The organism is Mesorhizobium sp. M0306, from assembly GCF_040321655.1.
Lineage (GTDB): Bacteria > Pseudomonadota > Alphaproteobacteria > Rhizobiales > Rhizobiaceae > Mesorhizobium.
Genome location: NZ_JAMYRY010000015.1, coordinates 1 through 57,526, shown reverse-complemented (window position 1 = coordinate 57,526; position 57,526 = coordinate 1). Strand labels below are relative to the sequence as shown.

Genomic DNA, 57,526 nt, shown 5'->3' with positions numbered 1-57,526 from the left:
GAGAATAGGCACGGAGCGCCGCAGGATAGCTGGTTCGGGAATATTGGGCATGACGAAATTGGCGAGGATCTCGTCGAGCGACTCGCCGGCCGCACCTTGAGAAGCCTGGAATTCCGCCGTTTCCGGCCCTTCTGCACCAGCGGCTGATCTCGCCCCCTGAGCACCGTTGGCTGCTTTGCCGACCCCATTTGTCCGTCGCCGGCTGATGGCCTGGCCACGCACATTTTCCGCCTGCCGCCCGTCGCGGCCCGCCGTGTCAATCCGTGCCGTGTCGAATCGTGCCGCTTCAAGCCGGCGGTTCACGGATATTTCAGCGCGACCGAGGCGCCGCCCTTAGTCAGGAGAAGTTCGCTTTCGCCGATGTGTTTGACGGCCCAACCGTCGTTGGTGAATGCACCTTCGTGATATCGCGCGCCATCGGCTGCGATGACGTAGGGCCGCTCGCCATACCAGATCGCCTGCAGCCTCAGGCGCGGCGCCTGCTGCGCATTGCCAACCATGACGTTGGAGATGAGGGGAAGGTGAGCGCCGAACGACTGATCGAACCAGGATTGCGTCTCTGCCCAGACATCACTCTTGTCGTTCGGGATCATGCCCGAGACCACGAGGCGTCCGTCTGATTGCAGAACCGTTAATGTGATTATGCCGGATTGCTCGAGGCGCAATTTGAGCTGACTTACCGCTTCGGCGGCCGTCTGGATTTGCGCTGGCGATGAAGCGTCCAGGACTTTTTCGCCTGTCTTGCCGGCGAAAGCCACCTTGACCGTTTGCCCGTCTTGGGAGGACGCCTTTGTGCCAATCTCTTGCTTGGCGAACGAGAGCCCGTTCGCGGCGACGGAAACTGCCAGAACCGCACAGAGAACGCTGCTGGCGATCAGCAGCGGACGATTGGCAAAATACCCAAAAGACCATCGATTGGGTGCGCGTTCCAGGCTGGCCAGCCGGATGCGCGCTTCGCCTAGGCTTATGGTGAGCGGCAGCCTGCAGCGGCTGCCATGTCCCTCACGGATGGTCTCGCTCGTGGCCAATATGACATCGCCGCCGACGGCTTCGATTTCAACTTGGCTGCCCTTGCGACGCAGCCTTGCATGAATCGGTGCAATACCGGCATCCCGCAGGACAATGTCCGACTCGGTGCTGGAGCCGATCTTATATTCTGGCTCGACCAGGCTGACTTCGGCACCGGCGTGAAATCCATGGGTTACGCTCAGCGCTATGGAATGTCCGGTACCCGGGGAGGGGGCGATGATCGATCGGAGTCGGCGCGCCGGCACTGCTGCTTCCAGACGTTTGCTGATAGGACGAGCGGTCATGCCACTTCATCTCCCGCCGAATGACCATTTCCAACGCAGCCTGATGACGGCGCTGAAAAAATTGCGCCGTGCAAGTACGCCGCCGGGTGCTTGCGGCGGCGCATGATTCGAGAATCCGCCGCCTTAGGCCTTTTCAGCCGACTGGCCGAGTGTCCTGGCGGTGCTCATCAGCATGTCATGCTGGGATTTCGCGATCTCTTTCGTGATCTCCAGGCCAAACATGCGCTCCTGGTGCTTGATCATCTTGTCCAGGTTCTGTTCCGGCGACCCTGCAGAGCCGGAGGTAATGGGAGGGGTAGCAGCCATCATTGTCTCCTTGAGGGACTATCCAATTTGCAAACTCCGGACTCACATCGCTGCTGTCCGGAGGGTTGCGAAGGCAGCTTAAGGCAGCATGGCTGAAAATGAAAGTCCAGTTGGAATATTTGAGACACTTCGGTTCCAACTGTTGCGTCTTCCGCGTTCAAGGAGTACCTTGGCGGGTGGGTGAATGGGGTATTTCAGAATGGAAAAAGGTCCTTTGGCCGAGCTTTTGGTCGAACGGTTCGAGACTATGCCGCCGCAGTTGCGGGTCGCCGCACGTTTCGTGCTGGATCATCCCAAAGATGTCGCACTGATGTCGATGCGCGAGCAGGCGCACCAAGCCGGCGTTTCGCACAGCACGATGATGCGGCTGGCGCGATGGATTGGCCTTGAAGGCTACGAAGACATGCGCAGCCTTTACGCGCGCGCGCTGCGCGAGACCATCGCGCGCGAGCCGGCGCGACAGAATATCGGACAGCATGGCGATCCGGGATATTCGACTGCCGGCGTCGTTGCCGACACGCTCGCCGCCCAGATCTCAAGTCTTGGCGAGTACGGCAGCGCCATGCAGCTCATCGCGGCAGCCGGTCTGCTCGCCCGGTCGCGCGATGTGTTCGCGGTCGGCTCGCGCGGCGCCTATCCGGTCGCAAGCCACTTCGTTCAAGTCATGTCGCTACTGGCTGGCACCGATTGCAAGGTGACGCTTGTCGGCGAGATGGCCGGACCGGGCCTGGATGGCCTCCAGCACGCGGGACGCGGCGCGGTACTTCTTGCGGTGGGCATGTCGCCCTACGGGCGCACAACGATCGACATTGCGCGACAGTCGGCTCGGCAGGGCATCAGCGTGGTGGCGATCACTGACAGCAGCGTGTCGCCGCTGACACAGATCGCGCGGGAAACGATTATCGTTACGTCAAATTCGCAGTCCTTCTTCCGAAGCATGGCGCCGGCGTTCGCCGCCGTCGAGATTCTGGCAGCACTGGCGGCAGCGCAGTCTGAAACGAACGCAGCAGAACGGGTAAAACAGTCGGAAGAGCAGCTCGCTGCTTTCGGCATTTATTGGAAGCCCCCTCGATAACATCCGAAAGGCTGCGATCCGGCGGGCGTGACGGCAGCCAGGCTGCCGGCAACGTTGATTTCCGGAGGTCGTCCTGATGGTTCGCCCGATAACGCCCACCAAGCCGCCGGTCCAGCCGCAAAAGGTCAATGCCAAGGCAAATGCCGCGCAGACAGCGCGGCTGGAGGCGCAGGCTGCCAAATTACGGGAGCAGATCAGGCTTGCCAACAGGATGGGCGAGCGTGATTGGGCAGCTCAGGCCCGCCAGGAACTGGCCCGTGTTAACACGCAACTGGATTCGCTTCAGCCGCCGCCGGTTGCGGCTTCGGCGGCGCCGAGTGTCAACGTCGTCAACGCCAGCAACGGCACATCCGGCAATGGCAGGACGGTGACGCCGGCTCTTTACACGCAGACCGATCTCGCGGCACTGGCCGCGACACCGGTGAAACTGGACAGCAGCACGCCCGGAGACAACGCCGCGGAAGCGACGACTGCGCGCAACATCGTCAGCGACGTCACTGGCGGCAAAAGCATCGACCAGATTGCATCTGCCCGGGGCATGACGCGCGAACAGGTTATCGCCGCGCTCAGGTCCGGCGGGATGAGCGTGTCGACCACCGACCCGACAAGCAACAATGGCGACGTGCAGACGACGACGATCACGGATGCCAGCGGCCGCACCGTCAGCCAATATTACGACTACCAGCACGACAGCTACTACACGAGCGTGGAACAACCCAACGGCACGGCAACCACCACGCCGATCCGGGATGGGCTCGGGCGCAAGGAAACCAGCAGCTATAATCCCGATACCGGTGCGATCACGACGCGCTATGAAGACGATCTGGGCACCGGAACCGTCTCCGAGCGGACCACCTTGCCGAACGGCGCTTCAGTGGAAACCGTTACACCTGGGTACGGGCCGGCCTTGCCGGTCACCACCGTCAACGGGCCAGATGGTCACAAGACCGTCCTCGCTGCATCGCAGGATCCGGGCGGGGCAACCACCCAGGGCATCAAGGATGATCTCGCCGACGGCAAGAGCATCGAGCAAATCGCGCGTGAAAGGGGTCTGACCAACGAGCAGGTGATTGCCGAATTGCAGGCCGCCGGCTATCAGGTCACGGCGCGCGAACCGACGAGCGACAATGGTGACGTGCAGTCGGTTGAAGTCGTCGATCCGAACACCGGCGACAAGACCGTCTACTATCACGACTACCAGCATGACGAGCGAACCGTCGTGACGACGTCCGACGGCAAGGAAACGACGGTGTCGGAGGACGGGAACGGCGGGACGCGCAACAGCGTCCGCAATCTCGAGACAGGCGAGACCACAACTACAATCGTCGATCCGAAGGCCGGAACTGAAATCAAGATCGTCACCGACAAGGACGGTCGGGTAACGACAACGACCACCGAGAAGATCAATGGCGGCGAGCCCGTCGAGTACGAGGTCAAGCCTGGCGACAACCTGACCCTGATTGCGCAGCAATATGGCGTGTCGCTGGACGATCTGAGGAGAACGAACCCGGAGCTGTTCAATTCGCCTCGTGACCCAGACATCATCCATCCGGGGGAAAAGGTTACTATCGAAAACGGTACCCGCACGACCGTGGAAGTCACCTTCAACGGCTATACGCTGACTACGTCGTCAGACGGCAAGATCACGCTGACCAACGATACGACTGGCGCCGTCACGGACATCGCGGCCGGCACCGCGCAGGAAGCGTTGGCCAAGCTGTTGCTGGACATCAACCCGAACAGCAATGACCCGGAACAGGCCAAGGAAGACACGATAGTCAAGACGACGCTGGACGGCATATTCGGCGGAGCAAGTCCCGAGCTTGCTCAAGAAGTCATAGACAAGCAGCAAGCAGTAAAGGATGCGATCGAGAACTACGGCGGAGGTACTCCCGCGACGCAAAGTCTCGACGGCAGCGCCACGTCGGTCGGTCCGTACGGGAACCCACCATCACCGACGGCTCCTTCAGGCGGGAAGTGGGTGCCACTGCTGGTCGATGGGAGCTGGCAATGGTTCGACCCGGAGGTAGCCAAGGCGATCGCAGCCGAGAACGTTGCGATTGCGAACCTCGGCGAGGCACAGGCAAAGCTCGAGCAGAGCGCGGCACAACTCGACGTCTATGCGCTGGACCCTGAATACAAGAACGCCATGGAGGGTGCCGAGTCGACGCTCGACGAGGTCTTGGCGCCTTATGGGCTGGAGTGGAAGGCCCCCGAGCCGAAGGGTACGCTGGCAGATGCGCAAAATCGGTTGACCCTCGCCAACAACGCGCTTGAAAGCGCCAGCACTGCCCGGGCCGAATACGAGCAGGGCCAGAAGTCACTTCTCGACGCGATCGACAAACAGATAGACCTGCCGACGCTCAGCGATCCCAACCAGACAGCTGTCCGCAGCACGGATGGTCCCAGCGCCGAGGAAACCAACCAACAAGGAAAGGCCGCGCACGCGGAGGTCGCCGAGCTCTTTACGAACGTGTCGCTCCACACCGCCAATGGCAACAAGGCCACGATCGACCAAATGCTCAGCTCGACCGAGTTGGAGCTGAAGCTTACCGATGCCAAACCCGGGAGTCCTGAATATACGGAGATCGAAGGGCGACGCGACAGCCTGAAAGAGTTGCAGAAGGCGGCGACCAACCAGGTAACGCTGGCCGAAGCCTATCAGGAGTATGGGGTTGCGCAGAAAGAGGCGGCGGATCTTGCCGTAACCATGGAGCCTCTCAAGCAGCAACTGCTTGCGCAGGCGCGGGAAAGAAACCCACACCATTTCGATTGGGAAGGGTATACCAATGGACGCGGTGAGTTTACCGGCAAGATATTATCGCAGGACATAGTCGAGGAGAACGGTCAGCTCTATGTCGTTACCGTCTATGAGAACGACACTTTCACCGACGAGAACGGTGATGACACCAATGTGCATAAATCTGCCCTGACATACGCTCTCGACGACGAGAATATCAGGGAAGACTTCCGCAACGATCCACTCAACAAGCAGTGGCAGGAGATGCTGGCGTCGACGCAGGATGTATCAGCGCGGGTCTGCACGCCATATGGGAACGGATCGCACTCGGCGCTGGAGGTGGCCAAGTCGAATATTATAGGCGTGCAGGTCGATCAGCTGGATGCCGGGCTGAGGGACGCGAAGACGAAACTTGTCAACGCGACGACGGCACGCGACCAGGCGATCACCGACTACGGGCCGGGAACCGTAGAGGCGCCCGCCGGCACGCTCAAGCCGGGCGAGACGGCGGTGAAGATCACGGTGAACGGCCGCGACCTGTGGGTCGCGCCGGAGGTTGCCGCGGCCTACGAAGAGCAGGGGCCAGGCGCGATCGGCGACAGCGGCAAGTGGGTCCAGATCGAGATGGACGGCCAGATGCTATGGGTGCACCCCGAAGTCGCGGCCGCGGAAATCGATCGAGGCCAGGCGGAGACCGAAAAGAACCAATTGGAGGACTGGGAAGAAAACGTGCGGCCGGCGATGGTGGCAGGGCGCGACTGGTACGCTTTTTCCGCGAGCCACCCCAAGCTGCTCGAATATGGTTTGGAGGAGCACGAGGCGAGACTCAAAAACGAGTATTTTGAAGAACACCGGGACCAGGCGCTCGCTGGATATCAGGTGCAGTTCGAGAACCTCTACAAAGCCGGTTTCACCGGCGAATACAAGACATATACGTCCGGCGAACTCAGCGGTACCGTTGCTCAGACCCTCGGCCTCGATCCATCGAGCGAGGGAGTCGAAAAGGTCGTCGACGAAATCACCGACCGCGCCGGCGACAACGCCGAAGTCAAGATCGTGCCGATCTTCTCCCTCGATGGCGGGATGGAATCATCGACGGCCTTGTTCGCGATCAAGGGCGATGGAAACGAAGCCGGCTATGTCGACAGTTCTGGTAAATATTACAGCACCTTCGATGAATTCCAGCACGAGAATCGCATCTTCGGCGAGAAGGGCAATCTGGTCATGGCCAAGGGCGGCGACATGTCGCTCGGCGAGGATGGTTTTTCGCTCGACGAACTGGAAGTGGCCGACGCACGCAAAGTGGATTTCTGGGACAAGGCCACCGACATAGGCCTGGGCATCGTGGCGGGCGCCGCCACCATTGTCTCGTTTGTTCCAGGCGGTCAATGGGCCATTCCAATCGCGATCACCTCCGGTGCGGCTCTGGGCGGTAAGGCCTTGTACAGGGAAGGTGAGCACCTCCTTCAGGGCGGCGACTTCGACAGTCAGTCGGCTTGGAATATCGCGACCGGCGTAACCGCATTCCTGCCCGTAGGCGCCGGCGCCCTGCGCACGTTCGGCTTGGCCAGGTCAGGCTTGTCCGGGTCCGAGGCTTTCGCGGGTGGGTTCGGGATGACCCGCATGAAGGATGCCAGCTGGGGCATCGGCAGATTCCAGGTGAACGTAAAGCAGGCCTCTTATGCTGATGACGTCTCGGCGTTTATGCAAAGCGGCAACAAGCTGACCACCGCTGCATGGGGGCTCGATGCCGCCGCCGTGGTTACCGGTGTTCCGGTGCTCGGCAAATCGGTGGAAGATCTGGCGGCGCATGGCGGCGAGATGTCCCTGCTCGAGCTCGCGAACGCAGTCATGGGGATAGGCGTCGGCACTGTCGGCACAGGCTTGGGCGGCCGCTCGCTGTTGTACAACATGCCTGGAGCGGGCGGTACTCGGAGCGGAACTCATACGTCGGCCAGTTTTCCTGGCGGACCGGATTCGGGGCCACAACCACGGGCCGTCTACGAAGTCGGTCCCGACGGTGTCTACAGGCCCACCGGCGAACAGGTCATGCCGGACCCGGATGAGATCATCATCGATGGCGATGTGATCGGCGAAACGTCCGGCCAGCAGGGGCCTGGTTTCGGCGCCCGGAACGGTTTTGACAACACGGGAGGAGCTAACCGTCCAACCGGTCAGCGCGCGCTGCCGGCCGGCGAGTCCGAGGGTCCGAACCCGCCGCCACCCACGGGCGGCAGGGGTGATCCATCAGGCGACGGCCAGCCGTCGCGGCCGATGGTCGTGCATGAGCAAGGCCCCGACGGCGTCTATCGCCCGACCGACAAGCTGGTCTTCCACGATCCCAGCCACCCGGTCGTCGAGGGGACGGTCGTCAACGTCCACGATGAAGGGCCGAGCGCCCCGGGCGAGCGCGGCGATCCCGAAAATGCCAGCGACCGAGGCGCCCAGGAAGTGCGTGAGCAGAATGTGCGCCTCCCCGCCGACGGCGATCCGATCGTGGTGCCGCCGGTCCGCGGCGACGGAACGACGCGCCCGGCCGAGAGCGGCTTACGGCTCGTCTGGGACCCGGTGACCAAGACGTTCACCGGCATGCCGAGGCCTAATCCCGCGGAATACACCTACACTAGCGGCAAGGATCCGCGGCAGACGGGTTATCTCGACGGCACACGCCCTTCCGACCCGGCTGTGCTGGCCACCCCGGACGAGCTCCTGCTCCAGTCCGAAACGGAAACACGCGACGGTTCGAGCCGCGAAACCAGCGAGCGGCAGGGGCCTTCCGGAGCGAAGCTGCCGGAAGGTGGGGCGGCAGGCACCCCCCCGTTGATGCGCTACACTCTTGGCAACCGCCACACCGGCGAGATGCTCGTTAATTTCAACCTGCGAGAAGGGCAGAGGGTTGTCGCGATACCCGAACCCAAGGCGATCACGGCCGCGCCGGAACCGGTGCCGGCTCCTGTCGAGCTCGATCCTTCCTTGCCGGTGCTTTATCTTGGCGCCGACGGCCGCTGGACAGCCGATCCGAACGCCCGCACGGAGCCACCGGCCGTAACGGACACCGGGCAGCCCAGCCCGGCTCGGCCCGACGGCACGCCGATCATCAATCATTTCTCGTCAAACCCGTACAGCTTCGGCCAGACGTTCAACGCCGTCAGAGCCGGCCTCAGGCGCATCGGCACGCGTTACCTGAACACCGAACCCCGCTATGACTATCCGAAGCTTGGCGAACTCGTCGACAGCATCTATCACAGACCGGTTCCGCAGGGCGGCGTCACCGCCGGACAAGACATCTACGTCGAGGCTGGCGGCGAATACCTGCCGGCCAAGGTCATCGAGGCCGGCCCGCAGGCGAGCATGATCCGCGACATCGTCCTGCCGAGTGAGCACGCCACGGAGGCCGGCTACCTGGGTTCCGGCCCGACGGTCGAACGCGCCAAGCGCGGATCGATAACCACGCCCAATGGCCAGCTCAGGGTCAACACCCCGGCACGGGAAGTCCATACGTTCGATCCTGCCGACAATCCGGAAGTTAGCCATCGCTCGGCCCTCGGCGAAACCCTGGCCGCGACCTTGCCGGCGCTTCCCGACGATGCGGCGACGCCCGCGCCGACGTGGGTGCCCGAGCAGGTGGAGCTCGTCGGCGACTACCTCCATTCCCTCGAACGTTCCACCGATCCCGTCGTCCGCGATGCGGTGACCATGACCAGAGTGCAACTCGGGGGCAGGGGCCTGCCTCAGTCCGGCACGGAAATGACGCAGGCTCAGCATAATGCGCTTGTCGAAATGCTTAACGCCGACCGGAACAACCCGTTCACCGGCTCCAAGCCGGTCGGCCAGCTTTCGATGAACGGCTTGACGACCCTCCAGGTGTTCAGCGCTCAGGGCAAGCTGCCGCATCTGTCGCCGGGAGAAGTGATCGACCAACTCGGCCTGTCGTCCGATGGCAGGCTGCCCCGCGGCGAGCAGTTCCTTACCGCCGGGGCGCTGCCAGGAGAAGCCGGCTGGACCGATGCCGGCCGTGGCATCGTCGGCGACTACCTCAAGGCTGCGTCAGGCTCCACCGATCCGAACCTTGCCGCCGTGGCAAATGCCGCCTCGCCGTTTTTCAAGGGGCGCGCCACGAAGCCCGGCAAGGCCGTGACCGCCGCACAGCAGGATGCGCTCATGCAAGTCCTGAGGGCCGACGGTGGCAGCACGTGGGTCTACGGTCCGAAGCTTCAGCCGGAGTCTTCGTTCAACCCCGCCGGCAAGCTTTCGCCGGAAGGCCGCTACAATGAGAAGGTTCTGTCCGGCCACGAGACCTGGACACCGTATCTTTGGCAAGAGATGCGCGGTTACGCCGCCAACCAGCAGAAATCCGCGGACCCCGCGGTCCGGTCGCTCGCGCACGCCTTGGAGAACGCGCTGCCTGGAAGCAAGCCCAAGGCCGGGAGCGAAATCAACAGCGACGTGCCTGTCCTGCTGGCGCGGTTGCTGGATGCCGACAAGGCGAGTTCGTGGCGCGCCCCGACATTCTTCACGGATGCGCAAGGGGTCTGGCGGTCCGACCGCGCGACCGTTTCCTGGTTCCTGCAGGAACACGAAGCCAATGTCTTGGGTGGGTCGATGCTGAACGATCTTGCGGGCCGCACGGTCGGCCTCGGCGGATCGATGCTCGGCATTAAGGTGCCGCTGCCCAGCCGGCAGGTCTATGGGGAACTCAGTCTGAAGAACAACGGCCCGGACGGCACGGGCTTTCTGCTCCCGGTCCATCCCGACGACGCGAAGGGCCAGAAACTTTTCGTCAATGGATACCGGCCGAATTTCGCTTATGACGAGGCTGCGGCTCCATCTGCCCAGTGGGTCGCATCCGCCCCGATGATGTCGAAGAACACGTTCCAGAGCGAAAACGCCATTGGCGCTTCCATATCCATCGCTGGCTTCTCTGTGAGTGGGGCCTACGTCAAACGCACGCTGCTCTATCTCGGTGGCGAAGGCGGCCGGTCGGGGTATACGCTTAGGGAACCTGGCCCGCTCAGCCAAAGGGCAGCCTCCTTCTGGGAAGAAGCTGCGAGAGGTGGTGCCAGCCACTATAGTGCCGAAGGCAAGGTGCCCGGTTTCGAGGATCGGGTCCTCTACCGGAACTACGATATCATTTCCCCCTTCGGAGGCGGCAAGGAACCCTGGCGCGCTAGCCCTGCCTTCGAGGGCGTTCCGCGCGAGGCGGGCGCCGGGCCACTCAACCGCCTGGACCGCAAAGACCACGGCGTCGGTTTCGCGGTAAACCTTGGGCAATGGCCGGTAACGACAGCAGAACTCGGCTCGGTGAGGAAGGTTCTGGTGCCGCATGCCCGTACCGCCCGCGCGCACCCCGGATTCTCCGAAGGCGCGCAAAAGGTTTTCTCCGCGCTGGAAACGTCGGATGGGCGACTGACGCCGGGCGTCCTGCAACATCTCGCTGCTTATCTTGGAGAGATCGCAGCTTCTCCCAATCCCCAGCTCAGATTCGCTGGCCAGCGCGTGTCCGATGTGTTCCCGGAACTGGGTGGTGCGCCATATCCGGACCAACTCGCCACCGTCGACGGACGCCCAGACGGGATGAGCAAGCCAGCGTGGAAAGCGTTGCGGCAACAACTGGATCAGCAGGCTCGCAGCGAACTGACGCCCACGCAGGCCCATTACCTCAACCAGTTGCTTGAGCGGGAGGTCCGCCATAATTCGCCGGCGGCAAACGGCTTGCCGCCAGCTGGCGAGGGCCCGATCGCTCCCCGCAGTCCGGCGCCCAGGCCAGCGCCGAAAGGGCAGGGGTTTGCAGCAGATGGGTCATCGGGCCCGTCATTCGCCAAGCCGCTGACGCCGGCCGAAATCGCGGCCAACCGCCAGGAGGCGGCAAGCCTGCTCGACAACATGCTGCATCAGAACCTCGGCATGCCGGAAGTCACCAAGGCCAATCTTATAGATCAGCTCAGCCGCTCGCCGACGCTGATGGAACTCTTGCGCGGCGCTCACGCGCAAGGCGTACGCATCGTCAACCCGGCGCGGCACGACCTCCGGATTTTCGACGCCAGCTCCGGCGACGATCTGACGGCGACTGGATCACAATACGTCAGCGACCTGGGAGTAGTCTTTGTCGATGCCGAGACATTCCGTGCAGCCGATGCGGACAGCGACACCGTACTTGCCGAATTCGTCGACCTGCTCGGCCACGAGCTGTCCCACGTTGGGGACGCGCCGATCGACCTTCATCCCAATAATTTTCCAGATCGGCAGGCGTATAAGCATGCCGTGGTCTCTGCCTATTTGAACGTCGAGGGCGAAGCGACATTTGCTCAATATGCTGCTGCCGACGAGCTTGCGTTCAACAGCGGCAAGCCGGCTGCTATACTCGGCGCCGAGTGGAATTCGGCCCAGGCCGATATATTCGCCCGATACAAGGCCGGCGAGATCGATCGATCGCAAGCCGTTGAGGAAATGGCGACGCTATTCAGTGAGAAGGAGCCGAGCACTGCTGACGGAACGTATGGGGAGTTTTATGGCCGGTACGCGGATGAGCTATACGACTACTACGCGTCCACTGGTTCCCACCCCCCGGCTGAAACTGGCCGTCCCGCACCAGCAACCCACGGCCAACCCGCTCCGAACAATGGACCGCTCACCCGAACCGGCGTCAGAGCGATCCCGCTCGACCAGGTTCCGGATCTCGTCATGGGCGATTTCCAGCCGAACCAGATTCCTTGGCTTAAGCGCGAGCAGGTGGCCGAGCTGACGGAACAGCAATTCCGCGACATGGATCAGGCCGGCTTGCTGTCCTATCTGACCAAGAGCCAGCTGCGCGGTATCCCGAAGGCAAAGATAGGCCAGGTCAACATCGCGGGCTTCGACGGGAAACAGATTCCTTGGCTGAGCGAGGGCCACATCCGGAATGTGACCGACCAGCAGTTCCGCGATCTCGGCAAAGCCGGTTTGACGCCTCACCTGACGAAACCACAATTGCAGGCGATAAAAGGAGACATGGTCGAGTTCGTTGACGTGTCGAAGTTGGAAGCGCGCCAGATTCCGTGGTTCAAGCCCGGCCAGGTCGCCAAGTTCACTTCACAGCAATTCAAGGATCTGGGCGAGGCCGGATTGCTGAAGAACCTCACCGAGCGCCAGGTTCAGGCGATCCCCGCAACCATCATAGATTCGGTGGACGTGGCGAAGTTCGATCCCAACCAGGTGCCGTGGCTGACCGAGAAGCAGATCCCGGTGCTGACCCGCGATCAATGGGGTGCCTTCACGATCCACCACACCGAAGCCCTGACCCAGCCGCAGATCGAAGCGGTGGCACCAAAACAGTTCGAGGAAATGAGCCCCGGCCAGTTCCGCAAGTTCACGCTTGAGCAGTTCGAGTGGATGAGCGGGGATCAGACGAACGCCCTCTCCGTGCTGCAACTGACGACCTATCGGGCGACCCATAAAAAGGCGATGACGCCGGATCAGGCCACCAGCGTCGATCTGGCCCTCAGCCATGCCAGGATGCGGGAAAACGCTCAGGCACTCGCCACCTTTGGCGGCATGTCGACCACCTCCTACATGTTGTGGAGTTCGTTGCCGCCAACCTGGACCGCCACCGCCGCAGCGGTGGCATTTGGCGCGCGAGGCGTCGTTTTCGGCGCGCAGGCGCTCTTCCCCAACGCAACCGCAAGTCACAAGCCGTTCGGGCGTTTCCTCAACGCGCTCGGCGGAGCCACATTCATTGCCGCAGCGCCAGGTGCCGCGACCGGGATGATCCAGGGTAAGGATCTTGTCGTCAACAGCACGTTCACGCTCGGCAATATCGTCTATGGCACGAAGTCGATGCTGCAGTCGTTCACCGGCAGACCGGTGATCCGGAACCTGGCCGAATATCTGGCTGGACCCGGCTATGTGCTTGGCTGCGCCGTCTATACGGTGCACTCCTGGCCGGCGCCGATTGCCACAGTCGCCGGCACCATGTTCACGTTCGGCTGCGCCGAATTCTGGGCGTCGGCCATAAGGACGGACCGGATGAATCGCCGTTCGGTGCCGCGAACCGACGCTGATATCGCGGCGGCGGAAAAGTCCGACAAAAAATGGACTGCATGGGATCGGTGGACTCTGGGCATCACCTTCGGCGTTGGAATGCTTCTCTTCTCGCTGGACTCCCTGCTCGCGGAACCTTGGGAGGACGCGAAGACGACCCCTCCACCCGATCCGAAAAAACCGGATGGCGATGCCTCGTCCCAGCAACCCGATGATCCTTCGGATGTTCCAGGTGGGCCGCAGATCCCGGGGGAGGATTTCCCGCAACTTGTCGTGGTTGCCGATGACGGCCTGAATTTGCGAACCGAGCCTGACGGGGATTCGACCGTGGGAACGGTTCTGCAACCCGGCACATTCGTCGAACAGATCGCGAAGCCATCGACCGATCCGTCAGGGGAGACCTGGATACCTGTCGAAGGTTTCGGACCGGATGGCGAAATGCATAGCGGCTGGGTTTCCGGCGACTATGTCGAGGCTCATGCCGAGGGCAGCAGCAATGCTGAGGGCCGCACGAACCCAACGCTGGAGAAAGACGGCTATCAGTGGGTCGAGGTCAAGGATGGCGACAGCATTCGCCTGATCGCCAAGACCCATTCTGCGGATGTGGCTGACACGGTTGTGCTCAACATGGATCATATCCTGAGCCCGGACCTGATCTTCTCAGGCGACCGCATCTATCTGCCTGTCACGTCGGTCAGCTGAGACCAGCCAGTCCAATCCTAGCGAGCATCAGCTTTCTGGGCCTTGCTGGTTCTCGCGGCATACGCGTTTGCGACACAGGCGGCCAGCTTTGCCGCCCGCTCTGCTGCCGGATTGGATGGTTCGGAGGAGTAGGAGGCGGTAAACTGCAGATCGGACGGATGCCATTCGCAGTCGACAATGCGCAGTTTACCGCTTGCGGTATAATCCTGGACGACGTCCTCCGGGAGAGAGGCTATGCCGATACCGTTGAGTGTCATTTTGATGGAAGCGGCCAGCGAATTGGCGGGAAAGATGCGCGGCGTCTCTTCCAGTTCGCCGGTCAGCTTGCGGTAAAGTTCGCTGTAGGGTCTGGTGGTGCGCGCATAGCTGATGATTGGAAATTGCATCAGATCAGTCAGCGTCAGCTTGCCTCGGTGGGGCAGTTTCAGTTGCGGTGAGCAGACCCACACGAGCGGAAAGGACGGCATCTCGATATTCTCGATGCTGTGTTCAAGAATAGGGCCCATCAGCACCGCAAGATCGAGTCGGTGGGACATGAGTTCGTTGCGAAGGGTCGTTGTCGCATCAACCACGATATCCGTATCGACAAGGGGATAGTTTGCTTGCAGTTCCCTGAGGAAATCCGGTAGCCAGGTGTGCACGATGGTTTCGGCAACCCCGAGCCTAAGCACCCCTGCCGTCTCTGAAAGAGAGCTGGCCGTCAGCTGCAGCCGTTCCGCTACGCGCAGAACCCGTTGAGCAGGCGGCAGCAGCCGTTGTCCCTGAGCAGTCAGCCGGACATTGCCGCTCTGCCGCTCGAACAGCTTGGCACCCAGCGCTTCTTCCAGTCCGGCAATTCGGTTGGATACTGCGGGCTGCGTGGTGTTCAGGCGTTCGGCCGCCTTCCGAAAGCTTCCGAAAGTCGCCACCAGGAGAAAGGTTTCGAGCTGCTTGATGTTGAAAGGGATCACAATTCAATGCCGGACAATAATCTGAGCGCCGACCTTTACGCGCTCATACAGGTCGATAACGTCTTCATTGGTCATGCGAATGCAACCAGAGGAGTTGGCCTGTCCGACGGTCCATGGCTGATTGGTGCCGTGGACGCGATAAAGCGTGCTTCCGATATACAGTGCCCGTGCGCCCAATGGGTTGTTCGGGCCTCCGGCCACGTGCGCAGGCAGGACCCTGCCTTTTGATGCTTCTCTGGATCGCATTTCGGCCGGTGGCCGCCAATCTGGCCAGTCCTTCTTTTTCGAAATCGTGTCGCGACCGGACCACTCCAGCCCCTCCTTGCCAACCCCCACCGCGTATCGCAGCGCTTTGCCGCCCCCCAGGATGTAATAGAGGCGCCGCTCCGTGGTGTTGATAACGATCGACCCCTTCGGCTGGGCCTCGCTGAATGTCACGACCTGCCTGGGAATCACTGACCGCCCGGGCACGATTTCTCCGTCCGACTGCAGGCCGGAAGCGCCAGGGGAGACCAGCACATTTCTTCCCCGATCGTATGTCCAGCTTCTAGGGTCATAACCGCTGTTCGATTGGGCCTGCGCCGACGCGATGGCGGCCATCGACGCCACGGCGACCAGAACCGATGCACTCAATCCCTCAGAAAGACGCGTTGCCACAAACCTTTTGCCTCGAGGAACGCCCGCGGGCACGTCCAAGTTCGCGAGCAGGCTGTTGTTTGCCGTCACCGAGACCACTCCCTTCCACATTGAACCGACGATCCCGAACCAGGTGGTAACCGATTCCAACGCGGCACCATATCGGCTTGCGGATCGTTCGCAACATTTGGCACAGGTCGTTGATATGTAATCCAATTGGACTTCCCATTTTCGAGTGTGCGCGATAGAATGACATCGGCGGACAAGCTATGAAGTAAGCGAGGCGGGGGTCATCACTCGTGGGTCGCTTGCGATAGGACCAATGTGACGGGACGCGGTATCTACCATGCGGATCGGGTGTCGGGAGGCAGGGCTACCCTTGTCGCCTGCGGCCTTGCCGTTATTCTGGCGCTCGGCTTTGACTCGCAGCGTGCGTCCGCTGCCGAACCGCGCTGGCCCCCTGGCCCTTACAAATACATCACGATCGATCAGTCGGTGACAGACGCGCTGGTTGAGCTCGGCCGCAACATGCGGGTGCCCATGCGTGTCAGCAAGCTGGTAAAGGGGCGCCTGAGCGCCGGCATGCCGGTTGGAACGGCCCGCGAGTTCCTCGACGAGATATGCAATCGATACGGGCTGGTCTGGCATTTCGACGGTATCGTCATGAACGTCGCGACCGAAGCGGAAGTCCAGACGGAAATGATCCCGCTTGATCCCAACATGGCTGCTGGCGCCGAAGACAGGCTTTCACGGCTGGGCGTCAGTGATCCGAAGTTTCCAATAAAGGTTTCCAAGCAAGACGATGTCATCTCGGTATCGGGGCCGCCATCCTACATCGAACTCGTCAGGAAAACGCTCGGGGTTGCTGCCACGCCGAGCACCAAGCAGGAGACTGGCAAAGCTGTGTCCGTTCGCGTTTTCCGCGGAAAGCAGGCGGAGGCGCAGATTGTCCCCTCCGCCAAACCGAACTAGAACAGGAGGGCAGATTCATGCAAATCGCACCGATTGGAGCCCTAGAGGCTACGCTTGCAAACTTAACCACCAGCATAAGTTCGCAACAGCAAATCACCGTCGGCGCGGCAGCGCAGCCCGGTAACCGAATGGTGGGCGCCAAACAAGAAAAGCACGATGCCGCGAAGGTCAGCACGCCTGAGCGCAGTGATGTCGCCACGCGGGCAGGTCACCAGGTGGCGCAGACGCCCGGCACCAATCCGGCAATAGGCGGACAGACTTCCAAACCGGAGAAGACCGAGCCGGTCGTCGAACACAAACTCTTCGACTACATAGCCGAGACGGAGAAGGCTGCAGGTGAGGTGTTCACGGAACCATCGGCTCTGTTCGGTTCTGCCGTCAAGTCGCTGGAAGGAACCATGCAGCAGGTCCAGAAGGCTCTTGGCCAGGCTAATGCCCCCCCAAGTGCTGAAACGGCCGCCAGGCAGGATCGCGCCGACAAGACGACCCCGTCCGGCAAGGAAGGCGAAGACTCCCCAGCCAAGAATGCAGAGCAACTCCTGGAACGATCGATTTCGGTGATGTGGGCGGCCGCCAATCTCGAGGTGGTTACGAGCAGCGTGACGGCTGTCACGTCCTCCACCAGCACGCTGATCAAGCAACAGTAAGCGCCGCGGAGTGTTCGCGCCCATGCCAACCTCGCTGCGGCGTTTAATGCGATTGAATCGATGCGGCGCTAGGTGTCGCGTTGCGCTCGTTGTCTTGGGTATGCTTGTGCTCCAGGCGTGTTCGGTGGAGTTGTATTCCAACCTCAACCAACGGCAGGCCAACGAGATCGTGGCCACGCTCATGCGTCACGGGATTCCAGCCCAACGCGAGGCAGGCAAGGACGGCAAGATGACGGTTTCCGTACAGAAGGGCCGCTTCGCCGAAGCTATGGCCATTCTCGACGAGAGCGGCTTGCCCAAACAGGAATTCCAGACGCTCGGTGAGGTGTTCAAGAGGGATGGGCTTGTGTCCTCGCCGGTGGAAGAGCGGGCAACGATGATCTACGGCTTGAGCCAGGAGCTGTCTCAGACGATCTCGGACATCGACGGCGTGCTTTCGGCTCGCGTTCATCTCGTCCTGCCCGAAAACGATCCACTGAGGCAGCAGCTGGTACCGTCGTCCGCCTCCGTGTTCATCCGGCATCGCGCATCCGTTCCGATGAACGAGCTCATCCCGCAGGTCAAGATGCTGGTGGCCAAGGGCATCGCCGGACTGACCTATGACAATGTTTCGGTCACCCTCATTCCGGTTGCAGCGACAGCCCCCAACCAGGAAACCGGCGAGGCTGGTTTCATCACCTTCCTCGGCCTGTGGCTGCATCCAGACAGCGTCGCCGCCGCGATGTCGCTGTTTTATGGCATGGCGGCGGCCATATTCGCGCTGGCTGGTCGGTTGGCCTACATGCAGTGGTATCGACGGCCCGGCGTCTACGCGCTCGATGCTCCCGCAATGCCGGTGAAGAAAACATGACCCAGCGCGGCTCGGAGCAAACTGCCAGCCCGGAATGGCAGGCATTCATCTCCAAACCCGCGTCTTATGTGGATGCGGCTTGGCTCGCGGAGTGCTTTGACGGCGCGATCGGCGAGGCTGCCTGCGAGCGCATGCTGGGCTCGCAACGCTTGCAGGAGCGACTGTCGAAGCTTCTGCTCGACCGGCATAGGCTCTCTCGAGTGGTCGAAGAGCCGGCCGATGAGGTAGATCGAGCGATCGCCTTATCGTCTGGCGAAGAGTTGGAGGAACTTGCGCTTCGCTCGGGCGCGATCTACTGGGCTGGGAGTCTGGCCGCAGTCATTGTTGGGCGTGAAGCGGCCGCATTGCAGGCGGCGCTTGGGGCTGATCTGTGCGCTTTCGCCGTCGCCAACCGCGATCTGGCCGGCCGGATTGAGCGATTGGGGCCGCTGGAAGACATTTCCGGTCGCGTCTACGCCGACGGCCTGAGCTGCCTTGGCGCCTGGTGTCAGATCATGCCGAGCGATACGAGCATGCGTGTGCGTCTCAAGCTGATGCCGCAACAGCTCATCCACCAGCCGTCAGTCGAACAATTTGCCGAGGCCGGCCCCGCGATTGTTCGACGAGCGATGAGCTAGACGAGATGATCGAATCGGGCAAAGCGCCGGAAGCTCTGGTGAGGCGTCCCTACGCTCGGATCCTGCGGGCCGCCGAGGTGCGCGCTGTGCAGGATGGGCATGCGTTTCTCGATGAAGCAAGGCGTGATGCGCAGCAGTTGCGCGACGCCGCTCGGCGAGCCTATGCGGCCGAATACGCGCTGGGCTATGACGACGGCAAGGCGCAAGGCGATGCTGAGGCCACACGGCTAGTCAGCGAGACGGCGGTCAAGGTGGATCGCTATTTCAGTGGGCTGGAATCCGAAGTCGTTGGCCTTGCCGTCGACATCGTCAGGCGAATTCTGGGAGAATTCGACGTCGGCGCGCTTGTCGCCAAAGCCGCAAGACAGGCGGTGACTGAAATCCGCCGCGCCAGATACCTGAAAGTCCGAGTTCATCCCGCGTCCATCGAAAGGGTTCGTAATGAGCTGGACGCAGTCTTGCGCGAAAGTGATCTGGGGATGACGGTTGAGATCGACGCGGATGATGCGCTGGCTCCCGACGCCTGCATCGTTTCGACCGACTTTGCCGTCGTCGACGCGAGCATCGACGCGCAGCTCAAAGCCATAGCTGCCGCGATTGCGTCGAAGACGGAGGTCCGATGACCGCGCCCGCCGCTGATATCGAAAGCCGTCTGGCCTCCATCATCCCGAATTTGCGTTCGGGCCTGCGCGACGATACCGGCCGGCCCAGGAAGGGGCGTGTACGGCGGGTCGCCGGCACGGTCATTCATGCGACTGTGGAGGAGGCACGGATCGGCGAGATATGCGAACTCGTCGACCCTAGGACCGGAAGGGTGACCAAGGCGGAAGTCGTCGGCCTCATGGACGAAATGGCGATCCTTGTTCCGCTGGGCGATTTGGCCGGTCTTTCAAACCTGACTGAGGTCGTGGCGACCGGAAAAGACCAGCAGGTGCCCGTCGGCCCCAGCCTTCTTGGTCGCGTGATCAGCGCGCTTGGCGAGCCATTGGACGGCAAGCCGCTTTCGCCGGACGGCATCACCGGCAGCTATCCGGTCAATGCCTATCCGCCATCTCCGCTGGAGCGCAGCTTGATTTCCGAGCCGATCCAGCTGGGAATTCGCGCCCTCGATGGGCTGCTCACTTGTGCGCGCGGGCAGCGCGTCGGCATCTTTGGCGAACCAGGAGTGGGAAAGTCGATCCTGTTTTCCGATATCGTCAGCGGCACCGATGCCGATGTCGCCGTGGTCGCCCTTGTTGGAGAGCGCGGACGTGAGGTGCGCGAATTCCTCGAACAACAGCTCGGGCCGGAGGGGCGGGCGAGGGCCATTGTCGTCGTTGCGACCTCCGACCGTCCGGCCATCGAGCGTGTCAAGGCCGCCTATGTGGCGACCAGCATTGCCGAATATTTTCGCGACCAAGGCAAGCATGTGTTGCTTGCAATGGACAACATAACGCGGTTTGCCCGTGCGCAGCGCGAGATTGGCCTGGCCGCGGGCGAGCCACCGACGCGTCGCGGTTTTCCGTCTTCGCTGTTTGCGGTCTTGCCCCGTCTGCTCGAGCGGTCAGGCCCCGGTCGCGTGGGATCCATCACAAGCCTCTACAGCGTTCTTCTTGAAGGCGACGGTACGCTGGATCCTGTCGCCGAGGAAGTTCAGGCGCTCCTTGATGGCCACGTCTTCTTGTCGAACGAGCTTGCGCAGCGCAACCATTTCCCGGCCATTGATGTCTTGCGCAGCCGAAGCCGCCTCATGGATGCGGTTGTGGAGCCGGCACATCGGTCCGACGCCAGCCACCTGCGCGAGCTGCTTGCCCGCTACGCCGACATCGAGCTTCTCCTGCGCGTCGGTGAATACGAAAAAGGCAGCGATCCCGTGGCGGACGAGTCGGTGGCGAAGATCGATGCCATCAACGCCTTCCTGCGTCAGGCGTCCGCCACACATGAGAGCTTCGAGAGGACACGCCAACTCATGCGGGAGATCGTCGGTGAAAGATCGTGAGATGATCGCTCGATTACGCGACCTCAGGCGCCGGCGTGAAGACCGCGCAAGGGAAGAGGTGATCAGAAGGCACGCCGCTGTGGACCGGGCCGCGAGGGAGGGTCGGAAGGCGGCCAGTGCGGTCACGGAGCACCTCCAGCGTACGGTCGATGCCGAAGACGCAGCGTTCGGCTCGCTTATTGGGCATCCGATAAAGGCTGCCAGCCTTCACCGGCTACAGGGACGGTTCGAAATCGCCGCCAGAAAAACCGAGCAGTTGCGGGAAAACGAGAAGATGGCGGGCGTTGTCGAGCAGCAACGGAAAGCGGAGCTGTCGGAGGCCCGCAATGATCATCGTGCAACCATGAAGGCGGTGACGAAGCTGGACAGGTTTTTGGAGCTTCTGACCAAACGCACCGCACGGCGTTGCCAGGCGCTTGCCGAGCTTTCCGAGGAAGAGGAGCGCGGTCCAACGCGCCTGCCCACAGAACGATAGCCCAGTTTGTGATCGTGAATATGGATGTGATGCCCCAATCCTTCGCGTCGGGAAAAACGAAAGCGCAGGTAAAGCCGGCAAAACGCAAGACCTCACGGTCAAGCGTTGGCGAGCGGCTGATGCTGGACTCTGTCGCGTCTGTCGACGTTGGCGCATTGAACGCCTTCTACCGCCGGCGCGCGCCCGCGGAAATCACGATCGCGGGCCAGGCCGTGGCGATTGCCGCCGTCTGGCCGGCGCCGAGCCCTGCCGACCAGCGGTGGTGCACCATTGCGTTCTCCGTCGGAGACATGATGAGCAAATTGCGCCTGCCGCTTTCTGTGGTCGAACGGGGCTTCGCCAGGGCAGACGAACTGGTCGACATGAAGCGGCTGGCCCCAGCTCACGCCGCACTGCTGCTGGAATCCACGTTTGAAGAGGATCTCGAACGGGTCGAGGCCAAACTGGGCGGGAGCATCACGCTCACCTCGGTCACACAAGCAGATGCCGTTTCCATTTCGGGCGAGACCCCGTTGGCTTTTGTCCTGACCGGCAGTCAGGAAACGATTGACTGCGTCTTGAACACGAATGACGCCGGCCTGGCGGTGCGGATCGGCCGTCTTTTGGACGAGATCGCTAAGGCCAGACCGCCGATCCCGGCCGAATTTCCTCTGCTGATCTGCCTTCGGCGTGGCACACTCAAAGTAACCCTTGGCGAGCTTAAAAGCCTCCAGGCTGACGACGTGGTGCTTTTCAGGAACGAGGCGGAAGAACGAAATGCGGCACTCATCATTGCCGAGCGCCTTTATGCGCCGGTCGCCCTAACGGCCGCCGGGCCGCAATTGCTTGCCGCGCCGAGGGCTATCGCCGGATCGAATTGGGAGTGGACCATGAACCAGAACACGCCGCCGCCAGCCGGCCAGACTTTGGAAGAATCGACCCTGGACGAGTTGCCGGTCGCGCTTGCCTTCGAGATCGGCCGCACGGCAATGCCTCTCGGGGAGGTGAAGCAGCTTGCGCCCGGCACTATTGTTCCGCTCGCCAATGTGACGGAGGCGATTGTCGACATCATCGCCAACGGCAAACGTGTCGGCCGCGGTGAGATCGTGCGGATCGGGGAAAGCCTGGGCGTGCGGATCGTGCGTATGTTCGATAATGCTTGAGAATTCGCCCAATCTCCTTGGGATTCTGATCGCCGTCGGCTTTGTCGGGTTGCTGCCTCTGGCGGTCGTCACGATGACGGGATTCTTGAAGATCTCGGTCGTGCTGTTTCTCATCCGCAACGCGCTCGGCGTCCAGCAGATGCCACCTAATCTGGTGCTATACGGCATAGCGCTTGTGCTCACGGTCTATGTCACGACCCCGTTGCTGAGCGAAATGTCGGGCCGACTTCAGGAAGGGCAGATTCAGTTCCAGACCACGGACGACCTCGCCAGAGCGGCGCAACTGGTCAGGGAACCATTGCAGCGACACCTCATGAAGTTCACCCAGCCGCAAGAGCGGCAGTTCTTTCTCGATGGAACCAGCCGCCTGTGGCCGGAACAGGCGCGGCAAAACCTGAAGGACGACGATCTCTCGATCCTTGTTCCGGCCTTTGTCGCGTCCGAGCTAACCCGTGCCTTCGAGATCGGCTTCCTGCTTTATCTTCCTTTCCTCATCATCGATATCGTTGTTGCCAATATCCTGATGACGCTCGGCATGATCATGGTCTCGCCGGTCCTCATATCAATTCCTCTGAAACTGTTCCTTTTCGTTGCCATAGATGGCTGGTCGCGGCTGATGCATGGCCTCATCCTGAGTTACGGCTGACGCCGATGGGAGGGTTGCATGAGCAATGACTTCATCCTGGCAAAGGTCCAAAGTGCACTTCTGACGGTGCTGTTCGCATCCAGCCCGGCGATCATTGCGGCGCTGGCGGTCGGCATCCTCGTCGGCCTTGCCCAGGCGCTGACGCAAATTCAGGACCAGTCGCTGCCGCAGACGATCAAGCTGGTCGTGATCCTGCTGGTCATCATCGTCTTCGGTCCTTTGCTTGGACAACAGATCGCGCAACAGGCCTCGACGGCGCTGGACGAATTTCCCGTCGTCACGCGTTGAGGCACGCGGATGCCGGTCGAACCACTCTTCGCGTCCGTCAAAGAGCTTCAGGTCTATCTTCTGGCAGGCGCATTCGCGCTCGCTCGCATGACCGGTTTCATGCTTCTGATGCCGCTTTTTTCGCGTGTGCCGTTATCAGGTCTTCTGCGCAACGGCGTGGCGCTGGCGCTGGTGGTTCCGGTCTTTCCGATGATCGTGAGTACGCTGACCAACACCGACATCACGACCACGATGATCGTGGTGTACATCCTCAAGGAGGTGGTGGTCGGCGTGACGCTCGGGCTCACGATGGGTATACCGTTCTGGGCAGCGGAGGCTGCTGGCGATGTCCTGGACCTGCAGCGCGGCTCCACGATGGGGACGCTGATTGACCCGATGATGACGCATGAGACGAGTGCCACCGGCACCTTACTCGCTGTCATCATGGTCACGGTCTACCTGGCCGCCGGAGGTCTGCAGCTTTCCCTGACCAGTCTCTACGAGAGCTACGGCCTGTGGCCGATCGACCAGCTTCTGCCTGTATTCAGCAAGGATGCTGCGGGCATATTTCTCGGTCTGCTGAATCGCATCCTGGCGATGGCGCTGAACCTCGTCTTCCCGCTCATTATCAGCATGCTCCTGTCCGACATTGTGCTGGCTTTCCTGGCGCGGGCCTCTCCGCACCTGAATGTTTTTGCACTGTCGCTGATCGTCAAGACGCTGGTCTTCAGCCTTGTCTTTGTACTCTATGCGGCTTTCCTGCTCTTTTACATGAACCGGGATCTTGGCTTCCTGCACGAGGCGAGCCGACAGATAGAAGCGATCGGCTGCCGCAGCTGTCAATGAGAACAAATATGAGCAAAAGCTAATAATAAGCGCCATCCTTCGCCGGCCAATAAATACGATTTATCGATGAGGAAAGATTCTGATGATTTGACAACTGACCAATCCGCCGATGATCTTACGCGCTCTCGACGTGTCTCTGAAACGTGCATATCCGCTGGAAGCCATGGCTCGCCCGATCACTTCATTGATCTACGAGGATTTGCGAATGGTCGATGCGGACAGGCTACGCAGGCTCGTCAGGATGGGTGCCTATGAAGGCCGTACAGGAGGGCTTGCGCGCGGCAAGCTCCAGGCCAACGTCGTGATTGTGCCCCGCAGCTTTGCCGCCGATTTCCATCAGTTTTGCGTCCGCAATCCGAAACCCTGCCCTTTGGTGGGCGTGAGCCGTGCGGGCAGCCCATTGCTGCCAGCGCTGGGCGATATCGATATCCGTACCGATGCGCCACAGTACAGCATCTATTACTTCGGCGAGATGATCCGGCAGACCACAGACATCATCGACCTGTGGCGAGATGACTTTGCGGCTTTCGCGCTCGGCAGTTCGCTCACCGTCGAGGCCGCACTTATCGAAAAGGGCGTGAAATTCCGGCGCATCGGCCGTGGAAAAACCGCCCCCAAATTCCGCACCAAGATCGAGACGTCTCAAGTCGGACCGTTCGGTGGTGAAATGGTCGTCTCAATGCGCCCGATAAGGTATAGCGACGTCGACAAGGTTCGCGCGCTCACCGCGCGTTTTCCCCATGCGCACGGGTCTCCCATCCATGTCGGAGAGCCTACGATGATCGGGGTCCGAAATTTGATGGCTCCCGACTGGGGCGATGCTGTCGAAGTCTTGGAAGAGGAGGTGCCTGTATTCTGGGCCAGCAGCCTGACCGCCCAAGACGCTCTTGCTCGTGCCGAACTCGCGATCTCGATCACAGTGTCGCCGGGCCATATGCTGATCACCGACGTGGACGCACGGGCGCTGCCTTGGCCTAATGTCGCGCTTGGCGCGAGCTTGCAATGATCGTGCTCAAGTCAGAGCTTGCCTGATCCAACGCGCCGAAGCACCTCGACAGCAGGGCGGACGGGATGGCCTCTGACAGCGGACCCCACCACGGCCTTTCGCGAGAGCGCTGACTGCGCCTCGAAGCTTGGTAGTCATAGTCGTGCATGACTCTCGCGAACAGTAGGTCAGCGGTGATGATTTCGGACTGTACTTGATTGAGCTCATTCATTTTATCTGCCGCTCTGGCTGGGGCTTCTGGCTTATTCGCCGGCCCAGCTCAGTACATCAACCTTCGGTAGCGGTATAAGGTTCCGGAACTAATCCCGCCTGAGAGCTGGTGCGGGAACCTGTAACTGAGCGCCGGATCCTGTGTGTTGTTCCGGTGCTATGGTTGAAGTGGGAAGGAGACCGAGAGGATCCTGGTCGTCCTCTTTTGAGGACAGCCCGTGGTATGGCTCGGTCCCTTCCCACCGATGAACCATCAACCTGAACAGATGCACGGGGCTGTAGCCAGCAGACCCCGCACGTGTTCCACGCAAAGTCCGCCGGGTATTCGCACCGCTTGAGCATCCGACGTTGCTGCTCTATATGATGCGTGATGTTTGATGCGCACCAAGGAGGGCGATATGAGAACCACACTGGCGATCGATGACGATGTCCTGGTCGCGGCCAAGGCCATGGCCCGGCAGCAGGATCGCAGCCTCGGCGAGGTCATCACCGATCTCGCTCGGCGCTCGCTGCGCCGGCCTCAAGCCGGCGGCGAGCGCAACGGGATTCCTCTTCTGTCGCCTCGGCCGGATGCACCTCCTGTCACGCTTGAGACGGTCAACGCCTTGCGAGACGAACTGCCGTGACGTTCCTGCTCGATGTCAATGTGCTGATCGCGCTGATCGATCCTGGTCACGTCGCTCATGACGACGCGCATGGCTGGTTCGAAGTGACCGGTAACGCCGCATGGGCTACGTGTCCCATCACTGAAAACGGCGTCCTGCGCATCGTCGGCAACCAAAGATATCCCAATTGTCCCGGCTCGCCCGCCGTCGTTGCGCAAATCGTTACCAAGTTGCGGACTCTGCACGGGCACAGCTTCTGGCCCGACGATGTGAGCCTGGTTGGCTCTGGCGACATCGATGCAGCGAAAATCCTGACATCGGCACAGGTCACTGATACCTATCTTCTCGCGCTCGCCAAGGCGCGTGGCGGCCAGCTTGCAAGCTTTGACCGCAAGCTGTCGGCGGCGGCCGTGAAGGGCGGGAAGTCTGCACTGCACCTGATTCCCACAGGGTAGACCGCCGGGCTCTTTCTGTCTGTTCTGCATCGTCGAACCGCCGCGGTTTGAGATAGGTGCAGCGCGCAGAATGTTTCTGATCAACGCCCTCGCAGAGGCACCGCCGAGCCGGAAGCTTGCCGGCCTATTTCTCATCGCAGCGCCCTTTGCCGGCGCTGGCGGTTGGCCGAGTGAAGACATCAGGCCAACAACCGAGCTCGGCGCGCGACTGCCTACAACGACGCCAATCTACCTCTATCACGGCAGCAAGGACGACACTGCGCCGTTTGCGCATATCGATCTTTATGAGAAAGCAATACCCGGCGCGATCGTACATCGGCTCGACGGTCGCGATCACCAGCTCAATGACGACTTGGCCGAGGTTGCCGCCGGTGTCCGCGCCTTGATATGAGGCGGGGCTCTGCCCAGTCGAACCTTGCACACCGTCCGACGCCCATGACGAAAGCGGGATAGGGGACCCTTTGCCGCCGTTCGGTTTTCTGAAACGATAATTGAGTACGTGCGATCCGGAGCCGATATTCCATGCCGACAAGAATCGATGCTAGTGAAGCGCGCCGATGGTTTGCCGAAGACCTGCGTGTCTCATCACCTGTTTTGCACAATCCTGCGGTCGTCGAAGCCTTCGCAAAGGTTCCGCGCGAACACCACGTCGGCAACGGGCCATGGCGTATCCATTCGAGATTGCAGATCGGGGCGGTCCATACCAGCCCTTCAGCCGCACTTCATGAGATTTACCACGACGTTCTGGTCTCACTTGACGAAAAGCGCGGACTAAACAGCGGCCTGCCGTCGCTTTGGGCATTGGTTTTCGACCATCTGAACATCGCTCCCGGCCAGACCGTCCTTCAGGTGGGCGCCGGTGTCGGCTATTTCACCGCCATCCTCGCTGAACTGACGGGTTCTGAAGGACGCGTGATCGCCTATGAGATCGATGAAGAACTCGCCCGGCGCGCGCAAAGCAATCTTGCTCATTACGTCCATGTCGAAGTGATGTCCGGTGATGCAACGCAGGCAGTTGATCTGCCAGACCTCGATGTGGTCGCGGCCTTTGCCGGAGTGACGCACGTGCCGGAACGGTGGCTTTCGAATTTGTCCGACACCGGTCGGATGGCGCTGCCGTTCACAGGTGAAGACCAACGAGGTTTCATGATGCTTCTGGAAAGAGCTGGCTGTACGTTTCCTGTAAGATCACTTATGCCATGCGGGTTTTACCCCTGCAGCGGAGCTAGGCGCAGGGACGAAGAAAAGGCGTTGATGGCCGCCCTCAGAGCTGCGCGAGGCAAGGTCACTGGTCTGGCGCAATACCATCGGGGCCGACCAGCAAATGGCCTTGAGAACGCTTGGCTAGTAACGGACGCATACTGGATTTCGAAAGCCTAGAGATCGATATCAATCTCGCGTGTCACCGTCGTAGGGTGTGGCACGCATTGAAGGGCGTTCCACGAAGGATCTGTACCATTGTGTCAGTCGTGGCCTCCCCTGCAAGAAGTCCGGCAATCCCCGGAATTCCAGCCAGCTTAGACAAGTGGCGAGCGCGATGTGGCCGACATGGAGCGGCGCGTCGAATTCGACCTCGCGTTCCACGAAGTTATAGGATTCGATGAGCTTCATCGCCATGCCTGCGCCCAAGGCAGGATAACGCAGATGTTCAGGGCGACGCTCGTTTTCCCAGCGGATGGAAATGCCTGCGTCGCACATTCCGCCGGCGAGCGCCTGGAGACGCAAGGCGGACCATTTTGCTCGCCCTTTTTCGGGGATGAGCCGACGACTGCTTTCGAGATCGTCGAGATAGCCGCAGATTACGCTCGAATCGAAGATCGTATAGCCGTCGTTGAGAACGAGAGCGGGCACCTTGCCAAGCGGATTGCAAACACATCATCGTTGCGATTGATGGGGCTCGTCTCCTGATGAATGACGCGCAGACGTCCGGCAAGCCCGGCCTCGTGGGCGAAGACCAGAACCTTGCGCGCGTAAGGGGAGTGGGTCTGGTAAACGAGTTTCATGGACCCGTTCTGTGTTGAGGTACCGCTCATTCTCGTTCTTTCACTAGGTCAGTACTGGCCGGTTCGTTCCGGAGTGAGGTTTTTCGCAACAGAAATGGTGCGACGGAATTGGCCACGGGCTTTTGCCATGCTCCAGCGCCGCGACGGGATGTTCCCACGATGGCGGCGACCCCCTCCGCAATCTCATCGAATCCGAATTCCGCAACTTCGCCGCGACTGATGCGGTGGTGCGTCCTCCCTCGAATCCGGAACGCGGGCAGGCAGGCAGTTCGCGGCCCAGCCGCACTTTCTCTCAAATGGTTCCCGGTCCGGCGCCATCGTCATGCGTCCTTCTCCAGTTCGGTCTCGGTCACGATGATCAGCACCCGGCTCGATCCATCGAGCGCAAGCTCCTGCGACAGGCCGGAAGCTGCGACGGCTGTGGCAAGACCGGCGAGGCCGGCGGCACCCGACGGGGTTGTGCCGGGACCGTTTGCCTCGCGAATCCGGTTCACCGCGTCGGCAAGCGCTGCTTCGGAGACGGTTATGACGCGAGCGTCGCCTTGGCGGAGCACCTCGAGCGCCGATGCGGCCGCTTCGCCACAGGCGAGCATGTCCGCCGACGTTTTGAGATCGCCGGATATCCGGACGGACCGTCCTCGCGACAGCGCGGCCGCGACGCAGGCCGCGGCCTCCGGCTCGACCACGACGATCATGGATGGAGGCATCAACCAGTCTTTCAGCCCTGCCGTCAGGGCGGCGGCAAGTCCACCGACACCGGCCTGGACGAAAAGGTGGGTTGGCCTCAGATGGCCGACCTCGTCGACCTGGCGGCGGATTTCCGCAGCAAGCACGCCATAGCCGGCCACGACATCTGCAACAGCTAGATCGTCCGGGTCTGTCGAGGTGTCGGCCACCAGAATGCCTTCTCCGGCTCGGGCCGCTGCGGAGGCCCGGTCCACGGCATCGTCGTAGGTGCCGTCGACCCACACGATTTCGGCCCCTTGTGACTCGATGCGCCGGACCCGCGTCGCAGGAACGCCCGTGTAGAGGTATATTCTTGCCCTCCCACCGGCAAACTTCGCCGCCGCCGCAACGGCAAGTCCGTGATTGCCCGCGCTGGCCGTGATTAACGCCGGCAGGGACGTCCTGGCCCGCGCTGGAGCGAGCAATTCATCGATATCCATCCCGGTAGCCCGGGCCAGAGCGCACAGACCGGCATAAGTGCCGCCGAGGGACTTGAAGCTGCCCAGGGCACGGTGGCCCTCGTTCTTAGCAAGCACCTGGGTCACATCCAGGTTCGCAGCCAGGTTCGGTAGGTCGAGCAGCGGTGTCGGTGCATAAAATGGCGACAGGCGCTGTAACAGCGCCGCAATGTGATCTGGGTCAAGGCCCGGCCGTGTTTCTGTGGTCATGAGGCGAATTTCTATCCCGGAAACCACGCCGGTTGGCGCCTATTGTCGTTGCCCACCTGCCTGATTTCGTCATAGATGCCTGTCCTCATGACGAAAACTGCCGCCCTCGATCGCTTCGACCATGTGCTGCTGTCGCTGGTTCAGCGCGATAACCAGACCCCGGCGAGGCGTCTCGCCGAGCAGGTCGGGCTTTCCCAGAGCGCGGTTCTGCGCCGCCTGCGCCGGCTGCGGAAGGATGGCGTGATCGCAGCAGACATCGCCGTCGTTCGCCCGGCGGCCGTGGGCCTGCCGCTAACCGTTCATGTGCTCGTTTCGTTGGAACGGGAGAGCGCTGTCGAGTTGGACGCCTTCATCGGCAAGCTTCGTGGGCGCTCGGAGGTTCGTCAGGCCTGGTATGTCACCGGTGAAACCGATTTCGTGCTCCTCCTGCAACTGCCAGGGATGGAGGCTTACGAAGTCTTCGCGCGCGAAGTCTTCCACACCGATTCGAACGTGAAGGCGTTCCGCACCATCGTGACAATGCGGGAGGTGGTCGGCGCAGTGGATGCGCAGCCGCTATCCACTGCCTGATTGCGGCGTGTCGCCGGCAAGCCGATTTGCCCTGCTTTGACCCGGAATATCAGTCAAGGGCGCGAACCCGGTTTGAAGTTCGATACGCCCGTTCCTGTATCTACTTACCCGCCCCACCGAGCCAATGGCTGCTGCCGAGATGCGTCGCGAAATGTCTGCACCTGGCGCAAATTAGTCCCACCTGAGCGTAGAAGAAGATCCATGTACGACGGGTACATCCCATGACATTGTATGGTAGCAACGCTGTCTGTGCCGACCGGCGGGCGGTTGCAGCATGTTTTTGATTGTCGCGATGGCGAGCCGCATGGATTTTGGAAGGGATATGAGAGCCAGCACTTCAGGACCTCCCGGTGACGAGGCGTACTCCACCCGCAGCAGAATCAAAGAGGTCGCTGCCGAGTTCTATGTCCTGCGCGGCCACGACGGTTTCAGCTTCGGCGATATAGCGATCGCGATCGGCACGACGCGGGCTAACATCCACCATCACTTCGGCAACAAGCGTCAATTGATGGAGGAATTGATCGCGGACTTCGCCGCCAACGCCGAGGCCCGGATCAAGCGCTTCTGGACGACGCCCGACGCCCGGTTCTTCGACCGGCTCGATATGCAGCTCGAGGACCTGCGCCGCTTCTATGAACGTTTCAACGCTGAGACGGGAGCCCGCAATATGTGGAGCCCGCTTTCGCGCCTTCGCCACGACCTCCCGGTTCTCGGCGAACCAGCCGAACATGCGCTGGAGCGTGTCAACCGGGTCTATGAACAGAGCCTACGCCATGCGGTGGACCAGGCTGTGAAGGATGGAGAACTTTCTCCCGAGACGCTCAGGGACGAACTCGTCCACATGCTGCGCATTACCCTTCTGTCCTGTCCACCGATGACGCAGGACACCGGAAGCTTCGACGAGGTCGCTAGGACCTTCGCAGCACTGGCGGCGATCATCCGCGCAGCTTGGCAGGATGCGGGGAAGGGCTCGCGTCGAGGCTAGACATCCAGTGGATCAAAGCGGGGGCGAGTTGACAGATGTTAGTCTCCAGGTTACTTACTTGCAGGTAAGTCAGCCCGTGGCGGCGACGAGGCGCGTACAAGGGAGGATCACGTGCTACGCGATGACGAATTCACCCGTTTCGAGGTCAGCCCCTTCACTGGAGCGCTCGGTGCAGAAATCCGCGGGATCGATCTGGCGAGCGCGAGCGAGGATGCTTTCGAAGACGTTCGCCGCGCGCTCTACAAGTACCATGCGCTCGCCGTGCGCGATCAGGAGCTTGACGCCGCTGGCGTCCACAAGGTCGCGCGCCGGTTCGGGCCATTTAGCGGCAATCCGGTGCACACGCCGATCGACGGCTTCGACGACATCGTGCGCTTTGTGCGCGAGCCGGACGACACAGGCAAGGTGATCGGCGAGGACTGGCACATGGACCTCGCCTGGCTACCAAAGCCGCCAGGCATTACGATCCTCTATGGCGAAGAGGTGCCGCCGGTCGGCGGCGACACCTGCTTCTCCAGCCTAGAGAAGGCGTACGACTCGCTTTCGCCGCGGCTGGTCGAAATCCTGCAAGGGCTGACGGGCGTCCATAGCGGCCGCGGGGTCTTCGCCATCAACGCGGCCCATAGCCGGCTCGGCGTCAAGGCCGATGTCGAGGCGATCGAGAATGCTATCGTCGAGCACCCTGTGATCTGTCGGCACCCCGAGACTGGCCGGCGCTATGTCTTCGTCAGCAGCGTGATGACCAATTTTAAGGGAATGACGGAGGAAGAAAGCAAGCCGATGATCGACTTCCTGATGGCGCGGGCTGTCCGGCCCGAGTTCAACTGCAGGCTGCGTTGGGAACCGAAGACGCTCGGCATGTGGAACAATCCTCACGTCCTGCACACTGCCATCAACGATTATCCCGGATATCGCCGGGTGATGTACCGAACGACGGTGGAGGGCACCGTTCCACTTGCCGCCAGGGACGGCTGACGCGCAACCGCTCAGGGAGGAGCAATGGCATTTGGTTCCGAGGCGTCCGTCGGCCACAGGGGGGAAGGGGCGGCGGAAGCGGCTGGCGAGACCAAGAGGCGGCGCTTCGCGCTTTCGCCTGCCTATCTCTATGCGACGCCCGTGCACCTCCTGGTGCTGGGGGTCATCGTGCTGCCCTCCATCTTCGTCCTGTGGCTGAGTTTCGAGGCCTCTTCATTCGGCCAATCGGCAACCTTCGTTGGGCTCGACAACTATATCCGCGTCCTCACCGATCCCTATTTTTGGGGTTCGATCTGGAACACCGTCCTCGTCGTCGCCGTGGCGGTTCATATCGAACTGCTGCTCGGCCTCGGCCTGGCTCTGCTTTTCGCCTCCGGGCTTCCCTTCCAGCGTGTCATGCTCGTCGTGGTGCTCGCTCCCTACGCGATCAGCGAGGTGACGGCGGTCGCAATGTGGCGCTTTCTGTTCGATCCAGACGTCGGGCCGATCACGCTGATGCTGCGATACACCGGGCTGCCGACGCTCGACTGGACGTTCATCCCTTCCCACGGCCTCATCCTCGTCGGCCTGCTGACAATCTGGCTGCACCTGCCATTCACATTCATCATCCTCTATGCGGCACGGCTCGCGGTTCCGAAGGAGCTCTATGAGGCTGGGCGCACCGACGGGGCCAACGCGTTCCAGCTCTTCCGCAACATCACGCTACCGCTTCTGGCGCCAGCCATGCTGATTGCGCTGCTCTTCCGCTATATCTTCGCCTTCCGCCTCTTTTCCGAGGTCTGGCTCCTGACCCAGGGCGGCCCGGCGCGCACGACCGAGGTCGTTTCCGTTTATCTCTACCAGGAAGGTTTCCGCTACAACTCGTTCGGCACGGCGGCCGCGACGGCGTGGATGATGGTCGTCATCTCGCTGCTGCTTGCGACTGGCTATGTATGGCGGCTGCGCAAGGAATCCGTGGCCAATGCGTTCTAAGCGTCTCGCCATCGGTGCCGGAAAGACGCTCGCTGTTGTGACGATCGTCGTCTGGTCGCTGTTTCCGATCGGCTTCATCGTGCTCTCGTCGTTCAAACCCGGTCGCGAGATTTTCGCGGTTCCACCAAAGCTCTTCTTCGACCCGACCTTCGAGCACTACGCCTCGCTGTGGCAGCGCTGGCCGGGCTTTTTCGACGGGCTCGTCAACAGCCTGATCATCACCACCGGGGCAACGGCGCTTGCCGTCATGGCAAGTTTGCTCGCTGGTTTCGCCTACTCACGCTATCGTGGCGTCCGTTTCCTGGAAGGATCGGTGATGTTTCTGATCGGATCGCGGCTGATCCCGCCGATCGTCGTGACGCTGCCTCTGTTCCCGGTCGTCAATCGGCTCGGGCTCAACGACACCCATCTTGTGCTGATCCTGCTTTACGCGACCTTCTTCGTCTCGCTCGGTACGCTTTTGATGCGGACGTTCATCGATCAGGTGCCGCGCGAACTCGACGAGGCGGCTGTCCTCGACGGCGCGGGGCCGCTGACGATCCTTGTGAAGATCATCTTGCCGCTCGTTGCGCCCGGCATGCTCGCCGTCGCCGTCTTCGTCGTCGTCTTCGCGTGGAACGAGTTTTTGTTCGCCTATATCTTCACCGCCAACCACGCCAAGACCGCGCCTCTGGTCCTTTCAGAGATGATCAGCTCGATCGATGGCGTCGACTGGGGCGTGCTCTTTGCAGCCTCTACCGTCCAATTGCTGCCGGTTCTCGTCTTCGTGGTCCTGATGAACCGGTTTCTTGTTGCCGGGTTGACCGCCGGCGCGACCAAGGGGTGATGACGTCACCGAGAAAGGGAGGAAGACAATGCCTTTGCACATGACACGCAGAGCCCTGCTGACGACCGCGATGGCCGCCGGCGTGACGGGCGCATTGGGTCGGTTGGCCCATGCTCAGGTAAAGACGCTGAACGTGCTTTGCCATCGCGTCCACCAAGCCAACCTGACGACCGGCGCCGCCGGCAATGTCATCAAGCCTTGGGAGGACAAGAACAACGCCCAGATCTCCTGGACGACGCTCGACAGCAATCCGCTCCAGGACCGGCTATTCCGGGAGGCGAGCCTGAGCGAGACCGATTTCAACGTCGGCTATGTCATCGACAACCGCATGACGTCGCAGATCGCCTCGCTCTTCGAGCCGCTCGACGACCTCCGGAAAACCGAGCCGATCGAGGATTTCGACGATATTGCCGAGGGCCTGCGCCAGTCGATGACGGTCGGCGGCAAGCTCGTCGGCATCCCGGTGCGCCATGCCACGCAGGGACTTTTCTACAACGAGGAGCTGCTTCAGGAGGCCGGCATTTCGGCGCCACCGGACACGCTGGAGGAGCTGGTCGAGCAGGCGAAGAAGCTTACCTTCACCTCCAAGTCCGGTACGCCGGTCGTCGGCATGATTCTTGCGAGCGACCTCGCCGTCTTCCCGGTCATGTTCGCCCGCGCCTTTGGCGGCGATTTCATCGACAAGCAGTTCCACGTAGTTCCCGATCCGGAGGCGATGGAAAAAGGCCTGTCCGTGCTCGCCGACCTCTTCAAGGCCGGGGCGCTCCCCCGCAGCTACGCCACGACGCGCAACGACGACATGGTGACTTGGATGCAGCAGGGACGCGCAGCCTTCGCGGTGCTGCCTTTCGCCCGCTACGCGCAGCTCAACAACAAGGAACAGTCGACGGCGCCAGGAATGATCAAGGCGATCGAGTTCCCCGGCTCCAAGACCCTCGGCAGCGGTCAGGAAATGCATCCGGTCGTCGAATCCTGGGCGATGGCCATTCCCGCCAATTCGGCGGACAAGAAGCTCTCCTGGAGCTACATACGCTTCGTAGCGAGCAAGGCGGCCACACTCGACATGGCGCGCAACGGCAATGGCCCCGTCCGCGCCTCGACCTATGCCGAGCCGTCGTTCGCAGGGTCGCAGCCGCAGGCGAAGGTCGAGGCTGCCGCCCTTGCCAAGGCGAGACCAGCCTTCCCGGCTTTTCCCGAAGCCGCTCGCGCTCAGTCGACGTTTCTCGAGGAAGTTCAGCTCGCCGTCCTCGGTCGCAAGAGCCCGAAGGAAGCGGTCGCCGCCGTTGTCGATCGCGTCAAGCCGCTGATGCCAGCGTAATCGTATGGACCGACATGGCCATGTCGCCTGGTACTTACCAGGCGGCTCATCGGCGAGGATCAGCGCCGTCGTAAACTTGTCGTCGGGTGAGGCTCGGGTGAGGCGATGTCCATTGGCCGAGCGTTCGGTGGCGTGAGCTCTGGACTGCTTAGCAGTGTGCTGGTGGCAAGAGGATGAATGATCGGGCGCCACGGTCGGGCGGGGATGAGCACGCGGATATAGTATCGTTGTTATTCTCCCTGTGGAATGCAGCGAGACGATCTCCAGGTTGCTGATACCACCCATTCGCGCTGCTTACAGCGCGCGATCGACCCGCGTAAGCAACGCACCATATTCCTTGCGCGTTTTCAGGCATGATGATGCGCGCGCATCAAGTCGACTCTTCGAATGCCATCAAGATGGCAAGCCATCGCCTGCCATCTTGATGGCGTAAAGTTGCCGCGCTATATCTGCGGAAAAGGAGATCCACATGGCAGAGCCTCAACTTTCCGTAAGAAGTGCCAGAGCGCGAGACCTTGCGCACCGGCTTGCCCGTCGCGAAAATCGTTCGATTGCAGACATCGTCGAACGTGCTCTGGAATCCTACGAAGCGCGGGAGGCAGGTCGCGAACCTGCGTCGATGTTTTACGCGCGCATCGCGGCTGTTTACGGCACCGATATCGACCTTGAAGCGGTGATCCGAAACGATCAGCGGGTTCATGTAGGACCTGAGCTTTGATCTTTCTCGACACCAATGTGGTTTCTGAAACTTTGGAAAAGGCGCCTAGCGCTGCCGTTATCGCATGGCTGGTTCGCCATGATGCTGAACTGGCGCTTCCGACTGTGACAATCGCCGAGATTTCCTTCGGCATTCAAAAAATTCGACCCGATCAGCGTGCCGAGCGACTGGAGCAAGGCTTGTCCGATTGGCGCCGTCGTTTCGCCGGCCGCATCTTCGGGCTGACTGAGGAAGCCGCATTGGCCTACGGGGAAATTATGGGAACTGCTGCACGCCAAGGTCTGGGTATGTCCGCGCCCGACGGCATGATCGCCGCGATAGCGCGTGTTAACGGAGGCCGCCTTGCGACGCGCAACTTGAGCGACTTCGACAAGACCGGCCTCGATCTGATCTCTCCTTGGGAGTTTTGACACCTCGGAAGTAGGCTTCGTTCAGCATCGGGGCAGGGAGGGGCATTTTCGACCCCTTAACCCTGAAGCCCTGATGCCTTGGTGAGATTGACCCGGAAACGGTCGCGCCGGCGCTGCTGAGAGGTGGCCGAGCTGCGTTTGCACTTATCAATCCCATCAAGCGCTGATGCCAGCGGGTCTGGGTGGGGGTGCGTAGTATCCTTCGGCTCCTTTGCTTCATTCTGTCCCACCATGTACCTGAGGTTTTTCCGATCGCTGGACGACAGTGTGATGCCGGCCCTTGGACCGGACGACGAGCCACGCCTTGGCGCACGAGCATCATCAACGACTCCCAACCTTCGCGACGTCCGCTGGACGAAAAAGCTTGACCTTGCCAAGTCAGGTGCGTTTACTTGATCCGTAACTAGGATACAAATTCCATTACTATGGAATACAGCGAAGGGAACCAAGATGAAGCGTTTCTTGCAAATCGCCGCTTCGCTCGCCGCGCTTATGCTGCCGGCGACAGGCGCTGCCTGGGCCGAGCCCGCTAAAGGTGGAGTGATCGACGTGGCGACCATTGGGGAGCCGCCGACGCTCGATCCAATGGCCTCGACCGCCGATCTGGTTGGCATCGTCACGCAGCACATCTACGAGACGCTCTATACCTTCGACAAGGATTGGGGCATTACGCCGCTGTTGGCCGCCGACATGCCACAGATTTCGCCGGATGGCCTTACCTACACCATCCCGCTCAGAACCGGTGTAAAGTTCCATGACGGCAGCGACATGAATTCGGCCGACGTGGTCGCTTCGCTGCAGCGCTGGATGAAGATTGCCACGCGCGGCAAGCAGGCAGCCGAAGTCATCGCCGCGGTCGACGCCGTTGACGACAACACCATCAAGATCACCCTGAAAAAGCCATTCGCGCCGCTTCTGTCGCTGCTGTCGCTGAACAATGCCGCCGCGATCATCATCCCGTCGGAAAACGTGGGACAGGAGCCGCTGACCAGCTTCGTCGGTACCGGCCCCTATATGTTGAAGGAACGCAAACCCGACCAGTACATCCAGCTTGCCCGGTTCGACGGCTACAAGTCGCGCGACGGCGAACCCAACGGCTATGGTGGCGCCAGAAAACAGTATCTCAACGAAATCCGTTTCGTGCCGGTTCCCGATGCGAACACGCGCGTCGAAGGCGCTGTCTCCGGCCAGTTCGCCTATGTTGACTCGCTGCCGGTCGAGTCCTTTGACAAGATCTCGAGTGGCAAGACCCAGCCGGTCATCTTGAAGCCGTTCGGTTGGCCGGTATTCGTCCTGAATACCAAGCAGGGGCTGAATTCCGACATTCGCATCCGTAAGGCGATACAAGCGGCGCTGGCGCCGAACGACATGCTGCTCGCCGCATTCGGATCGAAGGACTTCTTCGCAGCCGACGGCGACATGTATCCCGAAGGCTTTGCCTGGCATACGGACGCCGGCACCGAGCCCTACAAGCCCGATGGCGACACTGAAGCGGCTGCGGCGCTGCTGAAGGAAGCCGGCTATGACGGCAAGCCTTTGCGCATCCTCACCAGCCGCCAGTACGAGTTCCACTACAAGATGGCGCAGGTCGCGGCCGAGTATCTGAAAGCCGCCGGCTTCCAGGTCCAACTCGATGTGGTCGAATGGGCAACGCTGACCAAGAACCGCACCGATCCGGCGCTGTGGGACATCTACATTACTCACAGTCCGTTCCTGCCCGAGCCGTCGCTGACCGGCATAATGTCGGACTCCTCGCCGGGTTGGTGGGTTTCGGATCGCAAGCACCAGGTGCTTGAGGCGTTCAACGCCGAAGCCGATCCGGCCAAGCGCGTCACGCTGTTCGCAGATGTCCAGAAGGCGATCTACGACGAGGTTCCAGCGTTCAAGGTCGGCGACTTCAACGCCTTGGCCGCCCAGGCCCCCAAGCTGAAGGGCGTGACGCCGGCGCCATGGCCCTATTTCTGGAACGCCTATCTGGAAGGCAACTGAGACGGCTCCTCCCACCTTCCGCCTCAACCCAAGGATAGGCGGCCGGGTGCCGGCCGACAAAGCCGGCGCCCGGCAAACCGTTCGATGATTGCTCGGAGATGGCCGATGCTGCGCTCAATCCTCAACAGACTTTTCGGCATGATCGTCGTCATGGCGCTGGTCGTCACCATCGTGTTCGTCATCGTACGGGTGACGCCCGGCGATCCAGCGGCAGTCATGCTGGGTCCAGACGCCACGGCCGCCGATATAGCCGCGCTGCGGTCCAAGCTCGGACTCGACGGTTCCATCCTCGAACAGTTCGGGCGCTACGTTCTCGATGTCGTCCGAGGCGACTTCGGCCAGTCGATCTTCCTGGGCGAGCCGGTCACGACCGCGCTCGCCCAACGCGCCGAACCGACCTTTTTTCTCACCGTCTTCTCCCTGGTGATCGCGACGCTCATCGCGTTGCCGGTCGGAATCATGTCGGCCTATAAGCGTGGCTCTATCTTCGATCAGGCGGCAACCACCATTGCCATGTTCGCGGCCAGCGTGCCGAGCTTCTGGCTCGGCCTTTTGTTCATTCAGTTCTTCGCCGTGAAGCTCGGCTGGTTCGACACATCTGGCTATGGCGGGCCGGGAGCTTCGTTTGCCGAGCGGCTTGACCATCTGGTGCTGCCGGCGCTGGCGCTCGGTCTCATAAGCTCGGCACTGATCACCCGCTTCACTCGCGCCTCGATGCTCGACGTGCTCAATGATGACTATGTGCGGACCGCCCGGTCCAAAGGCATGAGCGAATGGCGTGTGGTGCTGAAGCATGCCTTCAGAAATGCCTTGATCCCCATCCTCACCGTCATCGGCCTGACCGCGGCACTGCTCATCTCCGGTGCGGTGGTGACCGAGACGGTGTTCGGCCTGCCCGGCGTCGGCAGCTTGGTCGTCTCGGCGGTGTTGCGGCGCGACTATCCGGTTATCCAAGGCGCGCTGCTGGTCATTGCCGGGCTGTACGTCTTGGTCAATTTCGCCATCGACATGCTCTATCTGGCTGTCGATCCGAGGGTTCGCTACTGATGGCCGCTATCTCGGTGCCGCTCCAGGCAGAGCCAAATATCCTTTCGCGGCTGATGACCCGGCCGACGGCGGCGGTGGGCATCGCCGCACTGATCGCCATCGTGCTCGCCGCGATCCTCGCGCCAGTCATCGCCCCCTACGCACCGACCAAGCTCTCCATTGCCAGTCGCCTGCATCCGCCGAGCCTCGACCACTTGTTCGGCACCGACGATCTCGGGCGCGATATCTTTACCCGCATGCTTTACGCCGCGCGCACTTCGCTGACGGTCGGCTTTGCTGTCGTGATCTTCGCCTCGATCATCGGCGTCGTTTTGGGGCTGACTTCCGGCTTCTTCAGAAGGCTCGACGCGCCGGTGTCGCGGTTGATCGACGCCATGATGGCTTTTCCCGACATATTGCTCGCAATTGCGCTCGTGGCGGCACTAGGCGCCACCGCTTTCAATGTCGTGGTCGCCCTCGGCGTGGTTTATGCGCCGCGGCTCGCACGCGTCGTGCGCGCCTCGACGCTGGTCATTCGCGAACTCCCCTATGTCGAGGCGGCCCGCGCACTCGGCGTGCCGACGCCGGTTATCCTGGTGCGGCACGTATTGCGCAACGTCACCTCTCCATTGCTGGTGCAGGCAACCTTCATCTTCGCCAACGCCATCCTGGCCGAGGCCGGTCTGTCCTTCCTCGGCGTTGGCATATCGCCCGACATCCCGACCTGGGGCACAATGATCGCCACCGGCCGCCAATATATGGATCAGGCCGGCTGGATCATGATGTTTCCGGGCGGCGCCATCGTCGTCACGGTGCTGTCGCTGCAGCTCGTCGGCGACGGTTTGCGCGACCTTCTCGACCCTCGTCTGGCAAAGGACATCTGATGTTCGGCAATCGCTCTTCCCAAACCGAAAGGCCGCTGTTGATCAAGGGCGCAAAACCAGTCGGCTTCGGCGGTGGATTTGGCCAGACAGTCGACGTGCTGATCGGCAAGGATGGCCGTATCGCCGAAACTGGCTCAACGATCGCCGTTGGTGACGATGTGGAGATGCTTGACGCCAATGGCGCGTTCCTGTCGCCCGGCTGGACCGATCTTCACGTGCATGTCTGGTACGGCGGCACCGACATTTCGCTGCGGCCGCAGCAATGTGGCGCCGCCCGAGGCGTCACCACGATGGTCGATGCCGGCTCGGCCGGCGAAGCCAATTTCCACGGTTTTCGCGAGTTCATCATAGAGTCGGCGCGAGAGAATATATACGCGTTCCTGAACATAGGTTCGATCGGTCTCGTCGCCTGCAACCGTGTCAGCGAGCTGACCGACATGCGCTCGATCGACATCGACCGCACCATTGCCACCGTCGAGGCCAACCGCGACGTCATCGTCGGACTGAAGGTGCGTGCCAGCCACGTCATTACCGGCGGCTGGGATCTGACGCCGGTCCGGCTGGCGAAGAAGCTCGGCCGCATCCTCAAGCTGCCGCTGATGGTGCACGTTGGTGAGCCGCCACCACTCTATGACGACGTTCTCGGCCTGCTGAGCGAAGGCGACATCGTCACTCATTGCTTCAATGGCAAGGCTGGCGGCTCGATCATCGAGGACGATGATCTTTATCGGCTCGCCGAGGATGCGGCGCAGCGCGGCGTTGTGCTTGATGTCGGCCACGGCGGCGCCTCGTTCTCCTTCGATGTCGCCAAGGCGGCGCTCGAGCGCGGTCTGCCACCGAACACGATCTCGACCGATCTGCACAACCGCTCGCTCGACGGCGCGGTGTGGGATATGGCAACCACCATGTCGAAGCTGTTGTCGCTCGGCATGGCATTCGAGGATGTGGTGACGGCCTCGACGACGGCGCCGCGCCGCGCCATCCGGTTGCCCGCCGACGGGCTGCTGGAAAAGGGCAGGCCGGCGGAATTCACTCTGTTCGACCTCGTCGACGCCGACCTCACCGTGAAGGATTCGCAAGGGGCGACAAGCACGCTGCACCGGCTGTTCGAGCCGCGCTACGCTGTCCTCGGTGCCGAGGCGATCGTCGCCCACCGCCACATGCCGGCGGAAGGGTCCGCGGGCGGTGTGCACGCTTGTCCGCATTGCGGGTGGAAATCATGAGCGGCGCGATCGCCAGCGACGTCATCCTGTCGGTTCGGGACTTGCGGACCTGGTTTCAGACCCGCCGTCTTACCGCCAAGGCGGTCGATGGCGTCACCTTCGACCTGAAGCACGGCAAGACGCTGGCCGTGGTGGGAGAATCCGGTTCCGGCAAGTCGGTGACCAGCCTGTCGATCATGGGCCTGCTGTCACGGCCCGGAAGGATCGCCGGCGGCCAGATATTGTTCCGCGACCGGCAAGAGCATGTCCACGACCTCGCCGGATTTACCCAGAAGGAATTCCGCAAGGTCCGCGGCCGGGAAATCGCGATGATTTTCCAGGAGCCGATGACCAGCCTCAACCCGCTCTTCACGGTCGGCGACCAGATCGGCGAAATGATCGGGCTGCACGAGCCGGTGAACCGGCAGCAAGCGCGCAGCCGTGCGCTCGCCATGCTGAAGCATGTCGAGATTCCGGACGCCGTCTCGCGGCTCGACGACTATCCGCACCAGATGTCCGGCGGCATGCGCCAGCGCGTCATGATCGCCATGGCACTCGCCTGCAGTCCGTCGCTGCTGATCGCCGACGAGCCGACTACGGCCCTCGACGTCACGATCCAGGCGCAGATCCTCGATCTCTTGCGTCGCCTGCAGGTCGAGATGGGCATGTCGATCCTTTTCATCACCCACAATCTCGGTGTCGTCGCCGAGATCGCCCATAATGTCGTCGTCATGTATGGCGGCCGTGTCGTCGAGCAGGCACCGGTCAACGACCTGTTTGCGCACCAGCGCCATCCCTACACGAGGGGGCTGCTGGCCTGCACGCCCAATGCCGCGCGCGACATCGGTGACGACGGCAAGCGCCGGGCGCTCTATTCCATTCCCGGCAGCGTGCCGCCGATCACTGCGCTGCCGCCGGGTTGCGCCTTCGAGCCGCGCTGTGACTTCGCCATTGCGCCCTGTCGGGCGGCACCGCCGCCATTGATGCCGGCAGGACTGCACGGCGCTTCCCGTTGCATCAGGAGTGCAGAGCTGTGAGCGCCCCGATGATAGCCGGTCGTGCGGAGACTGCGCCATTGCTCAGCGTGCAGGGTCTGACAAAGCACTTTCCCGCCCGCAACGGTCGCGTCATTCATGCTGTCGAGGATGTCAGCTTCGACATCAGGCGCGGCTCGACGGTCGGGCTGGTCGGCGAGTCCGGCTCCGGCAAGACCACCGCCGGGCGCGCCATCCTCAGGCTGGTGGAGCCGACCAGAGGCAAGGCGCTGTTCGACGGCGTCGATCTCTTTTCGCTGTCCGCACGTGAAATGCGCAGCTACCGGCAAAAGCTGCAGATCGTGTTCCAGGATCCATTCTCCAGCCTCAACCCGCGCATGCGCATCGCCGCCATCATCGGCGAGGCACTCGACGCGCGCGGCTTTCCGCGAGGCAAGCGGCGTGCCGACAGGGTCGCCGAACTGCTGACCCTGGTCGGCCTGTCGCCTGATCACGCCACGCGCTACCCGCACGAATTCTCGGGCGGCCAGCGCCAGCGCATCGGCATTGCGCGCGCGCTCGCCGTCGAGCCGGAATTCGTCGTCGCCGACGAGCCGGTCTCGGCGCTTGACGTGTCGGTGCAGGCGCAGGTGCTCAACTTGCTCGGTGAATTGCAAAAGCGACTCGGCTTGACGCTGCTGTTCATCGCGCATGACCTCTCGGTGGTCGAATACCTTTGCGACGAAGTGGTGGTGATGTATCTCGGTCGCGTCATGGAGCGTGGTCCGAGCCGTCTTCTCTACGCCGCGCCGCGGCACCCATACACCAGGGCATTGCTGGCGACGGCACCCGTACCCGACCCGACCCGCCGACGCACCCACGTCGCCTTGCATGGTGATATCCCAAGCCCGATTGACCCGCCTTCCGGCTGTGTCTTCCGCACCCGCTGTCCGGAGGCAATTGCCGCCTGCGCCGGGATCATTCCGCCCCTCGACGACATCGGCGGCGGGCATCACGTGGCCTGCATCCGGCACAACGAAAAGACGATCTGATTGGAGTTTGCGTATGACTTTTTCCGAGCTCATGAAGCGACCGGAAAGCACGCCCTACGACCGGCTTTTGGCGCTTGGAATAACGCTGCCCGAGGCGCCGCCGCCGATCGCCAATTTTGTCACATTTGTGCAGGAGGGCAAGCTGCTGTTCCTGTCCGGCCAAGGGCCGAGTGAGGCCGACGGCCGGGTCTATACGGGCAAGGTCGGTGCCGACGTGACGGTCGATCAGGCCTATGCCCATGCGCGGCTGACCGGTGTCAACCTCATTGCCGTCATGCACGCAGCGCTCGGCGATCTGCGCCGCGTGCGGCGTGTGGTGAAGCTGTTCGGCATGGTCAACGCCACGCCGGATTTCGCCGACCACCCCGCAGTGATCAACGGCTGCTCGGACCTGCTCATCGATGTTTTCGGCGATCGCGGCACCCATGCCCGCTCTGCGGTCGGCCACGGATCACTGCCGGGAAGAATCAGCGTCGAAATCGAAGCCGTCATCGCCATTGATTGATCGGATCACGAATAGCCGGAGCACAAAACCATGCCTGTCGACGATATCCGCAGCCAGTTGGGCCTCAGGCCCGTCATCAACGTCTCGGGCACGATGACCTCGCTCGGCGCCTCTATTGTCGTTCCCGCGGCTGTCGAGGCTGTGTCCGGTATTCTCACCGAGTTTGTCGAAATGGCCGATCTGCATCGCAAGGCCAGCGCCGTGATCGCCGAATTGACGGGCGCGGAGGCCGGCTTCATCACCGCCTCCTGTTCCGCGGCAATCAGCCTGGCCGTGGCGGCCAGCATGACCGGCCCGGACCTTGCCGCGATCGAACGGCTGCCGGATACTGCCGGACTGAAAGACGAGGTCGTCATCCAGTCCGGCCACATGGTCAGCTACGGCGCACCGATCGAACAGGCGATTCGCCTCGCCGGCGCCAAGGTCGTGCCGGTCGGTCAGGCGACCAGCGCCTCGGCGTATCAACTCTCAGGCGCCATCACCGAGCGCACTGCTGCAGCAATCTACGTCGTGTCGCACCATGTCGTCGAGTATGGGCAAATCCCGCTGAAGATGTTCGTCGAAGCAGCCCATGCACGCGAGGTCCCGGTCATCGTCGACGCAGCGTCCGAATACGACCTGGCGGGCTTTCTCGCCAGCGGAGCCGATCTGGTGCTGTATTCGGGTCATAAGTTCCTGGGCGGCCCGACATCCGGTATCGTCGCAGGCTCGAAGGCGCGGGTGCGCGACGTCTATCTGCAGAACCGGGGCATCGGGCGCGGTATGAAAGTCGGCAAGGAAGGCATCGTCGGTGCGCTCGCTGCTCTCCAGGCCTGGAAAACGCGTGACCATGACGGTATCCGTGCTCGCGAACGCCGAGCGCTCGACTGCTGGGCGGAGGTGCTCGAGGGGCGGCCCGGCATCACCACCGCCATCGTACCCGACCCGACCAGCAATCCGCTCGATCGCTTGAAGGTGTCGGTTGATGCCGGCGAAGCCCGCATTACGGCCTGGGATCTGGCCGACCGGCTGGCAGCCGGCAATCCGCCGGTGGTGGTCCGCGATCATGAAGTCGAGCACGGCTATTTCTTCCTCGATCCCTGCAACTTGCATCCCGACGAAGAATTCGTTGTGGCGGCACGGCTTGCCGAGGAGCTTGATGGCGCGCGCAAGTCGAATGTGATCATCGCCACACCATGGCACGAACGTCTCATGGCGCGCGAGGCTGCGATCCTCAACTGGCCGGATTGAGGATGGCTGTGGTAAATGCCCCGGCTGTCTTACAGTGCCCGCAAAACCGAGAATGCCATGTCCACGATAGCGCCCGACCTGCACCTGAACCCCGCTGAAGACCCGCGGGAACCCCGCCGCTCGCGCACCAGCGGTATCGACCGTGCGCTGCAGATACTCGACTATCTGCAAAAGCAGGGTCGGCCAGCTACCGCATATGAGATAGCGCACGACATCGGCGCCCCGCTGTCGACGATCTATGTCATCGTCGACGATCTGGTCGAAAAGGAACTGCTGGACCGCAAGGACGGCGGCCTGCTCTGGCTGGGCCCGCGGCTTTATCAGTACGGCTTGACCTACGCTCGCACGTTGGACCTGCTCAACGTGGCAACGCAGGAGATGCACGAACTGGCCCAGAGTTCGAAAGAGACGATCCAGCTATGCGGCCGTGACGGTGACCATATGGTCGTGCTTGCGATGGAAGAGGGCAAAGATCATTTCCAGGTTACATCTCGCGTCGGGACCCGGACGCCACTGAACTGGACAGCGTCGGGCCGGCTGCTCGTCGGCCATTTGCCGGAAGCCGAACGCCGCGCCATTTTCGCCCGATCCGCGATCGCCTCTCCGACCGGACGCGCCGAGACGGACGAGGATGTGCTCGCTCGGGCGGCCGCCGCAGCACTGGAGCAGGGGCTGTCGATCCAGGCTGGAGAATCTGACTTTTCAGTTGCCTGCATTGCGGCTCCCATCCGTGACAACCAAGGAGCCTGCCGTGCCACGATCTCGATCGTCGTCCCGGATGTGAAGCTGAAGCAAAAAAACCCGGATTTGATTACGATGGTCAAGACCAGTGCGCGCCGCATCGAGTCGCGGCTCGGTTGGCGAGCCGACCGGCCATAACGAACGCCCGGCGCGAGTTGGTAAAATCGCGGGATGGTGCGCTTTTGCACATCCCGCTCACCGAACCAGAAATGATCCCATTGGACTGCCGTGACCGGTGTCATCGCGCTGCACTCTGCGGTGCTGGCAGGCTGCGAGCAACAACTAGACCAACTTCAAACAGGGTTTGCCAAAGGCATTGCAGCTGGCGATTCAGAAGGCAATGCGTGACTTGATCGAAACCGTTACTGCGTTTCGAGGGCCGGCGAAATTGAGGTCTAAATCGCTGGGCGTCTCACCGCGCTCCTGGACGAGAATGCCTTTCCTAACTGCGTCAAAGGGCTGTGGGAAAGCTGGTCGCGGGAGCGCGCTGCCGCCTTTACCATACTCACCGGAGTACCGGTTCCGGCTTCGCTGCTGCGGCTGAACGAACGGAGCCTATCCCTGACCTTCGCGCGCCGATTGTTTACTAGCTTCCCGCCAACGACAACCCACTGGCGCGCTCGCATAGTAGGGCAAGCAATTCGCTGCGCCGCGCTTCCGGTGTGTCGACGGGCAACACGAAGCAAAGGGTCTTGTTGATGCTGCCGTTGCCGTCGCGGATGGGCGCGGCCATGCACCAGGTGAAGCGGTCGGCCAGAGCGGCGGTCTCGCTGAAACCTTGCTGGCGCGCCAGAGCGACATCGCCGAAGAACTCGGCTGGCGGAATGACGCGGCCGTCGGGAAGCTTGTAGTCGCCAGGCGGAATGAAGCCCCGTATTTCCTGCTCGCTCATATGGCCGAGCAGCAGCCTTCCGGACGCCGTCCACGGGATCGGCACCTCGACTCCGACATCGCTTGAAATCCGAAACGGGCCAGGAGAGTCCCGGCAATCAAGGACGACGTATTTGTTCCCGCGCAGGCCACACAGTTGGACGGTCTCGCCCGTCTCCGCGGCTAGTCTGTCCAGGGTTTCGATAATGCGCCGGTAATGAGCGTTATGATGTGAGTAGGCCCAGCCGAACAGATGCATCGCCTTTCCGAAATAGACGTAGCCTTCCGTTCCGACATTTTCGAGCATTTCGGCTTCAAGCAGACTGTTGACGATTTCATAAGTGGTTGAACGCGGCGCGCCGATCATCTTGGCGATGTCGCCGACGCGCATCGGCGCGCGGTGCCGCAGAAGGGCCTCGAGTAGCATGATGACGCGATCGATCCCGCGACGCCGTTCACCATTGCGCGGCTCGGCGCCGGCTTCCGTTTCAATTAGACCAGAGACGCCGTCGCTCATGTAGGCCGCACCCGCGCAAAAATCATTTCGGCCCTCGTCTCAAGACGCTTGAAAGATGTCAAGGCTCAGTCTAGCATCCCATTTGTCCGATATACAGGCCTATTGTCTGAAATATCGGACAATAACGAGCCAGGCGCAAAAAGTCCCGACGAGAAAACTGGCGGTTTCCGATGCGGCAACCGGCGGGTTTTCTCGTCCCGACCCCGCACGCCCAGGCATAACCTCAGAAGGGAACAATCATGACGAAATCATCGTTTTTCGCATCCGCCAGTGCCCTTTGCCTCGGCCTTCTCCTCAGCCTCGGCGCCGGCTCGCAGGCCAACGCCGCCGCTAAATGCATCAAGGGCGATCGCAAAGCTCCATATACGATCGGCTGGGCCAATATCTATTCAGTGCCGACCTGGATGAAGCAGACACAGGGCACGATCGAAGCCGAAGTCGAGACTTTGAAGAAGCAAGGCTTGGTCGACAAGCTCGTCGTGACCGATGCCCAGGGCGACGCCAACGTCCAGATCCAGCAGATCCAGTCGATGATCGATTCCGATGTCGATGCCATCATCCTGATCGCTGGTTCGTCGACCGCGCCGGCGCGCGTGCTGGCGGACGCCTGCGCCAAAGGCATCGCCATCATCAACTTCGACAGCCTCGTCGACACCGACCAGGTGACCGCCAAGGTCAACACCGATTCCGCCCAGTGGGGCGACCAGGCGGCCAAGTTCCTGATCGACGCCATCGGCGGCAAGGGCAAGATTCTAATCCTCAACGGCCCAGCCGGTGTTTCGGTCAGCGACGACCGGCGCAAAGGCGCCGATGCCGAGCTTAAGGCCCATCCCGATGTGAACGTGCTTGCCGAGACGAACACGCCCTACAATGTCGCGCCCGCCCAGGAAGCCGTCACCAGCCTGCTTTTCGCCAACCCCGAAATCGACGGCATCCTGTCGCTGGGCGGCGCGTTGTCGGCGGGTGCCGTGCTCGCGCTCGACAAGCAGGGCCGCGACCAGGTGCCCATCACCGGCGAGAACGCGCGCCAGTTCCTCGAATTGTGGAAGGAAAAGGGCCTAAAGAGCTGGGCGACGATGCAGCCGAACTGGCTCGGCGCCTTCGCCACCTACACCGCCGTCCAGGCACTGGAGGGCGAGGATGTGCCGGCTTTCGTCAAGATCCCGCTGCCGGTGATCGACAATTCCAACATCGACGAATACCTCGCCCGGGCGAAGGATTTCCCGGCTGACGGTTACATCTATTCGCCGTACGATGAGGATCTGTTCAAGAAGCTGCTGGCCCAGAAATAAGCCTGAAGGGTTGTAGCATTGACAACCACGGCTACGCTTCTCGCCGCGCGGGGGGTGTCGAAGTCCTTCTTCGGCAACCCCGTTCTGCGCAATGTTACCATCGCTCTTCAGCCGGGCCGCGTGCATGCGCTGCTGGGCGAGAACGGCGCAGGTAAGTCGACACTGATCAACCTTTTGTCCGGCGCCTTGCGCCCGGACGGCGGGGCGATCGAGGTCGATGGGCGCCCGGTCTCGCGCATGACCCCCGCTAATGCGCGACAGGCCGGGATCGCCGTTGTCCAGCAGGAACTCAGCCTGACGGCCAGCCTGTCCATTGCCGAAAACATCGGGCTCGGCGCCTATCCTAAGCGGTTCGGCTTAATCGACTACAACGAGCTTGCCGTCCGGGCCAGGGCCGCATGCGATCTTGTCGGGCTTTACGAACCGCTGTCTACGCCGGTGGGGCACCTGTCGCTCGGCCGCCGGCAGATGGTGGAGATCGCCAAGGCGCTTTACCGCCGGCCGCGCGTGCTCATTCTCGACGAACCCACGTCATCGCTATCGGCAACGGAGACAAAAATCCTCACCGACCTGCTGGAGAGGCTTCGGGGCGAGGGCATCGCTATTCTCTACATCTCACACCGACTGAACGAGGTGATGACGCTGTGCCAGCATGTTACCGTGCTCAAGGACGGGATCTGCACGGCGGACTGCTCGCTGGAAGGAACCGATGCCGCCGGGCTGGTACGGCTGATGGTCGGCCGCGACCCCGGCGATCTCTTTCCACGATGGCGGCCTTCGCCATCGCCGGCCGACGCCATCTCGGTTCGTAATTTTTCGGCCGGCCTGATGCGCGACGTTGATCTCGACATCAGGACGGGCGAGGTGTTTGGCATCGGCGGCCTGGTCGGGCAGGGGCAGGAAGATCTGCTGCTTGGCCTCTACGGCGCAATCCCCGCCAGGACGGTATCCGCGACGGTAAACGGTGTTTCGGGTTTGCCCGGCGGCGTGCCGAAAGCCAATGCGCTCGGCCTCGCTTATGTCCCGGCTGACCGCAAGCGCGAAGGCCTGCACCTGATCCATCCCATCATCACCAATATGATGCTGCCCGCCTTCGCAAGGCTGCCGGCGCTGAAGCTGCGCAGCCGGCGGGCCGAGCGCGATATGGCAAGGGGCCTCGCCGCCCAGCTTGCCATCAAGGGCGACCTCGACCGCCCGGCGCTGGCACTCTCAGGTGGCAACCAGCAGAAGGTCGCGCTGGCGAAATGGATGCCACACGATCCGCTTGTGCTTCTCCTCAACGATCCGACGCGGGGCGTCGATGTCGAGACCAAGCGTGAGATCTACATGATGCTTCGCAACCTCGCCGCCGCCGGCAAGGCGATCGTGCTGCTCAGTTCTGACACACCCGAACTGGTGCACCTTTGCGACCGTGTCGCCGTGGTCCGCGAAGGCCGCATCGTGGCCATGCTCGAGCGCGAGGCACTGAGCGAGGAAGCCATCGTTTCCGCCGCAATGGGCGCCGAACAGCAGAAAGTTGCAGAATGAGCACGGTTGCATCCCCAAGCCAAGCCGGCGCGCTCTACTGGCCGGTTCAGTTGCGCCGCAATGTCGGCGTGCGCAGCCTGTTCGCTGTGGTCCTGGCGTTCGTCATTGCCTACGGTTTCCTGTTTCCCGGCCTCTTGACAGCGTCCGGCTTCGCCAAATTCACCCAGAGTTGGTTTCCACTGGCGCTGGTTGCGATGGCTCAGGCGATCCTCATGCTCACCGGCGGCATAAGCCTGGCCATCGGCGCAATGGTCAGCCTGGGCGCGGTGATCGCTGCGACGACGATGACTGGACCGCTAGGCGTAGCCGGCGGCGCCGCCGCGGTGGCGCTGACCGGTCTCGGCATCGGTGCCGCGATCGGGTTCATCGTCGTAAAACTTCGGTTGCCGGCGATCGTGGTGACGCTCGCTGGCTCCTTCATTATCGGCGGTGCTGCGCTGCTCATCCTGCCGAGGCCGGGCGGCGCCATACCCGAGTGGCTGTCGGACCTGCTTGCCGGCAACACGCCGGCGGCATTCGTGCTGCTGGTACTCATCGTGCTTCTGTGGAAACTCTATCTCGCCACGCCGCTTGGTTTGAGCATCTATGCTGCTGGCGAAAATCCCGTCGGCGCCTACCGCTCCAGCGTGCCGGTCGACGGTGCCCGCATCGCCGCCTATGCGATTAGCGGCCTGCTTTGCACAGGCGCCGGTCTGTTCGTCGCCGCGCAAACGGGTTCGGGTGATCCAGTCATCGGCACTGCGTTCACGCTGAATTCCATTGCCGCCGCGGTGCTCGGCGGAGTCGGCTTCCTCGGCGGCCAGGGCACGATGCGCGGCGCGCTTGCCGGCAGCCTGCTGCTCAGCCTGATGATCAGTGTCATGTTCTTCCTCGGCTTCACGCCAGTTGCTCAGTATGTCGCCCAAGGCCTCATTATCATCGGGGCGGTCGCCATCCCGCAATTCCGCAAGGTGCAGCAATGACAGCACGGAAAGAGAGCACGCGCGGCAGGCGGGCGTTGACGATCCTGCGCAGCCGGCCCTTCCTCACGGTCGCTATCGTTGCCGCGGTGTGGATCGCGGCGAGCTTCGCTTCACGTGGCTTCGGCGCTTATGGTCATTTGCGCTATTTGGTCGAGTTGGGCGCGGTGATCGGCCTGGTCGCGGCAGGCCAGACCTTCGTGGTGATTGCCGGCGGCATCGACCTTTCCGTCGCGGCGATTGTCACGGTCAGTGCCGTCAGCCTCCCGCTGCTCTCATTGCAGGCGGATCCGACCGGGCTCACAGCCGTTCTTGCAGTGCTTGCGTTGACGACCGCGATAGGTCTCGTAAACGGGCTGGGCGTGGCGCTGTTGCGCGTTCATCCGATGATCATGACACTGGCGATGGCGACATTCCTGCAAGGTCTGCTGATCATCATCGCCGGCGGCAGTGCCGTGACCGCTGAGAACCCGCTGGTCCGCTGGCTCGGCAATGCGCGGCCGGTCGGTATTCCGGCAGGCGTGCTTTTGTGGGTGGTCATTTCAGTGATCGTTCTGACCACGATGCATGCGACATCCCTTGGCGCCCGGATATTCGCGATGGGCGCCAATCCGCTCGCCGCGGCGCTGTCCGGGGTTCCCGTCGCCTCGACCACGCTCGCGGTCTACGGCATCAGCGGCTTCTGTTCGGGACTTGCCGGTGTGTTGGTCCTCGGCATGAACGGACAAGGCTATGTCGGTATTGGCGATCCTTATCTGCTCGCCTCGATTGCCGCCGTGGTGCTTGGCGGCACCTCGATCCTCGGCGGGCTGGGCACCTATGCCGGCACCATCCCCGGCGCCATCCTGCTGGTTACGATCACGGCGCTGATCACCGTCGTCAACGCATCGCCCGGCTGGCGCAGTATCCTGTTCGGGTCGCTGATCCTAGGGCTGCTGCTTCTCTCAGGCAGGGAGCAGGCCCGCCGATGACATATCGTCCAGCCGATAAATGCGCCGTGCATTGCCGTAGAACAGTGCCGTCTGCTCGTCCGCGGAAAGCTCTCCTGCAATGGCCTTGAAGCTGTCATACACCGCACCGAACGATGCATGCAGGCCGGCGACCGGAAAGTCGCTGCCGAACATCGCGCGCCGCGTACCGAAACAGTCGATGCAATGCATGACAACCGACCTTAGGCTGGCGAGCGTCCAATCATGATCGTAGGCGACCAGATCCGATATCTTGATGGCGACGTTCTCGCGCTCCGACAAAAGCCGCAGCCCTTCGCGCCACACCCGCATCCCGTCCGCATCGCGATCGATCGGGCTGCCGCAGTGGTTGAGAACAAAGAGCTGGTCCGGAAAGGCCGCTGCGAGGCGCGCCGCACCGGCGAGCTGGCGCGGAAACACCATCAGGTCGAAAACCAGCCGGTGGCGCCCAAGCAGGGACAGGCCGGCACGCCAGGCCTGATCGTCCATGATGCCGTCACGGGCAGCAAAACAGCGGGCAGGATCCGGATCCCAACTCAGTATGTCGCGCACACCGACGACACGGTCGAATGCCGCCTGCGTCTCGACCAGCGCCGGCGCTTGGCGGCTCGCCAGCGGTATGTGAACGACATAACAGGCGGCCACGCCGCGCGACTTGTCGAGCGTTTCAAGCCACCGCGTTTCGCCGACGCAGTCATCCCCGGTCCAGCCGGCTTCGACATGGACGGTTGCGACGACATTGTGCCGGCCGGCGTCGCGCAAATAATCTTCAGGAAGGTAGTTTCGCCGCAACGGGCCAAGCTCCCCCAGACCGCCGCGTTCGCCAGCCGTTGTGGCGAGCCAGGGGTGCCGGCTAAGGCCGAGATCCCAAAGATGATGGTGGGCATCGATGATCGGTCCGCGGTAAGGTGTTGGCACGCATCTCTCTCATGGTGTGGCCGGAATCGGAAATCGATCCGGACTTCATCCTGTGAAGGAAGGACTAGCATCGGATGACCGAAAGCTCACCCGTACTGTCGCTGGCGACCCGAGAAAATTTCCTCCTCGATGACCGTATCCGCGGCGTGCCGCCTGGCACCCTCGGCTTGGACAGCAGCCTTGTCGCATCTGAGCGCTGGCATCCAGCGCATGGGCGTATGTCGTTGCCGGTGTTGACCGTCGACGAGGAGGCCTTCATCGCCAATCGTGACCTGTTCCTGCGCTATGCGCGAGAACAGGGCGCCGTGATCGCCCCGCATGCCAAGACCCCGATGGCGCCTGATCTTGCCCGGTCCCTGATCGAGGCCGGAGCATGGGGCACGACCGTCGCCGACATAAGGCAGGCCACGGTGATGCTCAGAGCCGGACTCTCTCGGCTGATCATCGCCAATGAGGTCGGCGGACCAGGTGGTGCGAACCGGCTTGCGGTTCTTGTCAGCGCCTGGCCAAGCGCCGAGTTCTACGTTTTCGCCGACTCGATCGCCGCCGTGAATGCGCTTGCCGAAGCCTGGCGGGCCAATGCGACGCTGCCGCCATTGCGCGTGCTCGTCGAACTTGGTGCGGGGAGGGCAGGCGCCCGGACCACCGGCGAAGCCGAGGCAATTGCCGACGCGATTGCAGCAGCCAGCGGCCGGCTGCTGATCGCCGGCGTCGCAACCTATGAAGGTGCCGCGGCGCAGCCCGATCCTGGCCGCACCGATGAGGCAATATCCGCCCTGCTGACAATGACAGCCGACATGTTCCTGCGGCTCCGCGCTCGCGTCGGCGGCGACACCCCGCTGATCCTCACGGCAGGCGGCTCGGTATACTTCGACAAAGTGGTCGCAGCGCTTTCGCCTCTCGTTTCCAGGGACAGCAGCGCGACGCTGGTGCTGCGCAGCGGCGCCATCTTCTTCCACGACCATGGGGTCTACGACCGCTCGCTCGGCGCACTCGATGCCCGCGAGGGTTTTGCAGTCGGCGGCTTCAATGCGTCCGCACGAAATTCGTTCCGTCCGGCTTTGCGCCTGTGGGCCGAGGTACTGTCGCGGCCGGAGCCCGGCCTTGCGATCTGCGGCATGGGCATGCGCGACGTGTCGTTCGACCAGGGCTTTCCGATGGTCCTGACCATCTTTCGTGCCGGCAAGCAGCTGCCGATAGCGCGTTCCGAGGTCTTCAAGCTCAACGACCAGCACGCCTTCCTGACAATTGCGTCGGGCGACGACATTGCCGTCGGCGACACCGTTGAATTCGGCATCTCCCATCCCTGCACCTGCCTCGATCGCTATCGCGTGATCTTCGGCGTCGACGCGGCCGGGTATGTCAGCCACGCCTTTCCCACCTATTTCGGCTGACCATCGTCGCGATTTCCAAAAAGAGAACCTCGAAAGGATCCGATATGATCAAGTACTTCCAGTCCGGCTCCCGCATGTCGCAGGCGGTCGTCTATGGCGGCCTCGTGCACATAGCGGGCCAGGTCGCAGACGATCGCAAGGCCGGCATCGAGGGTCAGACGAGCGAGGTACTCTCTAAGGTCGAGGCGCTCCTGGTCGAGGCCGGCAGCAGCAAGACGAAGCTCGTGGCGGTCAATATCTTCCTGCCGCAGATTGGCGATTTCGACGCCATGAACAGTGTCTACGATGCCTGGGTGGATTCCGCCCGTCTGCCGGCGCGTGCCTGCGTCGAGGCGCGTCTCGCTGATCCTGACCTCCGCATTGAAGTCACCGCCGTCGCGGCTGTGTGAACCGCCGCCATGCACACCGGCATCAGCCATTCGCTCGATTTCGATCGGGACGGCAAGACGCTCAGCCATCTGAGCATCCCGTTCTCGATAGACCGTTCGCCATATTTCCAAATCAAGGTCCCGATCTGCCTCATTCGCAACGGTGAGGGTCCGTCGCTCCTTCTTATGGCCGGCAATCACGGCGATGAATATGAAGGCGAGCTGTCCTTGGCGAAGCTGGTCCGCCGGCTCGATCCAGCGCGCGTCAGGGGCCGCGTCACCATCCTGCCGATGGCCAATGTGCCGGCGGTGATGGCCGCCAAACGCTGCTCGCCGCTCGATGGCGGCAATCTCAATCGCGCCTTTCCCGGAGATCCGTCGGGCACGCCGACAAGCCGGCTCGCCAACTTTCTCGAGACAGACCTGTTCCCCCGACACGACATTGTCTTCGACATCCATTCGGGGGGCACTTCGATGGAACATCTGCCGACTGCACTCGTCGAGCGCAATGCCGATCCCGAGCGCCACAGGCGCGGGGTGGAGCTGATGCGGGCGCTCTGCATGCCCTATGGGTTCGTGGCCGACAATGGCCAGGCCTCGCCGACCTCCATGGGCGCAGCGCGCCGTGCCGGCGCCATCGGCGTCAGCGGTGAGTTCGGGGGCGGCGGCACCGCCACGGTCGACACGATGGCGATCACCGCTCGCGCGATCGACAATCTGCTGATTGCGCTAGGCCTGGTCGACGGGCCAGTTGTTGGCGCGGAGTCAATGCATTCGATGCCGACGCGACTGCTTTCGCTTTCGCGGCATAGCCAAGGCCTCTACGCCACCCGCCGCGGCTGGTTTGAACCCGCCGTGAGGGTTGGCGACAGCGTGAACGCCGGACAATTGGCTGGCTGGTATCACGATCTCGAGAGGCTCGATCTTGCCGAGGAAGCCTTGCATTTTGCCGAAAACGGCATCGTGCTTTCGCGGCGGCTGCATACAATGTGCGAGGCAGGAGACTGCCTCATGCAAGTCGCCGAACCCGTAGAAGTCTAAAGGGAAACTGCACGGCGTCTGCCTGCTGCGTCACTCTGGAGAACTGAGGATATCTTATGCAGCTTTCCATGTGGACCTACCCCTGGGATGTCCAGGATCTGGGTTTCGAGATGATCGAACGCGATCTGGTCGAACGCGCCGGGCTCAACATGATCAGCCTTGCTGCCTCGTATCATGCGGGGCGCTTCCTTCAGCCGCGCAGCCCGCGCCGCAAAGCCTATTTCCCGGAGGACGGCACGATCTACTTCAAGCCAACCGCCGCGCGCTGGGCCGACCTCGCAATTCAGCCCAAGGTGGCGGACGTGATCTCGCAGGGCGGCGACGTGCTTGGCGAGCTCGTCCGCAGACGAGACGCCAATGGGCTGGGTGTTTCGTGCTGGACGGTGTGCCTGCACAATACCCGCGCCGGCATGCTTCATCCGCAGGTGGTTACCCGAAATGCCTTCGGCGATCCCAATTATTACAACCTTTGTCCCTCGCATCCGGATGCGCGCGCCTATGTTCGCGCGCTGGTCGCCGACGTTACGCACACTTACAAGCCGGACAGGATCGAGCTCGAAAGCCCGTCATTCATGAGCTTCGCCCACGAATACCATCACGAGAAAGACGGTGTCGGGCTGGCCGCGGAAGATGACTTCCTTCTGTCGCTGTGCTTTTGCCCGTCCTGCCTCGCCCGCGCCGCTTATGCCGGCATTGACGGCGAGGCGGCGCGCAAACTCGTCAGAGGGTGGATCGTCGAGACCTGTGATCGTGCCGTTCCGGCACCGCGTTTTCCGGACTTTCCGAACGGTAGCTTCGATACCTTCCGGCCCTGGCCAGAATTATACGACTTTCTGCTGTGGCGGTTCGAGCCGGTGACCAGCTTGGTTGCCGAGCTGCGCGACGTTGCTGATCCGGGCACACGTGTCCTCATCATTGACCTGAAGGAGGGCTGGTTGGGCGGCTGCGATCTGGCAGCCCTCGGCCAGGCTTGCGACGGCGCGATCCTGTGCGCCTACGACATGCAGGCCAGCGATGTCGCAGATCTGATGGCCACTGGCCGTGCCACGCTCGGAGCAGAGAAATTCCTTGGGACCGGGTACCGGCTGTTCCATCCGGAAATGGCAGGCCCCGACATTCTCGCCGCCAAAGTGAAACCGGCGCTGGCGGCGGGCGTCGATGGCATCAATTTCTACAATTACGGCCTTGTCCCTGCCGCACGCCTCGATTGGGTGAGTGCCGCACGAGCTGTGTGAACAATCGATCCACGGCCGATCCAGTAGACCTCATTTTCGCTCGAGCTTTGCGCGTAATGCCGGAGAGGCGCTCGGAGGACTTCCCGCATGGATCCTCGCATCGCTTTGGCCGGCGGCCAGCAGCCTAGAGTCTTTCACGTTTTGACGGAAGCGTATCCGGCGTTTGCGAAGTAGTTTTTGCATTCGCCGGGTTCGATCGTCGCAACGAG

At 62.0% G+C, this 57,526-nt stretch carries 52 protein-coding genes (1 of these 52 cut by a window edge); 44 read left to right on the top strand and 8 right to left on the bottom strand.

The window, feature by feature from the left end; genetic code table 11:
- On the top strand, positions 1 to 147 hold the 3' portion of the coding sequence (locus NKI95_RS20395) for a hypothetical protein (protein ID WP_352719078.1). Its footprint begins 96 nt before the window's first position; the window shows 147 of its 243 coding nt (coding positions 97-243); the start codon falls outside the window, past its left edge; its stop codon occupies positions 145 to 147.
- Between the two features lie 152 nt (positions 148 to 299).
- On the opposite strand, the gene NKI95_RS20390 is transcribed toward NKI95_RS20395, so the two are convergent.
- The gene (locus NKI95_RS20390; protein ID WP_352719077.1) at positions 300 to 1,313 is read right to left on the bottom strand and encodes a SctD/MshK family protein; all 1,014 of its coding nucleotides are present in this window, start codon (positions 1,311 to 1,313) and stop codon (positions 300 to 302) included.
- Between the two features lie 123 nt (positions 1,314 to 1,436).
- Complete coding sequence (locus NKI95_RS20385; protein ID WP_126092905.1) at positions 1,437 to 1,619, bottom strand: hypothetical protein; 183 nt, start codon at positions 1,617 to 1,619, stop codon at positions 1,437 to 1,439.
- Between the two features lie 214 nt (positions 1,620 to 1,833).
- Between NKI95_RS20385 and NKI95_RS20380 the strand changes: the two genes are divergently transcribed.
- Positions 1,834 to 2,694 carry a MurR/RpiR family transcriptional regulator gene (locus NKI95_RS20380; protein WP_352467377.1) on the top strand — a complete coding sequence of 287 codons (861 nt, stop codon included), beginning with the start codon at positions 1,834 to 1,836 and terminating at the stop codon, positions 2,692 to 2,694.
- 76 nt (positions 2,695 to 2,770) lie between these two features.
- On the top strand, positions 2,771 to 14,152 hold the full coding sequence (locus NKI95_RS20375; protein WP_352719076.1) for a LysM peptidoglycan-binding domain-containing protein: 11,382 nt from the start codon (positions 2,771 to 2,773) through the stop codon (positions 14,150 to 14,152).
- 17 nt (positions 14,153 to 14,169) lie between these two features.
- On the opposite strand, the gene NKI95_RS20370 is transcribed toward NKI95_RS20375, so the two are convergent.
- On the bottom strand, positions 14,170 to 15,102 hold the full coding sequence (locus tag NKI95_RS20370; protein WP_352719075.1) for a LysR family transcriptional regulator: 933 nt from the start codon (positions 15,100 to 15,102) through the stop codon (positions 14,170 to 14,172).
- Between the two features lie 3 nt (positions 15,103 to 15,105).
- Positions 15,106 to 15,888 carry a L,D-transpeptidase gene (locus tag NKI95_RS20365; RefSeq protein WP_352719073.1) on the bottom strand — a complete coding sequence of 261 codons (783 nt, stop codon included), beginning with the start codon at positions 15,886 to 15,888 and terminating at the stop codon, positions 15,106 to 15,108.
- Between the two features lie 174 nt (positions 15,889 to 16,062).
- On the opposite strand from NKI95_RS20365, the gene NKI95_RS20360 reads away from it, so the two are divergent.
- From NKI95_RS20360 to NKI95_RS20285, 16 genes are all read left to right on the top strand, one after another.
- The gene (locus tag NKI95_RS20360) at positions 16,063 to 16,710 is read left to right on the top strand and encodes a type III secretion protein (protein ID WP_352719072.1); all 648 of its coding nucleotides are present in this window, start codon (positions 16,063 to 16,065) and stop codon (positions 16,708 to 16,710) included.
- A gap of 17 nt (positions 16,711 to 16,727) precedes the next feature.
- Positions 16,728 to 17,357, top strand: a complete 630-nt coding sequence (locus NKI95_RS20355) for a hypothetical protein (protein ID WP_352719071.1) — start codon at positions 16,728 to 16,730, stop codon at positions 17,355 to 17,357.
- Between the two features lie 22 nt (positions 17,358 to 17,379).
- Entirely contained in the window at positions 17,380 to 18,207 is an 828-nt protein-coding gene (gene sctJ, locus NKI95_RS20350) for a type III secretion system inner membrane ring lipoprotein SctJ (protein WP_352719070.1), read from the top strand.
- Positions 18,204 to 18,824, top strand: coding sequence for a SctK family type III secretion system sorting platform protein (locus tag NKI95_RS20345; RefSeq protein WP_352719068.1), 621 nt, complete (start codon positions 18,204 to 18,206; stop codon positions 18,822 to 18,824). Before sctJ ends, NKI95_RS20345 begins: the two co-directional genes overlap by 4 nt.
- Before the next feature lie 5 nt (positions 18,825 to 18,829).
- Positions 18,830 to 19,447 carry a type III secretion system stator protein SctL gene (gene sctL, locus NKI95_RS20340; RefSeq protein ID WP_352719066.1) on the top strand — a complete coding sequence of 206 codons (618 nt, stop codon included), beginning with the start codon at positions 18,830 to 18,832 and terminating at the stop codon, positions 19,445 to 19,447.
- A complete protein-coding gene (locus NKI95_RS20335) occupies positions 19,444 to 20,802 on the top strand; it encodes a FliI/YscN family ATPase (RefSeq protein WP_352719065.1) in 1,359 nt (452 codons plus the stop codon). The genes sctL and NKI95_RS20335 overlap by 4 nt, the downstream gene beginning before the upstream one ends.
- Positions 20,789 to 21,277 (top strand): hypothetical protein, encoded by a 489-nt coding sequence (locus tag NKI95_RS20330; RefSeq protein ID WP_352719064.1) that lies wholly within the window; start codon positions 20,789 to 20,791, stop codon positions 21,275 to 21,277. Before NKI95_RS20335 ends, NKI95_RS20330 begins: the two co-directional genes overlap by 14 nt.
- A 155-nt stretch (positions 21,278 to 21,432) precedes the next feature.
- Positions 21,433 to 22,419, top strand: a complete 987-nt coding sequence (sctQ, locus tag NKI95_RS20325) for a type III secretion system cytoplasmic ring protein SctQ (RefSeq protein ID WP_352719063.1) — start codon at positions 21,433 to 21,435, stop codon at positions 22,417 to 22,419.
- Positions 22,412 to 23,065 carry a type III secretion system export apparatus subunit SctR gene (sctR, locus tag NKI95_RS20320; RefSeq protein WP_352719062.1) on the top strand — a complete coding sequence of 218 codons (654 nt, stop codon included), beginning with the start codon at positions 22,412 to 22,414 and terminating at the stop codon, positions 23,063 to 23,065. The genes sctQ and sctR overlap by 8 nt, the downstream gene beginning before the upstream one ends.
- A gap of 18 nt (positions 23,066 to 23,083) precedes the next feature.
- Positions 23,084 to 23,353 carry an EscS/YscS/HrcS family type III secretion system export apparatus protein gene (locus NKI95_RS20315; RefSeq protein WP_352719061.1) on the top strand — a complete coding sequence of 90 codons (270 nt, stop codon included), beginning with the start codon at positions 23,084 to 23,086 and terminating at the stop codon, positions 23,351 to 23,353.
- 9 nt (positions 23,354 to 23,362) lie between these two features.
- Complete coding sequence (gene sctT / locus NKI95_RS20310; protein WP_352719060.1) at positions 23,363 to 24,178, top strand: type III secretion system export apparatus subunit SctT; 816 nt, start codon at positions 23,363 to 23,365, stop codon at positions 24,176 to 24,178.
- Positions 24,179 to 24,341: 163 nt separating this feature from the next.
- Positions 24,342 to 25,184, top strand: coding sequence for a D-glutamate cyclase family protein (locus tag NKI95_RS20305; RefSeq protein ID WP_352719058.1), 843 nt, complete (start codon positions 24,342 to 24,344; stop codon positions 25,182 to 25,184).
- Positions 25,185 to 25,792: 608 nt separating this feature from the next.
- Positions 25,793 to 26,020: a CopG family transcriptional regulator gene (locus NKI95_RS20300; protein ID WP_352569963.1), complete on the top strand. Its 228-nt coding sequence runs from the start codon at positions 25,793 to 25,795 to the stop codon at positions 26,018 to 26,020.
- Entirely contained in the window at positions 26,017 to 26,454 is a 438-nt protein-coding gene (locus tag NKI95_RS20295; RefSeq protein ID WP_352719057.1) for a TA system VapC family ribonuclease toxin, read from the top strand. Before NKI95_RS20300 ends, NKI95_RS20295 begins: the two co-directional genes overlap by 4 nt.
- Before the next feature lie 70 nt (positions 26,455 to 26,524).
- Positions 26,525 to 26,845, top strand: coding sequence for a hypothetical protein (locus NKI95_RS20290; protein ID WP_352719056.1), 321 nt, complete (start codon positions 26,525 to 26,527; stop codon positions 26,843 to 26,845).
- A gap of 131 nt (positions 26,846 to 26,976) precedes the next feature.
- On the top strand, positions 26,977 to 27,834 hold the full coding sequence (locus NKI95_RS20285) for a protein-L-isoaspartate O-methyltransferase family protein (protein WP_352719055.1): 858 nt from the start codon (positions 26,977 to 26,979) through the stop codon (positions 27,832 to 27,834).
- A gap of 9 nt (positions 27,835 to 27,843) precedes the next feature.
- On the opposite strand, the gene NKI95_RS20280 is transcribed toward NKI95_RS20285, so the two are convergent.
- Entirely contained in the window at positions 27,844 to 28,305 is a 462-nt protein-coding gene (locus NKI95_RS20280) for a glutathione S-transferase family protein (protein ID WP_352719054.1), read from the bottom strand.
- Positions 28,306 to 28,777: 472 nt separating this feature from the next.
- Positions 28,778 to 29,878 (bottom strand): pyridoxal-phosphate dependent enzyme, encoded by a 1,101-nt coding sequence (locus tag NKI95_RS20275; protein ID WP_352719053.1) that lies wholly within the window; start codon positions 29,876 to 29,878, stop codon positions 28,778 to 28,780.
- Positions 29,879 to 29,938: 60 nt separating this feature from the next.
- Between NKI95_RS20275 and NKI95_RS20270 the strand changes: the two genes are divergently transcribed.
- The 17 genes from NKI95_RS20270 (at position 29,939) to NKI95_RS20190 (ending at position 46,366) form a co-directional block, all read left to right on the top strand.
- Entirely contained in the window at positions 29,939 to 30,421 is a 483-nt protein-coding gene (locus NKI95_RS20270) for an Lrp/AsnC family transcriptional regulator (protein ID WP_352719052.1), read from the top strand.
- A 292-nt stretch (positions 30,422 to 30,713) separates the two neighbouring features.
- Complete coding sequence (locus tag NKI95_RS20265; protein WP_352719051.1) at positions 30,714 to 31,406, top strand: TetR/AcrR family transcriptional regulator; 693 nt, start codon at positions 30,714 to 30,716, stop codon at positions 31,404 to 31,406.
- Between the two features lie 111 nt (positions 31,407 to 31,517).
- Positions 31,518 to 32,381, top strand: a complete 864-nt coding sequence (locus NKI95_RS20260) for a TauD/TfdA dioxygenase family protein (RefSeq protein WP_352719050.1) — start codon at positions 31,518 to 31,520, stop codon at positions 32,379 to 32,381.
- A gap of 24 nt (positions 32,382 to 32,405) precedes the next feature.
- Positions 32,406 to 33,353 (top strand): carbohydrate ABC transporter permease, encoded by a 948-nt coding sequence (locus tag NKI95_RS20255; protein ID WP_352719049.1) that lies wholly within the window; start codon positions 32,406 to 32,408, stop codon positions 33,351 to 33,353.
- Positions 33,343 to 34,179 (top strand): carbohydrate ABC transporter permease, encoded by an 837-nt coding sequence (locus NKI95_RS20250; RefSeq protein WP_352719048.1) that lies wholly within the window; start codon positions 33,343 to 33,345, stop codon positions 34,177 to 34,179. Before NKI95_RS20255 ends, NKI95_RS20250 begins: the two co-directional genes overlap by 11 nt.
- Before the next feature lie 28 nt (positions 34,180 to 34,207).
- Positions 34,208 to 35,497, top strand: a complete 1,290-nt coding sequence (locus NKI95_RS20245) for an ABC transporter substrate-binding protein (protein WP_352719047.1) — start codon at positions 34,208 to 34,210, stop codon at positions 35,495 to 35,497.
- Between the two features lie 469 nt (positions 35,498 to 35,966).
- Positions 35,967 to 36,215, top strand: a complete 249-nt coding sequence (locus NKI95_RS20240) for a type II toxin-antitoxin system VapB family antitoxin (RefSeq protein ID WP_352719046.1) — start codon at positions 35,967 to 35,969, stop codon at positions 36,213 to 36,215.
- Positions 36,212 to 36,625 carry a type II toxin-antitoxin system VapC family toxin gene (locus tag NKI95_RS20235; protein WP_352719045.1) on the top strand — a complete coding sequence of 138 codons (414 nt, stop codon included), beginning with the start codon at positions 36,212 to 36,214 and terminating at the stop codon, positions 36,623 to 36,625. The genes NKI95_RS20240 and NKI95_RS20235 overlap by 4 nt, the downstream gene beginning before the upstream one ends.
- A gap of 450 nt (positions 36,626 to 37,075) precedes the next feature.
- Positions 37,076 to 38,614, top strand: coding sequence for an ABC transporter substrate-binding protein (locus tag NKI95_RS20230; protein ID WP_502909214.1), 1,539 nt, complete (start codon positions 37,076 to 37,078; stop codon positions 38,612 to 38,614).
- A 105-nt stretch (positions 38,615 to 38,719) separates the two neighbouring features.
- On the top strand, positions 38,720 to 39,661 hold the full coding sequence (locus NKI95_RS20225) for an ABC transporter permease (RefSeq protein WP_352719044.1): 942 nt from the start codon (positions 38,720 to 38,722) through the stop codon (positions 39,659 to 39,661).
- A complete protein-coding gene (locus NKI95_RS20220) occupies positions 39,661 to 40,524 on the top strand; it encodes an ABC transporter permease (RefSeq protein ID WP_352719043.1) in 864 nt (287 codons plus the stop codon). Before NKI95_RS20225 ends, NKI95_RS20220 begins: the two co-directional genes overlap by 1 nt.
- A complete protein-coding gene (locus tag NKI95_RS20215; protein WP_352719042.1) occupies positions 40,524 to 41,747 on the top strand; it encodes an amidohydrolase/deacetylase family metallohydrolase in 1,224 nt (407 codons plus the stop codon). The genes NKI95_RS20220 and NKI95_RS20215 overlap by 1 nt, the downstream gene beginning before the upstream one ends.
- Positions 41,744 to 42,763, top strand: coding sequence for an ABC transporter ATP-binding protein (locus tag NKI95_RS20210; protein WP_502909213.1), 1,020 nt, complete (start codon positions 41,744 to 41,746; stop codon positions 42,761 to 42,763). The genes NKI95_RS20215 and NKI95_RS20210 overlap by 4 nt, the downstream gene beginning before the upstream one ends.
- 8 nt (positions 42,764 to 42,771) lie before the next feature.
- Positions 42,772 to 43,752, top strand: a complete 981-nt coding sequence (locus tag NKI95_RS20205) for an ABC transporter ATP-binding protein (RefSeq protein ID WP_352719150.1) — start codon at positions 42,772 to 42,774, stop codon at positions 43,750 to 43,752.
- 13 nt (positions 43,753 to 43,765) lie between these two features.
- Positions 43,766 to 44,257 (top strand): RidA family protein, encoded by a 492-nt coding sequence (locus tag NKI95_RS20200; protein WP_352719041.1) that lies wholly within the window; start codon positions 43,766 to 43,768, stop codon positions 44,255 to 44,257.
- A 30-nt stretch (positions 44,258 to 44,287) separates the two neighbouring features.
- Positions 44,288 to 45,487, top strand: a complete 1,200-nt coding sequence (locus NKI95_RS20195; protein WP_352719040.1) for an aminotransferase class V-fold PLP-dependent enzyme — start codon at positions 44,288 to 44,290, stop codon at positions 45,485 to 45,487.
- Between the two features lie 57 nt (positions 45,488 to 45,544).
- A complete protein-coding gene (locus NKI95_RS20190; protein ID WP_352719039.1) occupies positions 45,545 to 46,366 on the top strand; it encodes an IclR family transcriptional regulator in 822 nt (273 codons plus the stop codon).
- 448 nt (positions 46,367 to 46,814) lie between these two features.
- Here the strand turns inward: NKI95_RS20190 and NKI95_RS20185 are convergent, their stop codons facing one another.
- The gene (locus NKI95_RS20185; protein WP_352719038.1) at positions 46,815 to 47,615 is read right to left on the bottom strand and encodes an IclR family transcriptional regulator; all 801 of its coding nucleotides are present in this window, start codon (positions 47,613 to 47,615) and stop codon (positions 46,815 to 46,817) included.
- A 239-nt stretch (positions 47,616 to 47,854) separates the two neighbouring features.
- On the opposite strand from NKI95_RS20185, the gene NKI95_RS20180 reads away from it, so the two are divergent.
- From NKI95_RS20180 to NKI95_RS20165, 4 genes are read left to right on the top strand one after another with little or no spacing between them, the layout of a single operon-like run.
- Positions 47,855 to 48,907 carry an ABC transporter substrate-binding protein gene (locus NKI95_RS20180; protein WP_352719037.1) on the top strand — a complete coding sequence of 351 codons (1,053 nt, stop codon included), beginning with the start codon at positions 47,855 to 47,857 and terminating at the stop codon, positions 48,905 to 48,907.
- Positions 48,908 to 48,925: 18 nt separating this feature from the next.
- A complete protein-coding gene (locus tag NKI95_RS20175; RefSeq protein ID WP_352719036.1) occupies positions 48,926 to 50,434 on the top strand; it encodes a sugar ABC transporter ATP-binding protein in 1,509 nt (502 codons plus the stop codon).
- Positions 50,431 to 51,396, top strand: coding sequence for an ABC transporter permease (locus tag NKI95_RS20170; protein ID WP_352719035.1), 966 nt, complete (start codon positions 50,431 to 50,433; stop codon positions 51,394 to 51,396). The genes NKI95_RS20175 and NKI95_RS20170 overlap by 4 nt, the downstream gene beginning before the upstream one ends.
- Positions 51,393 to 52,364 carry an ABC transporter permease gene (locus NKI95_RS20165; protein ID WP_352719034.1) on the top strand — a complete coding sequence of 324 codons (972 nt, stop codon included), beginning with the start codon at positions 51,393 to 51,395 and terminating at the stop codon, positions 52,362 to 52,364. Before NKI95_RS20170 ends, NKI95_RS20165 begins: the two co-directional genes overlap by 4 nt.
- On the opposite strand, the gene NKI95_RS20160 is transcribed toward NKI95_RS20165, so the two are convergent.
- Positions 52,338 to 53,279 (bottom strand): amidohydrolase family protein, encoded by a 942-nt coding sequence (locus NKI95_RS20160; protein WP_352719033.1) that lies wholly within the window; start codon positions 53,277 to 53,279, stop codon positions 52,338 to 52,340. The two genes, NKI95_RS20165 and NKI95_RS20160, sit on opposite strands and share 27 nt — an antisense overlap.
- Positions 53,280 to 53,353: 74 nt before the next feature.
- Here NKI95_RS20160 and NKI95_RS20155 point away from each other — a divergent pair, with 74 nt between their 5' ends.
- From NKI95_RS20155 to NKI95_RS20140, 4 genes are read left to right on the top strand one after another with little or no spacing between them, the layout of a single operon-like run.
- Positions 53,354 to 54,673, top strand: coding sequence for an alanine racemase (locus NKI95_RS20155; protein ID WP_352719032.1), 1,320 nt, complete (start codon positions 53,354 to 53,356; stop codon positions 54,671 to 54,673).
- A gap of 44 nt (positions 54,674 to 54,717) precedes the next feature.
- Positions 54,718 to 55,062, top strand: coding sequence for a RidA family protein (locus tag NKI95_RS20150; protein WP_352719031.1), 345 nt, complete (start codon positions 54,718 to 54,720; stop codon positions 55,060 to 55,062).
- A 9-nt stretch (positions 55,063 to 55,071) separates the two neighbouring features.
- Positions 55,072 to 56,082, top strand: coding sequence for a succinylglutamate desuccinylase/aspartoacylase family protein (locus tag NKI95_RS20145; protein ID WP_352719030.1), 1,011 nt, complete (start codon positions 55,072 to 55,074; stop codon positions 56,080 to 56,082).
- A 56-nt stretch (positions 56,083 to 56,138) separates the two neighbouring features.
- Positions 56,139 to 57,317 carry a hypothetical protein gene (locus tag NKI95_RS20140; protein ID WP_352719029.1) on the top strand — a complete coding sequence of 393 codons (1,179 nt, stop codon included), beginning with the start codon at positions 56,139 to 56,141 and terminating at the stop codon, positions 57,315 to 57,317.
- Positions 57,318 to 57,526: the final 209 nt, after the last annotated feature.

Excerpts from the sequence above, each read along its gene's own strand:
- NKI95_RS20390 (WP_352719077.1), bottom strand. The coding sequence starts at position 1,313 with ATGACCGCTCGTCCTATCAGCAAACGTCTGGAAGCAGCAGTGCCGGCG.
- NKI95_RS20385 (WP_126092905.1), bottom strand. The coding sequence starts at position 1,619 with ATGGCTGCTACCCCTCCCATTACCTCCGGCTCTGCAGGGTCGCCGGAA.
- NKI95_RS20375 (WP_352719076.1), top strand. The coding sequence starts at position 2,771 with ATGGTTCGCCCGATAACGCCCACCAAGCCGCCGGTCCAGCCGCAAAAG.
- NKI95_RS20355 (WP_352719071.1), top strand. The coding sequence starts at position 16,728 with ATGCAAATCGCACCGATTGGAGCCCTAGAGGCTACGCTTGCAAACTTA.
- sctJ (WP_352719070.1), top strand. The coding sequence starts at position 17,380 with ATGCCAACCTCGCTGCGGCGTTTAATGCGATTGAATCGATGCGGCGCT.
- NKI95_RS20345 (WP_352719068.1), top strand. The coding sequence starts at position 18,204 with ATGACCCAGCGCGGCTCGGAGCAAACTGCCAGCCCGGAATGGCAGGCA.
- sctL (WP_352719066.1), top strand. The coding sequence starts at position 18,830 with ATGATCGAATCGGGCAAAGCGCCGGAAGCTCTGGTGAGGCGTCCCTAC.
- NKI95_RS20335 (WP_352719065.1), top strand. The coding sequence starts at position 19,444 with ATGACCGCGCCCGCCGCTGATATCGAAAGCCGTCTGGCCTCCATCATC.
- sctR (WP_352719062.1), top strand. The coding sequence starts at position 22,412 with ATGCTTGAGAATTCGCCCAATCTCCTTGGGATTCTGATCGCCGTCGGC.
- NKI95_RS20315 (WP_352719061.1), top strand. The coding sequence starts at position 23,084 with ATGAGCAATGACTTCATCCTGGCAAAGGTCCAAAGTGCACTTCTGACG.
- sctT (WP_352719060.1), top strand. The coding sequence starts at position 23,363 with ATGCCGGTCGAACCACTCTTCGCGTCCGTCAAAGAGCTTCAGGTCTAT.
- NKI95_RS20305 (WP_352719058.1), top strand. The coding sequence starts at position 24,342 with ATGGCTCGCCCGATCACTTCATTGATCTACGAGGATTTGCGAATGGTC.
- NKI95_RS20300 (WP_352569963.1), top strand. The coding sequence starts at position 25,793 with ATGAGAACCACACTGGCGATCGATGACGATGTCCTGGTCGCGGCCAAG.
- NKI95_RS20290 (WP_352719056.1), top strand. The coding sequence starts at position 26,525 with ATGTTTCTGATCAACGCCCTCGCAGAGGCACCGCCGAGCCGGAAGCTT.
- NKI95_RS20285 (WP_352719055.1), top strand. The coding sequence starts at position 26,977 with ATGCCGACAAGAATCGATGCTAGTGAAGCGCGCCGATGGTTTGCCGAA.
- NKI95_RS20270 (WP_352719052.1), top strand. The coding sequence starts at position 29,939 with ATGACGAAAACTGCCGCCCTCGATCGCTTCGACCATGTGCTGCTGTCG.
- NKI95_RS20265 (WP_352719051.1), top strand. The coding sequence starts at position 30,714 with ATGGCGAGCCGCATGGATTTTGGAAGGGATATGAGAGCCAGCACTTCA.
- NKI95_RS20255 (WP_352719049.1), top strand. The coding sequence starts at position 32,406 with ATGGCATTTGGTTCCGAGGCGTCCGTCGGCCACAGGGGGGAAGGGGCG.
- NKI95_RS20250 (WP_352719048.1), top strand. The coding sequence starts at position 33,343 with ATGCGTTCTAAGCGTCTCGCCATCGGTGCCGGAAAGACGCTCGCTGTT.
- NKI95_RS20245 (WP_352719047.1), top strand. The coding sequence starts at position 34,208 with ATGCCTTTGCACATGACACGCAGAGCCCTGCTGACGACCGCGATGGCC.
- NKI95_RS20240 (WP_352719046.1), top strand. The coding sequence starts at position 35,967 with ATGGCAGAGCCTCAACTTTCCGTAAGAAGTGCCAGAGCGCGAGACCTT.
- NKI95_RS20230 (WP_502909214.1), top strand. The coding sequence starts at position 37,076 with ATGAAGCGTTTCTTGCAAATCGCCGCTTCGCTCGCCGCGCTTATGCTG.
- NKI95_RS20225 (WP_352719044.1), top strand. The coding sequence starts at position 38,720 with ATGCTGCGCTCAATCCTCAACAGACTTTTCGGCATGATCGTCGTCATG.
- NKI95_RS20220 (WP_352719043.1), top strand. The coding sequence starts at position 39,661 with ATGGCCGCTATCTCGGTGCCGCTCCAGGCAGAGCCAAATATCCTTTCG.
- NKI95_RS20215 (WP_352719042.1), top strand. The coding sequence starts at position 40,524 with ATGTTCGGCAATCGCTCTTCCCAAACCGAAAGGCCGCTGTTGATCAAG.
- NKI95_RS20210 (WP_502909213.1), top strand. The coding sequence starts at position 41,744 with ATGAGCGGCGCGATCGCCAGCGACGTCATCCTGTCGGTTCGGGACTTG.
- NKI95_RS20205 (WP_352719150.1), top strand. The coding sequence starts at position 42,772 with ATGATAGCCGGTCGTGCGGAGACTGCGCCATTGCTCAGCGTGCAGGGT.
- NKI95_RS20200 (WP_352719041.1), top strand. The coding sequence starts at position 43,766 with ATGACTTTTTCCGAGCTCATGAAGCGACCGGAAAGCACGCCCTACGAC.
- NKI95_RS20195 (WP_352719040.1), top strand. The coding sequence starts at position 44,288 with ATGCCTGTCGACGATATCCGCAGCCAGTTGGGCCTCAGGCCCGTCATC.
- NKI95_RS20190 (WP_352719039.1), top strand. The coding sequence starts at position 45,545 with ATGTCCACGATAGCGCCCGACCTGCACCTGAACCCCGCTGAAGACCCG.
- NKI95_RS20185 (WP_352719038.1), bottom strand. The coding sequence starts at position 47,615 with ATGAGCGACGGCGTCTCTGGTCTAATTGAAACGGAAGCCGGCGCCGAG.
- NKI95_RS20180 (WP_352719037.1), top strand. The coding sequence starts at position 47,855 with ATGACGAAATCATCGTTTTTCGCATCCGCCAGTGCCCTTTGCCTCGGC.
- NKI95_RS20170 (WP_352719035.1), top strand. The coding sequence starts at position 50,431 with ATGAGCACGGTTGCATCCCCAAGCCAAGCCGGCGCGCTCTACTGGCCG.
- NKI95_RS20165 (WP_352719034.1), top strand. The coding sequence starts at position 51,393 with ATGACAGCACGGAAAGAGAGCACGCGCGGCAGGCGGGCGTTGACGATC.
- NKI95_RS20155 (WP_352719032.1), top strand. The coding sequence starts at position 53,354 with ATGACCGAAAGCTCACCCGTACTGTCGCTGGCGACCCGAGAAAATTTC.
- NKI95_RS20150 (WP_352719031.1), top strand. The coding sequence starts at position 54,718 with ATGATCAAGTACTTCCAGTCCGGCTCCCGCATGTCGCAGGCGGTCGTC.
- NKI95_RS20145 (WP_352719030.1), top strand. The coding sequence starts at position 55,072 with ATGCACACCGGCATCAGCCATTCGCTCGATTTCGATCGGGACGGCAAG.
- NKI95_RS20140 (WP_352719029.1), top strand. The coding sequence starts at position 56,139 with ATGCAGCTTTCCATGTGGACCTACCCCTGGGATGTCCAGGATCTGGGT.